Origin of the sequence: Streptomyces sp. NPDC020379 (genome assembly GCF_044387105.1) — a bacterium.
Classification (GTDB): Bacteria; Actinomycetota; Actinomycetes; order Streptomycetales; family Streptomycetaceae; genus Streptomyces.
This window is the reverse complement of sequence record NZ_JBIRVR010000003.1, coordinates 56,926-112,967: the sequence shown is the minus strand read 5'-3', so window position 1 is coordinate 112,967 and position 56,042 is coordinate 56,926. Positions and strand designations below refer to the sequence as shown.

The following is a 56,042-nucleotide window of genomic DNA, read 5'->3' as shown; positions in this document are numbered from 1 at the left end:
TCGGTCCGGCATGTGGAGTGTGTCTTCCCCTTGTGTCGTCGTCCTGTACGTCGCAGGCGTGCCCCGCACGCCATGACGTACTGCACACCGAACGTACGGCGTCGCGCTCGGATTCCATGCGCGTGGCCCGCGCTTTCCGTGCGCTGCTTCCAGACGCTACCTCCCGCGCGTGCCCCCGTCCCGTGGGGGCCGTTCCGCGTGCCGGTATCGTTGCTGGCGGTCGGCGGCTTCGTAGAGTCCCCCGTATTCGGGGACCCCTCCGGCTTGTACGACCATACAAACCGCACCACCCGCGAGAAAGGGCCCCACCGTGGCCTCCCCGCCTCCCGCGCTTCCCGCCCGGCTCGTCGTGCTGGTCTCCGGCTCGGGCACCAATCTGCAGGCCCTGCTCGACGCGATCGCCGCCGACCCGGAGGGCTACGGCGCGCGGATCGTGGCCGTGGGCGCCGACCGGGACGGCATCGCCGGCCTCGAGCGCGCCGAGCGCGCCGGGCTGCCGACCTTCGTCTGCCGGGTGAAGGACCACCCGACGCGTGACGCCTGGGACCGGGCGCTGACCGAGGTGACGGCGGCGTACGCGCCGGACCTCGTGGTCTCCGCCGGTTTCATGAAGATCGTGGGCAAGGAGTTCCTGGCCCGCTTCGGGGGGCGGATCGTCAATACGCACCCCGCCCTGCTGCCCAGCTTCCCCGGTGCCCACGGCGTGCGCGACGCGCTCGCGTACGGCGCGAAGGTGACCGGGTGCACCGTCCACTTCGTCGACGACGGCGTCGACACCGGCCCGATCATCGCCCAGGGTGTGGTCGAGGTCCGGGACGAGGACGACGAATCCGCGCTGCACGAGCGCATCAAGGAAGTCGAGCGAGCGCTGCTCGTCGATGTCGTGGGGCGTCTGGCCCACAACGGCTACCGCATAGAGGGACGAAAGGTAAGAATCCCGTGACCGCCGAAGACACCAACGGTACGAACGGCGCGAGGCGGCCCATCCGCCGCGCGCTGGTCAGCGTCTACGACAAGACGGGGCTCGAGGAGCTGGCCCAGGGGCTGCACGCGGCCGGCGTCCAGCTCGTCTCGACCGGTTCGACGGCCGCGCGGATCGCCGCCGCGGGCGTCCCGGTCACCAAGGTCGAGGAGCTGACGGGCTTCCCCGAGTGCCTGGACGGCCGGGTGAAGACCCTCCACCCCCGCGTCCACGCGGGCATCCTCGCCGACCAGCGGCTCGCCTCGCACCGCGAGCAGCTCGCCGAGCTGGGCGTGGAGCCCTTCGAGCTCGTGATCGTCAACCTCTACCCCTTCAAGGAGACGGTCGCCTCCGGCGCCTCGCCCGACGAGTGCGTGGAGCAGATCGACATCGGCGGCCCCTCGATGGTCCGCGCCGCCGCCAAGAACCACCCCTCCGTCGCCGTCGTGGTCAACCCCGGCCGCTATGCCGGCGTGCTCGACGCCGTGCGCGCGGGCGGGTTCGACCTGACCGCCCGCAAGCGGCTCGCGGCCGAGGCGTTCCAGCACACGGCCGCGTACGACGTGGCGGTGGCCAGCTGGTTCGCCGACGGTTACGCGGCCGACGAGGGCCCCTGGCCGGACTTCGCCGGTGTCGTCCTCAGCCGCAAGCAGGTCCTGCGCTACGGCGAGAACCCGCACCAGCCCGCCGCGCTCTACACCGACGGCACGGGCACCGGTCTCGCGGTCGCCGAGCAGCTGCACGGCAAGGAGATGTCGTACAACAACTACGTCGACACCGAGGCCGCGCGCCGGGCGGCGTACGACCATGACGAGCCCTGTGTCGCGATCATCAAGCACGCCAACCCCTGCGGCATCGCGGTCGGTTCGGACGTCGCCGAGGCGCACCGCAAGGCGCACGCCTGTGACTCGCTCTCCGCGTTCGGCGGTGTGATCGCCGTCAACCGCCCGGTGTCCGTGGAGCTGGCGGAGCAGGTCGCGGAGATCTTCACCGAGGTCATCGTCGCGCCCGGTTACGAGGACGGCGCGGTCGAGGTGCTGGCCCGCAAGAAGAACATCCGCGTGCTGAGCTGCCCCGACGCCCCCGGCGCGGTCGGCGAGTACCGGCCGATCGAGGGCGGCGCGCTCGTCCAGGCCAAGGACCGCCTCCAGGCGGAGGGCGACGACCCCGCCAACTGGACGCTCGCCACGGGCGAGGCGCTCCCCGCCGACGAGCTGGCCGAGCTGGCCTTCGCCTGGCGCGCGTGCCGCGCGGTGAAGTCCAACGCGATCCTGCTGGCCAAGGGCGGTGCCACGGTCGGCGTCGGTATGGGCCAGGTCAACCGCGTCGACTCGGCGAAGCTCGCGGTGCGGCGCGCGGGCGAGGAGCGCGCCGCGGGTTCGTACGCCGCCTCCGACGCCTTCTTCCCCTTCCCGGACGGCCTGGAGGTCCTCCTGGAGGCGGGCGTCAAGGCCGTGGTCCAGCCGGGCGGTTCGGTCCGTGACGAGCAGGTCGTCCAGGCCGCGAAGGCGGCGGGCGTGACGATGTACCTCACGGGCACGCGTCACTTCTTCCACTGATACCGCTGATACGACTGGATACCGCTGATACGACGAGGCCGCACCCCGGAACCCCGGGGCGCGGCCTCGTGCTGCCGTGACCGGCCGGTCACTTGACCCGGACGACCACCGTGCTGACGATCTTGTCGGCGAAGGTCTGCTTCTTCTCGTCCCACAGCGGCCACAGGTAGCCGAGGTAGAAGAAGCCGTCGACGATGTGGCAGAGGTTGCGGACGAAGGCCATGCCGAAGCCGGTCGGCATGCCGTCGCGCTCGCGCAGGACACTGATGCCGACGATCTTCTTGCCCAGCGACTGGCCGGTCTTGCCCTGGCGGTAGAGCATCCAGAGGCCGAGCACGAAGCCCATGACGACGCCCAGGAGCACCAGGATCACGCCCGCCATCGGCGAGCTCGTGCTCCGCGTGCACAGCCCCTGGTCGGCGCTGAACTGCGAACAGCTGCTGTCGGCCTGCGAGGAGACCGTCATGACCATGCCGACGATGAACAGGATCATCGGGACCGCGCCGCTGATCAGGCCGTCGAGCAGCGAGGCGCCCACGCGCGAGCCCCAGCCGGCGAGCGGCGGGCGCTGCGTGCCGTACGGGTCCTGGCCGGGGTAGCCGTAGCCGCCGCCCGGGTACTGCTGCCCCGGGTAGGGCTGCTGGCCCGGATAGGGCTGGCCGGGGTAGGGCTGGCCCGGGTACGGCTGCTGCGGGATCTGCCCGTAGGGCTGGCCCGGCTGCTGCTGGGGGTAGGACGGGTACGGTCCGGGCGGGTTCGGGTGGGTCACCTGGGGTCCTTCGAGCGGTGGTGCCGGGCTTGTCGCATGGGGACTGCCGCGGTGTCCGCCGCGGCGCGGATCATCGTAGGCACAGCGAACGCGTGATATACGGCGCGCCTGCGGACGTGACCTGATTGGAACGAGCGCCGGTCCATCCGGGAGTATGGGTGCCATGACCGCCCAGATTCTCGATGGCAAGGCCACCGCAGCCGCGATCAAGTCCGAACTCGCCACTCGCGTGGAAGCGCTGAAGGCCCGGGGCGTCACGCCCGGTCTCGGCACCCTCCTCGTCGGTGACGACCCCGGCAGCAAGTGGTACGTGGCCGGCAAGCACCGCGACTGCGCCCAGGTCGGCATCGCGTCGATCCAGCGCGAACTGCCCGACACCGCCACGCAGGAGGAGATCGAGGCGGTCGTACGCGAGCTCAACGACAACCCGGAGTGCACGGGCTACATCGTCCAACTCCCGCTCCCCAAGGGCATCGACACCAACCGCGTGCTGGAGCTGATGGACCCGGCCAAGGACGCGGACGGCCTGCACCCGATGAGCCTCGGCCGCCTCGTGCTGGGCGAGACCGGCCCGCTGCCCTGCACCCCCCACGGCATCATCGAGCTGCTCCGCCACCACAAGGTGGAGATCAACGGTGCGCACGTCGTGGTCGTCGGCCGTGGCATCACCGTGGGCCGCTCCATCGGGCTGCTGCTGACCCGCCGCTCCGAGAACGCCACCGTCACCCTCTGCCACACCGGCACCCGTGACCTGTCGGCCCAGCTGCGCCAGGCGGACATCATCGTCGCCGCGGCCGGCGTCGGACACCTGATCAAGCCGGAGGACGTCAAGCCGGGGGCCGCGGTGCTCGACGTGGGCGTCAGCCGGGACGGCGAGGGCAAGATCATGGGCGATGTGGACCCGGGTGTCTCCGAGGTCGCGGCCTGGATCTCCCCGAACCCCGGTGGCGTCGGCCCGATGACCCGCGCGCTGCTGCTGGTCAACGTCGTGGAGGCCGCCGAGCGCGCCGCCGGAATCGGCAATGCGGGCTGAGATGGGCGCCGCCCCCGGCAAGTCGCGCCGCTTCCAGCTCACCCGGGACACGGCCCGCCCCGAGGGGGGCGGGCGCGCGGCCCCCGGCGACGCGCCCGCGCCCGCGCGCCAGTGGCCGCTGCTCGCCGTGCTGGGGCTGACGGGCCTGGGCCTGCTGCTCGTCGCGTTCGACGTCTTCCGGGTCGGGACGCTGCTGATCGGCGTGGCGATGATCGGCGGCGCGGTGCTGCGCTGGACGCTGCCGTCGGTGGGCATGCTGGCCGTGCGCTCGCGGTTCACCGACATCGTCACGTACGGCGGGCTGGGCGCGGTGATCGTCCTGCTCACGCTGATGGCGCAGCCGCACGCGTGGGTGAAGATCCCGTTCCTGGAGGACGTCCTGCACTTCACGGTCTGAGCGGCTGTCCGTGGCCGGCCGCGGGGCGTTCTGTTCCCGCGCCAACGCCGCGCGGCGGTGTCCTCAATCGCCGGACGGGCTCGGTGTGCCGCACGTGATCGTCCGCCTGCCGCACACTGAGCCCGTCCGGCGATTGAGGACACCGCCCGGAGGGCGTTCCCACCGCGGACGGCGACGATGCCGCGCCCGAATGGAACGAGCCGCACCCGGCGGAAAGCGCGCGCGTGGGGTACGTGACTGTCCGACCGCGCGGGACGAAGATCTCCCCATGGCCAAGATCAAGGTTGCCAACCCCGTCGTCGAGCTCGACGGCGACGAGATGACCCGCATCATCTGGTCCTTCATCAAGGACAAGCTGATCCTTCCCTACCTCGACATCGAGCTGAAGCACTTCGACCTGGGGATCGAGCACCGCGACGCCACCAGCGACCAGGTGACCGTCGACGCCGCCAAGGCCATCCAGGAGCACGGCGTCGGCGTGAAGTGCGCGACGATCACGCCGGACGAGGCACGGGTCGAGGAGTTCGGCCTCAAGGCGATGTACCCCTCGCCCAACGGCACGATCCGCAACATCCTCGGCGGGGTGATCTTCCGCGAGCCGATCATCATGGCGAACGTGCCGCGGCTGGTGCCGGGCTGGACCGAGCCGATCGTCGTCGGCCGCCACGCCTTCGGCGACCAGTACCGCGCGACCGACCTGAAGATCCCCGGCCCCGGCACCCTCACCATGACCTTCACCCCGAAGGACGGCTCCGAGCCGGTCGAGGTGGAGGTGCACGACTTCCCGGGCCCGGGGGTGGCGCTCGGGATGTACAACCACGACGACTCGATCCGCGACTTCGCGCGCGCCTCGTTCCGCTACGGCCTGGCCCGCCGCTACCCCGTCTATCTCTCGACGAAGAACACCATCCTGAAGAAGTACGACGGGCGGTTCAAGGAGCTCTTCCAGGAGGTCTTCGACGCGGAGTTCCGGGCGGAGTTCGAGCGGGCGGGGCTCACCTACGAGCACCGGCTGATCGACGACATGGTCGCCGCCGCGCTGAAGTGGCCGGGCGGCTACGTCTGGGCCTGCAAGAACTACGACGGCGACGTGCAGTCCGACATCGTCGCGCAGGGCTTCGGCTCGCTGGGCCTGATGACCTCGGTCCTGATGTCGCCCGACGGCCGCACCCTGGAGGCCGAGGCCGCGCACGGCACGGTGACCCGGCACTACCGCCGGCACCAGCAGGGCAAGCCGACCTCGACCAACCCGGTCGCCTCGGTCTTCGCCTGGACCCGCGCCCTCGCCCACCGTGGCAGGCTCGACGGCACCCCCGAGGTCACCGCCTTCGCGGAGGAGCTGGAGCGGGTCTGTGTCGAGACCGTCGAGAGCGGCCGGATGACCAAGGACCTGGCGATGCTGATCTCCAAGGACACCCCCTGGCTGACCACGGAGCAGTTCCTGGACGCGCTGGACGAGAAGCTCGGGGAGCGGATGGCCGCCCGCTGAACGCCCCTTGCGCGAGGAGGCGGTCCGCACCACCCTGGCCGGGTGCCGCGGACCGCCTCCTGCCGGGTGAGCGGCCACGGTGCCCCCTCTTCCACCCCCGTGGGAAAACGGGACACCGCCCGAGATGAGAATCGTGATCGGAACGGAGCCGAGCAAGATCTTCAAGCCTGCTGTGGCCGGGAAGTGACGGTTCTGGGACGAGGTCCCTGTTCCGTACCAGTTGCGCCCCCGGCGCGGCAAGGGTGCATATCGTCCGGCTGATCACCCCAAATGCCACCGTGCGCCCCCGGGTTGGGAACTGCCATGCTGGTGTGTGGCATCCCCTTGGGTAGCCGGCACCGGGACCGCGGGGGACAACCGTACGCATCGGGGGAACAGGGGGACGACAATGCCTCGCTGGAGGGCGCTACCGGAAGAACTCGACCCACAGGTCGGCGAATTCACCGAACAGCTGCGCAGACTCGTCGAACGCAGCGGACTGGGCCTAGGTGCCGTGGCCGACCGCACCGGCTACAGCAAGACGTCCTGGGAGCGGTATCTGAACGGGCGGCTGCTGCCGCCGCTCGGCGCCGCCGAGGCCCTCGCCGAGGTGACGGGCGCCGACGTCGGGCATCTGAGCACCATGTGGGAGCTGGCCGAACGGGCCTGGAGCCGCGCCGAGCTGCGGCACGATGTGACGATGGAGGCCGTCCGGGTCGCCCAGGCGCGGGCCGCGCTGGGCGAGTTCGGCCCGCCGGCGCGGTCGGCGCAGCAGCAGCCGCCGCAGCCGCCGCTCTGCTGTGAGGCCCCGGAGGCGCGCGGCACGTCCGCCCCGTCCGTGCCGCGCTCGCCCCGGCCGCCCGACTACCGCGCCAAGGCCATCCCCGTCGGGCAGCGCCCGCGCCGCCGGGCCGCGCTCTTCGTCACCGGCGTCGTGGGCGCCCTCCTCGTCGTCGCCGCTGCCGCGCTGCTGCTCGGCACGGGCGGCGGCACACACAAGGGTGCGGAGGCGCCGCCCGCCGCTTCGCCCGCCGCCGGCGCTTCCGCGGACCTGCCGACCGGGGTGAAGTGCGCCGGTGACAGCTGCGCGGGCAAGGACCCCGAGGCGATGGGCTGCGGCGGCGCCCGCGCGACGACGGCCGGCTCGGCGACGGTCGGCACGTCGTACGTCGAGGTGCGCTACAGCGAGGTCTGCCGGGCGGCGTGGGGCCGCATCACCCAGGCCGCGAGCGGTGACGCCATCCGCATAAACTCCCGCCCGACGGCCTCGGCCCCGGCCCGCACGGAGGCCGGCCGCGTCGGCGCCACGCCCGGCCACACGGCCGACGGCTACACCCCCATGGTGACGGTCTCGGCCCCGGACCAGGCGACGGCGTGCGCGACGCTTCTGACGGGCTCGAAGGGGTGCACGAAGCCGCAGCGCTAGCCGCGCGGGTGTGGTGTGCCCTTGGGCTCCGCCCTCTGCGGGGCTCCGTCCCCCGGCTTCCCTCCTGGGCTCCGCCCTGCTCCCGTTCACGAGCGTCGGCTCACGCGGGTGTTTTGACTGCCGGATGCATCGGCTGACGCGGGTCCTCGGAGCCGGACGGGCTGTGGGTGTCCCGGCGCTGCCGGGTGCGTCGGCTGACGCGCAGCGCCTGCGGCGCAGGTCCTCAAACGCCGGACGGGCTGGAGGGGGTGAGCGTGAGATGTCGCCTGGCAGAGGGGGGAGGGCGAGGCCCGCGCTGGGCCTGCCGTTCGTGGCTGGATCCCTGCGGCTGCCGCCTACGCGTACCCCGTCCGAGGCCGGAGGCGCCGCGCGTCAGTGGACGCACTGCCGCAGCCGGTCGGCCGCCCGCATCCTTTCGAGCCCGTCCGGTTCCGAGGATCCACTCCGCGTGGGTGGCAGCCTGAGAGCCTGGACGTGGCCCGGCTACCCGCACCCTTCAGCCCGTCCGGCGTTTGAGGACAGCGCCGCAGGCGCTGCGCGTCAGCCGAGGCATCCGGCAGTCGGGGCACCCGCAGGCCGTCCGGCTCTAGGGTCGGCTGTGCGTGAGCCGACGTACCCGGTAGTCGGGATACCCATAGCCCGTCCGGCTCTGAGGACCCGCTGCGCGTAGTCGAAGCACCCGGGTCAGGTTGCAGACTGACGGTCCGCGCCCTTCCAGCCCGTCCGGCGTTTGAGGACAGCGCCGGAGGCGCTGCGCGTGAGCCGACGCACCCGGCAGTCCGGACACCCCCCAGCCCCTCCGGCTCCAGGACCCGCTGGGCGTCAGCCGAGCACTCGGGTCAGGTTGCAGACCGGCGGTCCGCGCCCTTCCAGCCCGTCCGGCGTTTGAGGACCTGCGCCGCAGGCGCTGCGCGTCAGCCGACGTATCCGGCAGTCGGGACACCCCCAGCCCGTCCGGCTCCAGGATCGGCTGCGCGTGAGCTGACGCACCCGGCAGTCGGGACACCCCACAAGCCCGTCCGGCTCCGAGGACCCGCGTCAGCCGACGCACCCGGCAGCCGGGACACCCCCAGCCCGTCCGGCTCCAGGACCCGGTGCAATGAGTCGCGTTCCACACCCACCCCGGCGTTCCCCCGCCGTCGCGTCGGATAGCCTGACGCCGGATCTCTTGACACCGAGAGAGATCCCCACAAATGGGCAGGGACACCCAACCCCAGTTCGCAGCAGGAGATCGCCATGACCCGCACTCCCGTCAATGTCACCGTCACCGGCGCGGCCGGTCAGATCGGCTACGCGCTGCTCTTCCGCATCGCCTCCGGCCAGCTGCTCGGCGCGGACGTGCCGGTCAAGCTCCGTCTGCTGGAGATCCCGCAGGGCCTCAAGGCCGCCGAGGGCACCGCCATGGAGCTCGACGACTGTGCCTTCCCGCTGCTGCGCGGCATCGACATCACGGACGACCCGAACGTCGCGTTCGCCGGTGCGAACGTCGCGCTGCTGGTCGGCGCCCGCCCGCGTACCAAGGGCATGGAGCGCGGTGACCTGCTGGAGGCCAACGGCGGCATCTTCAAGCCGCAGGGCAAGGCCATCAACGACCACGCCGCGGACGACATCAAGGTCCTCGTCGTCGGCAACCCGGCCAACACCAACGCCCTGATTGCCCAGGCCGCCGCGCCGGACGTCCCGGCGGAGCGCTTCACCGCGATGACGCGCCTGGACCACAACCGCGCGATCTCGCAGCTGGCGCAGAAGACCGGCACCCCGGTCTCCGAGATCAAGAAGCTGACGATCTGGGGCAACCACTCCGCCACCCAGTACCCGGACATCTTCCACGCCGAGGTCGCCGGCAAGAACGCCGCCGAGGTCGTGAACGACCAGGCGTGGCTGGCCGACACCTTCATCCCGACCGTCGCCAAGCGCGGTGCCGCGATCATCGAGGCCCGTGGCGCCTCGTCGGCCGCCTCCGCCGCCAACGCCGCGATCGACCACGTGCACACCTGGGTCAACGGCACCGCCGCCGGCGACTGGACCTCGATGGGTATCCCGTCGGACGGCTCCTACGGCGTGCCCGAGGGCATCATCTCCTCCTTCCCGGTCACCACGAAGAACGGCACGTACGAGATCGTCCAGGGCCTGGAGATCAACGAGTTCTCCCGCACCCGCATCGACGCCTCCGTGCAGGAGCTCGTGGAGGAGCGCGACGCGGTGCGCGCCCTCGGCCTCATCTGATCGACCCTTTTCGTACGGGCGTTCAGACGTACGCCTGTACGCGTCGAATTCCGGCCCGCCATTCGTTCCCCGACGGGGACGGTGGCGGGCCGTTCGGCATATTCTGAGTTCTCCGAAAGAGTGTCAACTCCTGCTCAAGAGCAGGTGAGTTCGACAATCGGGGGACGTATGTCAACTCCTGTTGGACGTGAGTCCCGCACAGAGGCCACGAGACTTCTCTGCGCGGGCGCCTACCTGGACATCGGATTCCGCCGCCGGGTCATCGAAGAGCTGGTGGAGCACGAGGAGCGCCCGATAGCGCCCTCGCTCGGTGTCGATATCGTGCCGGTGCTCGCGCACGCGCTGCGCGCCCGCGCACAGGACGCGCAGACGGCGCTGTGGCTCCTTCTGCTCTGGGGCCTGTTCATCGGCATCGAGGTCGGCACCGCCGACGATGCCGTCGACCCCGGCGTCGGCATGGGCTTTCCGCTGTGGGCCCTGCTGTACGCGGTGGTCTGTTTCGTGCAGTGGTGGGTCGCTGCCGCCGGTGGGCGCGGTTCGTCCGTGTACGTGGTCGACAAGCGCACCATGCGCGAGGCGATGAAGGGGCAGGTGCGGGTCCTGATACCCGCGGTCCCGGTGGTCCTCGCGCTCGCCTACTGGGCGTACGCGCTGCTGCGGCTCTGCACCGGCTCGGGCAGCTGGATCTCGATCGTCTTCCCGCTGCTGCTGGCCCTCCCCGTCTGGGCGCACCGTACGCGCGTCGCGGACGTGATGCGCGCCGAGCTGAGCCGTCAGGAGTTCGCGCGGCGCGACCGGGCGTTCCCGTCCACCGAACACCACCGGCGGATCGCCAAGGCCATCGACCGCGAGCAGTACGCGGGGCTGACCATCTACGACTCGGGCCGCCCGTTCCTCGGCATGGGGCGGCCGTACGAGCCCTGGTCGCTCGCCCTGGAGCTCAAGCGGCGCCCGGAGGCCGGCCAGGAGCCCACGGGCCCGGCGCCCTTCACCGCCCGTACGGTCGTCGAGCTGATCCGGCCCCGGCTGGAGGCGCTGCGGGAGAGCGCCGCGCAGACCAGCCGGGACCGGCTGAAGGATCTGGAGATCGAGGAGTTCGTCTATCTCCCGGTGGGCCCGCCGCGACCGGAGGTGGACTACGGGGGCGGCACCGTCCTGCGGCACCTCGCGCAGTCCGTCGACGAGGGCGGCGAGGCCCGTCGCTACTTCCTGCGCATCCGCGTCGGCGCCTGGGACGAACAGGTCGTGGCGACCATCCTGGTCCGGGTGCACACCCAGGGCGGCATGCTGGTCCTGGAGGTCGTGCCGCACGTGCTGATGCCCATCAAGCCGGAGTTCCGCGCGGTCGACGTGATCGTGGCGCGCGGCGGGGACAACTTCCTGCGCGACGGGCTGCGTGCCCTGCTGAGCGGGCCCGCGGCCGGGTTCGCCTCCGCCGTCTCCACGGTGAGCTCCGCCGTCTCCGGTTTCCGCACCTGGCTGATGATGCCGCAGTACGGGATCCCGGACGGCCCGGCGACCTCGGTGCGGGAGCTGGCCGGCACACAGACGCTGTCGCTGTTCCAGGAGATGGACATCAGCCGCTATGTGAAGACGGTCCAGGACCGCATCGCGAGCGGCGTACGGGACGCCCTGCGCGCGCAGGGTTATGAGACCGACCAGTTCGAGCAGCACTTCGTCCAGGTCAGCGAGGGTGGCGTGTTCATCGGCTCGATGAGCGGCGGCGCGGTCGCCAGCGGGGCCGGGGCGTCGGCCAAGAGCGGCACACCAAGCGGGGGATCATGAAAGAGGCCAGGGATCAGCAGCACAGGGCCGGGGAAAAGAGTGGCGGGATCGCCATCGGCCGCATGACCGGCGGCGCGGCCGCCAGCGGCCGCGGGGCGCGCGCGGAGGACCGCTCGGAGCGGACCACCCGGCCCGCCACGAGAGGGGACGGACCGGCTCCCGTCCCGCACCGGGCGCCCGGCGAAGGGAGCGTCGTCGTCGGGGAGCTGGGCGGCGGAGCGGTGGCCGCGGGGGAGCAGGCGGCCGCGCTGGACGCGTCCCGCGAGCCGCTGCCCGTACCGCCCGCGCTGCTCGCGGCGGTACGGGATCTGCGCGGTCAATTACCGCTGCTCGCGCGGGCGGAGGGCGACGGCGTCGACGAGGTCGAGGGTGAGCTCGCCGATCTGGAGGAGGAGGCCACGCGCACCGGCCGGGCCGACCGCTCCCGGCTGGAGCGGCTGCGGTCCCTGCTGACCGGCGGCGCCACGGTGGCGGCGGGCCTGGCGTCGGCGCTCGCCGTCGTCCAGGCGATCAGTCAGCTGCTGGCGTGAGGGGGCGGTCACGTGAGCCGCTGGGACGCGGATCTCCAGCAGTGGGTGGACGACGACGAGCCGCCACCGCGCGGCGCGCACTCCTCCGCCGGGTATGAGCCGACCGAGCCCGACCTCCCCCTGGTCCGGGTCTCCTCGGGCGCCGGCGCGCCGCGGGGCCCCTCGCGCGAGGCGATCCTGGCCGGGGCGGTGGCGGGCGTGGTGCTCGTGGCGGGCATCGGCTTCGGGGTCTGGAAGCTGACCCGGGACGACGGCGGGAACCACGCCTCCGGGCCGGGCGGCACCACCTCCACCGCCCCGGCGACGCCCGGCCTGGGCGACGGCGGGGTGAGCACCACGGGCGGCACCGGCGGCGCGGTCACCATGGGCGGCGGCACCGGTGCCACACCGGACGCGCCGACGGGCGGCTCGGGCGGCTACTCGGTCTCCTCCGGATCGACCGGCACCTCGGGGTCGGCCGGTTCCTCCGGTTCGGCCGACGGCTCCGGCGGTTCCGGTTCCTCCGGCGGCGCGGGTGCCGCTCCCGCCGGATACCAGCGGGTCAGCGACTCCTCGGGGATCACGCTCGACGTGCCCCAGGGCTGGCACCGCACCGCGGACGGCATCAGCGTGTTCTACCGCTCCGCGCCCGACGGCCAGAACTTCATCCAGGTCTACCGGCAGAACGGACCGGAGAGCACACCGGCCGAGGCGGCCGCGGCGCTCGAGGCGACGATGTCCAAGAACCCGGGCTACCGCCGCCTCGGGCTGGGCCAGACATCGGACGGCTCGCAGGCGGAGCTGGAGTACACCTACACCCGTGACGGCGGCACCCGGCACGTCGTCCTGCGTGACGTGAGAGCCCCCGACCACCAGATGTACGTCCTGCTGGTGACCGGGCCCGACGACGAGTGGTCCTCGTACGCGCGGGTCTACGCGGTGCTGCTGGGCTCGTTCTGCCCGACCGGATACTGCGCGAGCGGAGGCTGACCGCGGTCCTGACGGCCCACCGCCCCTTGGCGGCGGCGGGCCGTCGGGCCCGCATAAGTGACTCCCGTCACTCTTCGCGAAAGAAGTGGCATATGTTTCCGCCTTCTGGTTAGGCGCGCCTCGTTGCCGGGCCCCGCGAGGGCCTGGCGCGGTAGTGAGCGCCCAGTGGACCGGAAGGCAGAAGAGCATGTCGTCAGTCGAGACCATCCTTGTGGACGGGGTGTGGCGTGCCGCCGCGTCCGGCGCGCAGCGGGAGGTCCTCGACCCCGCAGACGCCAAGACCCTGGCCGTCGTGGCCGAGGGTGGTGCCGACGACACCGACGCCGCGATCGCCGCGGCCCGCCGCGCCTTCGACCACGGCGCCTGGCCGCGGACGCCCGTCGCCGAACGGGCCGCGCTGCTGCGGCGCGTGGCCGACCTGCTCCAGCGCGACCGCGAGGAGATCGCGCTGACCGAGAGCCGGGACACCGGCAAGACCCTGGAGGAGGGCCGGGTCGACGTCGACGATGTCACCAACGCCTTCCGCTACTTCGCCGACCTCGTCATCGGCGAGGGCGCGGGCCGCGTCGTGGACGCGGGCTCGGACGAGGTGCACAGCGTCGTCGTCCACGAGCCGGTCGGCGTCTGCGCGCTGATCACCCCGTGGAACTACCCGCTGCTCCAGGCGAGCTGGAAGATCGCCCCGGCCCTGGCCGCGGGCAACACCTTCGTCATCAAGCCCAGCGAGGTCACCCCGCTCTCCACGGTGCACCTCGTCCGGCTGCTGGCCGAGGCGGGTCTGCCCGACGGTGTCGCGAACCTCGTCACCGGCGCGGGCGACCCCGTCGGCGCCCGGATGTCCGAGCACCCGGACGTCGACCTCGTCTCCTTCACCGGCGGCCTCACCAGCGGCGTCAAGGTCGCCCAGGCGGCCGCGCCGACCGTGAAGAAGGTCGCCCTCGAACTCGGCGGCAAGAACCCCAACGTCGTCTTCGCCGACGCCTGCGCCACCGACGAGGACTTCGACACCGCCGTCGACCAGGCCCTCAACGCCGCGTTCATCCACAGCGGCCAGGTCTGCTCGGCCGGCTCGCGCCTCATCGTCGAGGAGTCGGTCAGCGAGCGCTTCGTCGCCGAACTCGCCCGCCGCGCCGAGAAGATCAAGCTGGGCCGGGGCACCGCGGAGGGCGTCGAGTGCGGCCCGCTCGTCTCCGCCGCGCAGCTCGACAAGACCGAGGCGTACGTCGCCTCCGCGCTCGCCGAGGGCGCCGCGCTGCGCTGCGGCGGTGGCCAGCCCGAGCCGAACGCCGTCCGCCCCGCGACCGGTTACTTCTACTCGCCGACCGTCCTCGACCGCTGCCACCGCGGCATGAAGGTCGTCCGGGAGGAGACCTTCGGGCCGATCCTCACCGTCGAGACCTTCCGCACCGAGGACGAGGCCGTCGAGCTCGCCAACGACACCGAGTACGGGCTCGCGGGCGCCGTGTGGACCAAGGACGCCGGCCGGGCCCGCCGGGTCGCCGGGCGGCTGCGCCACGGCACCGTGTGGATCAACGACTACCACCCCTACCTGCCGCAGGCGGAGTGGGGCGGCTTCGGCAAGTCGGGCACGGGCCGCGAGCTCGGCCCCGCGGGCCTGGCCGAATACCGCGAGGCCAAGCACATCTACCAGAACCTCGCCCCCGAGCCCGTCCGCTGGTTCGCGGGCTGACGCCCGCCCCACCTGACGAGACGCCACGCGAAGAACCTTCCCTGCCCTCCGAGGAGTACCCCCATGCCCCCCGCTGTCGAAGAGACCCGCGCGAAGATCACCGCTGACTACGTCGTCGTCGGTGGCGGCACCGCCGGATCGGTGATCGCCTCCCGGCTCGCCGAGGACCCCGGCACGTCCGTCGTCGTCATCGAAGGCGGCCCGACCGACATCGACCGCCCCGACGTGCTCACGCTGCGCCGCTGGCTCGGTCTCCTCGGCGGCGACCTCGACTACGACTACCCGACGACCGAGCAGCCGCGCGGCAACTCCCACATCCGGCACAGCCGGGCGAAGGTCCTGGGCGGCTGCTCCTCGCACAACACCCTGATCTCCTTCAAGCCGCTGCCCGGCGACTGGGACGAGTGGGTGGCCGCGGGCGCGGAGGGCTGGGACGCCGCGTCCATGGAGCCGTACTTCGCCCGGCTGCGGAACAACATCGTGGCCGTGGACGAGAAGGACCGGAACGCCATCGCCCGCGACTTCGTGGAGGCCGCGCAGGCCGCCATCGGGGTGCCGCGCGTGGAGGGCTTCAACAAGAAGCCCTTCCACGAGGGCGTCGGCTTCTTCGACCTCGCGTACCACCCGGAGAACAACAAGCGCTCCTCCGCGTCCGTCGCCTATCTCCACCCGCACATCGAGGCCGGTGACCGCCCCAACCTCCGCATCCTGCTGGAGACCTGGGCGTACAAGCTCGAACTGGAGGGCACCCGCGCCACCGGCGTGCACGTGCGCACCAAGGACGGCGAGGAGATCTTCGTCGAGGCGGGCCGCGAGGTGCTGCTGTGCGCCGGGGCCGTCGACACCCCGCGCCTGCTGATGCACTCGGGCATAGGCCCCAAGGCCGACCTGGACGCGCTGGGCATACCCGCCGTCCACGACCTGCCGGGCATCGGCGAGAACCTCCTCGACCACCCCGAGTCGGTGATCGTCTGGGAGACCGACGGGCCGATCCCCGACAACTCGGCGATGGACTCCGACGCGGGGCTCTTCGTGCGCCGGGACCCCGAATCCCCGGGCCCCGACCTGATGTTCCACTTCTACCAGATCCCCTTCACCGACAACCCCGAGCGCCTGGGCTACGAGAAGCCCGCGCACGGCGTGTCGATGACGCCCAACATCCCCAAGCCGCGCAGCCGCGGCCGGCTCTACCTCACCAGCGCCGACCCGGCCGTCAAGCCCGCCCTCGACTTCCGCTACTTCACGGACGAGGAGGACTACGACGCCCGCACCCTGGTCGACGGCATCAAGATCGCCCGGGAGATAGCCAGGACCGAGCCGCTGGCGGGCTGGCTCAAGCGCGAGGTCTGCCCCGGCCCGGAGATCACCTCCGACGAGGAGATCAGCGAGTACGCGCGGAAGGTCGCGCACACCGTCTACCACCCCGCCGGCACCTGCCGGATGGGTGCCGCCGACGACCCGCAGGCGGTCGTCGACCCCGAGCTGCGGATCCGCGGCCTGGAGGGCGTCCGGATCGCCGACGCCTCCGTCTTCCCGGCCATGCCCGCCGTGAACCCGATGATCGGCGTCCTGATGGTGGGGGAGAAGTGCGCGGAGCTGCTTGTCTCCGATACCGGCAGGGGTGATGCCCGATGAACGGCGGCAGTGGCACAACCGACGCGCCCGTATTCTCCGTCCGCGACCTCTGGAAGGTCTTCGGGCCCAAGGCCGAGCGCGTGCCGGGCGGCCCGCTGGCCGACCTCTCGCCCGAGGACCTGCGCGCGCAGGCGAACTGCACCGTCGCCGTCCGCGACGTGTCCTTCGACGTTCGCCAGGGCGAGGTCTTCGTCGTCATGGGCCTCTCCGGCTCCGGCAAGTCCACGCTGGTGCGCTGCCTGACCCGGCTCATCGAGCCGACGTCCGGCACCATCGCCATCGACGGCGAGGATGTCCGCGGCATGGACAGCGGCGCCCTGCGCGAACTGCGTCGGCACCGCGCCGCGATGGTCTTCCAGCACTTCGGCCTGCTCCCGCACCGCACCGTCCTCGACAACGTCGCGTACGGCCTGGAGATCCAGGGCGTCGGCCGGGCCGAACGCCGGGCCAAGGCGGGCGAGATGGTGGAGAAGGTCGGCCTCGCCGGGCTGGAGGGGCGCCGCCCCACCCAGCTCTCCGGCGGTCAGCAGCAGCGCGTCGGGCTCGCCCGCGCGCTCGCCGCGGACCCCGAAGTGCTCCTGTTCGACGAGCCGTTCAGCGCGCTCGACCCGCTGATCCGGCGGGACATGCAGGAGGAGGTGGTCCGCCTGCACCGCGACGAGGGCCGCACGATGGTCTTCATCACCCACGACCTGTCCGAGGCGCTGCGCGTCGGTGACCGGATCGCGCTGATGCGCGCCGGGCGCGTCGTGCAGTGCGGCACCCCGGAGGAGATCGTCGGCTCCCCGGCGGACGACTACGTACGGGACTTCGTCCGCGACGTCCCCCGCGAGCAGGTCCTCACCGTCCGCCGCGCCATGCGCCCCGCCCGCGCGGGCGAGGCCGACTCGGGCGCCGCGCTCACCCCCGCGACGACCGTCGCCGACGCGATCGAGGCGGTGGCCCGCACGGGCGCCCCCGCGCGTGTCGTCGAGGGCGGCCGCTGCCTGGGGGTGGTCGACAGCCAGGCCCTCCTCGGCGTGGTGGCGGGCCTGGACCGGAAGGCGGCCGCGTGAACGCACTCACCACCCATCGGATGACAGGAAGGGGCCGCGCATGAGCACCACCGTCTCCCCTCCCGCTTCCGCCCGTCCGGCCGCGTCCGCCGCCGCGGGCGCCAAGCCCGCCGCGCGCCCGCAGCCCGCGGCCGCCGAGCCCGCCGGCCGCGCGTCCGCCGTCCGGCAGGCCCTGCGCGAGCGGCCCGCCGCGCGCAAGCTGCTCGTGCTCGCCGTCGCCGCCGCCGTGCTCGTGCCGTTCGCCGCCGCCCTCTGGGGCAGCGGCGGCTGGCCGCACGCGCTGACCGTCGACCTGAGCGGGCCGCTCGGCCGCGCCAACGACTGGATCATCGACAACCGCGACAGCCACTGGCTGTTCCTGTACTTCTTCGGCTACCTCAGCGGCGGCATCATCGACGCCGTCCACGCCGTCTACACCGTGCTGCTCGCCCTCGGCTGGGCCGGCGTCGCCGCCGGTGCCACGCTGCTCGCCTGGCGGGTCGCGGGCGTACGGGTGGCCGTCACCACCGTCGTGTCGTTCGCCGTGTGCGGGCTGCTCGGCATGTGGGTGCCCACGATGCGCACGCTCGCGCTGATGATCGTCGCCGTCGCCGCGTCCGTCGCGGTGGGCGCGCTGCTGGGCCTCGCGGCCGGTCTCTCGGACCGTACGTTCCGCGCCCTGCGCCCCGTCCTCGACACCATGCAGGCGCTGCCCGCGTTCGCCTACCTGATGCCCGTCGTGCTGATCTTCGGCATCGGTGTGGCACCGGCCGTCCTCGCGACCGTCGTCTACGCGGCCCCGCCGATGGCCCGCCTCACCGCCCTGGGTCTGCGCTCGACCGACAAGGGCGTCATGGAGGCCGTGGAGTCCCTCGGCGCGACCGGCCGGCAGCGGCTGCTGACCGCACGCCTGCCGCTGGCCCGCCGCGAACTCCTGCTGGGCGTCAACCAGACCATCATGATGGCCCTGTCCATGGCCGTGATCGCGTCCGTCATCGGCGCGGACGGCCTCGGTGACCGCGTCTACCAGGCCCTGTCGACCGTCGACGTCGGCAGCGCGCTGGCCGCGGGCATCCCCATCGTGCTGCTCGCGATCGTCATGGACCGCACCACGGCCGCCGCGGGCGCCGAAGGCCGCGCCACCGGTAGGCGGACCGGCGGCCGCACGGCCTGGCTGATCGTCGCGGCCGGCACCGCCGCCGTCGCCCTCGGCGGGCGGGCGCTCTCCGCGCTCAACTGGCCCGACAGCTGGAACGTCGCCATCGCCGGTCCCGTCAACGACGCCAAGGACTGGATGGTCGACCACCTCTACTCCGGCCTGCCCGGCGTCGGCGGCACCGCCGACTGGGCCGCGCACTACACCGGCTGGATCCTCGACCCGCTGCGCGACGGCCTCCAGGCACTCCCCTGGTGGGGCGCGCTGCTGCTGGTCGCCGCGCTCGCCTGGCTGATCGGCACCTGGCGCACCGCGCTGACCGCCGTGCTCGCGCTGGCCGCGATCGGCGTGCTCGGCCGCTGGGAGATCTCCCTGGACACGCTCTCCCAGGTGCTGGCGGCCGTCGCCGTCACGCTCGTCCTCGGCTTCGCCATCGCCGTGCCCGCCGCGCGCAGCGCCCGGGTGGAGCGGCTGCTGCGCCCGGTCCTGGACGTGTGCCAGACGATGCCGCAGTTCGTCTATCTGATCCCCGTCGTCGCCCTCTTCGGCGTCGGCCGGGCCCCGGCCGCGGCGGCCGCGATCGTCTACGCGCTGCCCGCCGTCGTCCGCATCACCAGCCAGGGCCTGCGGCAGGTCAACCCCGGCGCGCTGGAGTCCGCGCGCTCGCTGGGCGCGACCAGCGGGCAGCAGCTGCGCCAGGTGCAGTTCCCGCTGGCCCGCCCGCAGTTGCTGCTGGCCGTCAACCAGGCGGTCGTGCTGGTGCTGTCCGTCGTCATCATCGGCGGCCTCGTCGGCGGCGGCGCGCTCGGCTACGACGTCGTCTTCGGCCTCGCCCAGGGCGACCTGGCCACCGGCCTCGTCGCGGGCGCGGCGATCGTCTGCATGGGCCTGATGCTCGACCGGGTCACGCAGCCGACGAAGAAGGGAGGCTCCCGTGAAGGCGCGTAAGTGGATCGTGGCGGCGGGCGCGCTCTGCCTGCTGGCCGCCACCGGCTGCGGTGCGGCCGACATGACCAAGCAGTCCTCGCCGTACGCCAACGCCCAGGGCACGAAGTCCATCACGCTGTCCGTGCAGTCGTGGGTGGGAGCGCGGGCCAACGCGGCCGTCGCCACCTACCTGCTGGAGCACGAACTCGGCTACCGCGTCGACACCGTGCAGGTGGACGAGGTGCCCGCCTGGGACGCGCTCAGCCAGGGCCGCGTCGACGCGATCCTGGAGGACTGGGGCCACCCGGACCAGGAGCAGCGGTACGTCAAGGACAAGAAGACGATCGCGCCCGGCGGCGACCTCGGGGTCACCGGGCACATCGGGTGGTTCGTCCCCAAATACTTCGCCGATGCCCACCCGGACGTCCTGGACTGGAGGAACCTCAACAAGTACGCGCCCCAGCTGCGCACTCCCGAGAGCGGCGGCAAGGGCCAACTGCTCGACGGCTCCCCGTCGTACGTCACCAACGACAAGGCGCTGGTGAAGAACCTCGGCCTGGACTACCAGGTGGTCTTCGCCGGCTCCGAGGCCGCGCAGATCACCCAGATCAAGCAGTTCGCCAAGGACAGGAAGCCCTTCCTCACCTACTGGTACGAGCCGCAGTGGCTCTTCAACGAGGTGCCGATGGTGGAGGTGAAGCTCCCCGAGCACACCACCGCCTGCGCGGACAAGGGCACGGCGGATCCCTCCACCATCGACTGCGCGTACCCGACGTCGTCGCTGAAGAAGTTCCTCAACGCCGACTTCACGCGCAAGGGCGGCAAGGCGGCCCGCTTCCTGCACAACTTCAACTGGACCAAGCAGGACCAGAACGAAGTGGCCCAGATGATCGCGGAGGAGAAGCTCTCCGCCGACGACGCGGCGAAGCGGTGGGTCAAGGAGCACCCGGACGTCTGGAAGCGGTGGCTGCCCTAGCGGACGCGGCCCCGGCCGGCCGGCCGGGACGGACCCCCGTGCCGTCCCGGCCCGTCAGCTGGGGTCGTACGCGCCCGGCGCCAGCCGGGTCGTCACGGCGATGCGGTTCCATGAGTTGATCGTGATGATCGCCGAGATCAGGTGCGCGAGCTCCTGCTCGGGGAAGTGGCGCGCGGCGCGCTCGTAGACCTCGTCCGGCACGAAGCCGTCCGTCAGGACGGTGACGGCCTCGGTGAGGGCGAGGGCCGCGCGCTCCTTCTCGGTGTAGAAGCCCTGCGCCTCCTCCCACGTGGACAGAAGGAAGATCCGCTCCTCCGTCTCGCCCGCCTTGCGCGCGTCCTTCGTGTGCATGTCCAGGCAGAACGCGCAGTGGTTCAGCTGCGAGGCGCGGATCTGGACGAGCTCGACGAGGGAGGGCTCCAGGCCCTTCGTGGCGGCCTTGTGCAGGGCGATCATCGCCTTCTGCACCTCGGGGGCGAGCTGGTGGAGGAACATCCGGGGGCTGTGGCTGTGCGTGTTCTCGTTCGTCATGCCTACGACGTTACGGCGCGGGCAGCCCACAGGTATGGTCCATTCCCGTGGAGAGAACGTGGGCCATTTCCGGCGACGGCGCGGGCGCCGACCTGCACCTCGACCTGACCGGGCCCGGCGGCGTACGGGCCTCGCTGATCCGGGCCCTGCGCGACGCCGTCCGCACGGGCAGGCTCGCCCCCGGCACCCGCCTGCCCGCCTCCCGCACGCTCGCGGCGGACCTCGGCCTGGCCCGCAACACCGTCGCCGACGCCTATGGCGAGCTCGTCGCCGAGGGCTGGCTCACCGCCCGGCAGGGCTCCGGCACCCGGGTGGCACCGCGCGCGGAACCCGGCGCTCCCGCGCGCCGTTCGCCCGTGCCCCGGACACGCCCGCGACCCGTCCACGACCTGCGTGGCGGCACCGCCGACGTCTCCGCCTTCCCGCGCGCCGCGTGGCTGAGCGCCGCCCGGCGCGCGCTCGCGGCGGCGCCCGCCGAGGCGTTCGGCCGCGTCGACGAGCGCGGCCGCGCCGAGCTGCGGACCGCCCTCGCGGACTATCTCTCGCGCGCACGCGGCGTGCGCGCGGACCCGGAGCGGATCGTCGTCTGCGCCGGCTTCACCCAGGGCCTGGCCCTGCTGAGCCGGGTGCTGCGCGAGCGCGGGACGCGCGAGCTGGGCGTCGAGGCGTACGGGCTCTGGTTCCACCACGACGCGCTCGACCGGCACGGGCTGCGCACGACCACGCTGACCGTCGACGAATCCGGCGCCCGTGTCGAGGAGTTGGCCGACCACGAGGACCTGCGGGCCGTCCTCCTCACCCCCGCCCACCAGTTCCCCACCGGCGTGCCCCTGCACCCCGACCGGCGCGCGGCCGTCGTCGACTGGGCGGTGCGCACCGGCGGACTGATCCTGGAGGACGACTACGACGGCGAATTCCGCTACGACCGCCATCCCGTCGGCTGCCTCCAGGGACTGCGCCCCGAGAACGTCGTCTACTTCGGCACCGCCAGCAAGTCCCTCGCCCCCGGACTGCGGCTGGCCTGGATGGTCCTCCCCGAGCACCTCGTCGGCGACGTCATCGCGCTCAAGCGCGCGGGGGAGTGGAGCTCGGGCGCCCTCGACCAGCTCACTCTCGCCGAGCTCATCACCAGCGGCGCGTACGACCGCCACGTACGCGCGATGCGGCTGCGCTACCGGCGCCGGCGCGACCAGCTGGTGTCCGTGCTCGCCGCGCACGCTCCCCATATCCGGGTCACCGGGATCGCGGCGGGGCTGCACGCGGTCCTCTCCCTGCCGGAGGGCACGGAACAGGACACGGTGCGGGCCGCGGCTTGGGAGGGGCTGGCGCTCGACGGGCTCTCGCGCTTCCGCCGGGGGGTGCCGGCGGGGGCTGGACCTGGGCCTGGGCCGGATGGCTTGGTGGTGGGGTATGCGACGCCGCCGGCGCATGGGTTCGAGGGGGCGTTGGCAGCCTTGCTGCGGGTTTTGCCGGCGGGGTAGGGGGCGGGTTGTCGGTGGTTGCGGTTCGGGTGGCCTCAAGCGCTGGCCGGGCTGGTTTGTGGTGGGTGCCGGAGGGGACGTTCAGGGTCCGTTCCGGACGACAACTCAGCCCGTCCGGCGTTCGAGGACAACGCGCGAAGCGTGTTGCTGGGGGTCTGGGGCGCAGCCCCGGTTCCGGGGCGCGCGACGTTCGCGGGGGTCTGGGGGCTTGCCCCCCCAGTTCCGGGAAGGGGCGGGTAGGGGAAAGGCCCGCCGCAGGCGCCAACCGGCCCGCAGCCCGGGGGCCTGGGGCGCGTGCCCCGGTTCGGGGGCGGCCGCAGTGGGGAAAAGCCCGCCGCAGGCGGAAAGATCACTCACCCCCCACCTCCCCGAACCGCGCCAGCGTCAGCGCCCCCAGGACCGCCAGCAAAAACCCCGCCACAGCGAGCGGTTCGAGACCGGCCCGCGTCCGGTCCCCCAGCCACGCCACCCCCACCAGGGCCGGCCCGAGCGTCTCCCCGATCACCATGCCCGCCGTGGCCGCCGTCACAGAACCCCGCTGAAGCGCGGACGTCAGCAGCAGGAACGCCGCACCCCCGCCCAGCAACAACGCGTAGACCGCCGGATTCGTGAGCACACCCCGCACCGAGAAGTCGTCGATGAGGCGGACGGCCACCTCCACGACGCCGAAGCCGATGCCCGCGCCCAGGCCGAGCGCCGCCGCCCGTGCCCGCCCCGGCAGGCGGCCGGCCGCGGCGCCCAGGCCCAGGACGGCGGCCGCGACGGCGAGGGTGCCCACGCGCAGCGCCGTGGAGCCCGTACGGTGCCCCTCCGCGCCCGAGGCGAGGCCGAGCATCGCCAGCCCGCCGCACACCACGCACACCGCCGCCCACTCCACGCCGCTGAGCCGTACGCCCAGCACCCGGGAGGCCACCACGGCCGTCACCGCGAGGCTCGCGGCGAGGGCGGCGCCCACGGCGTAGATGGGCAGGGACCGCAGCGCGACCAGCTCCAGCAGGAAGCCCAGGCCGTCGAGCGCGAGTCCGGCCAGATAGCGCCACTGCCGCAGCACCCGCAGCAGCAGCACCGGGTCCACGCCCGAGCCGCTGCCGGGCGCGGAGGCCCGGGCGGCGACGGCCTGGAGGACGGACGCGGTGCCGAAGCAGACCGCCGAACCGAGCGCGCAGAGCATCCCAAGAAGCACGCTCCGAACTGTAGGCCGCCCGGCGGCCGGCCACACATCTTCCCCCTTTAGGGTGAACGCCTCAGCGGGAACCCGCTGAACGGAACGCATTCTGACGGGGGTCGGAAACATGGCGGAGAAAGCGCGCAGGCGCCTGCGCTCCTCCACGGTCGTACTCGGCAGCATGGGCGCCCTCGCGGCGGCCCTCACCTCCTGCGGCTCCGAGCCGGACAAGCGCTGCGTGGACCCGAAGAGTTACGACGTGGCCAAGGGCGGCTACCGCGTCCTCGACCGGAAGGCGTGCTCGGACAAGACCACCGGCCGCCCGGCGGGGACCTGGTACTACAACAGCGGCAAGTCCGGCACGTACACCGGCGGCGGCACGTTCGACAAGAGCAGCGCCGTGAACCGCGGCGGCTTCGGCTGCTCCGGTTCGAGCGGCGGCTGACCGGCCGTGCGCCGCCACCGCACCACCGCCCGCCCCGGCTGGCAAACCATCGTCGAGGAACAGGGCGTCGTCTATCCCCTCACCCGGCACCCGGACGGCTCGCTGCGCCCGTACTGGGACGAGAGCGCGTACTACTCCTTCTCGCTCGCCGAGGTCGAGGCGCTGGAAGCCGTCGTGGCGGAGCTGCACGAGATGTGCCTGGCCGCGGCCGCGCACATCGTCGACCACGACCGCTTGGCCGACCTCGGCATCACCGACGCCCGGCTCGCCGGCCTGGTCGCGGAGTCCTGGCGGCGGCGGGACGAACTCCCGTCCGTCTACGGACGGTTCGACCTGCGCTACGACGGGCAAGGCCCGGCCACGATGCTGGAGTACAACGCCGACACGCCCACCTCGCTCGTGGAGGCGGCGAGCGCCCAGTGGTTCTGGATGGAGGACCGCTTCCCCGACGGCGACCAGTGGAACTCCCTCCACGAGCGCCTCGTCGACGCCTGGCGGCGCCAGGCGGACCTGCTGCCGCCCGGCGCCCCGCTGTACTTCGCGCACTCCGTCGGCGACGAGATCGGCGAGGACCTGATGACCGTCGCCTATCTGCGCGAGACCGCCGCGCAGGCCGGGATCGACACCCGGGCGATCGCGATGGAGGACATCGGCTGGGACCCGCTCTCCGGCCGCTTCGTCGACGAGCGGTACGCCTTCATCCGCGCCTGCTTCAAGCTCTACCCCTGGGAGTGGCTGGCCACCGACCGCTTCGGCGGGCACGCCCTGGACACCCTCGACAACGGCGGCGGTACGGGCTCCACCCTGTGGATCGAACCGGCCTGGAAGATGCTCCTCTCCAACAAGGCGCTGCTCGCCGTCCTGTGGGAGCTCTTCCCCGGTCACCCGAACCTGCTGCCCGCCTACCTCGACGGCCCCCGCGAGCTCGCCGCCGCGCGCGGCTACGTGGCCAAGCCGCTCCTGGGGCGCGAGGGCGCGGGCGTCACCGTCCACCCGCCGGGCGCCGCCCCGCCCACCCCCGGCGAACCGTGCTGCTTCCAGGAGCTGGCACCCCTGCCCGGCTTCGACGGCAACCACGTCGTCCTCGGCGCCTGGACCGTCGACGGCGAGCCCGCCGGCCTCGGCATCCGCGAGTCGGCCGGCCTGGTCACGGACGGCTACGCGCGCTTCCTGCCGCACGTCATCCGCTGACGAGATGCGGGTGATCGGGGCCTGTGTCAGCCTGGCCGCGAGAGGAGTGAGCGCGATGGCCGGTGGAGACAAGTCCCGGGACAAGGCGGCGGGGAAGAAGGACCAGACGAAGTCCAAGGCGGCCCAGGAGCGGGAGAAGGCGGACGATCGCGAGCGCCGTAAGAAGGTGGACGCGGAGATCGAGGAGTGGAAGGCGCGGGAGATCTTCGACCGGAACTTTGACGCGTAGCGGGTGGCGGTTTCTTGCGCGGGCGCGTCCCCAAACTCCCCAGACTCCGTCCGGGGGAGGTAGCTGGGGGAGTTTGAGGACAACGCGGCGAAGCCGTGTTGCGGGGTCATAGGGCGACAGCCCCGGTTCGGGAAGGGGCGGGCAGGGGAAAAAGCCCGCACCAGGCGCCGATCGGACCGTACCCGGGGGCCTGGGGCACGCGCCCCGGTTCGGGGAAGCGCCCGCAGGGTCGCGCGCCCGCCTACGCCGCCAGAACCCCCCGCAACTGCTCCAGCCCCCAGTCCAGATCCTCCTTGCTGATCACGAGCGGCGGAGCGATCCGGATCGTCGACCCATGCGTGTCCTTGACCAGAACCCCCCGCTCCATCAGCCGCTCGGAGATCTGCCGCCCCGTGCCCACCGAAGGGGCGATGTCGACGCCGGCCCACAGTCCACGGCCCCGTACGGCCTCCACCGCGCCGCCGCCCACGAGCAGGCCGAGCTCGTGGTGGAGGTGATCGCCGAGCTCCGTCGCGCGCTGCTGGAACTCGCCGGACCGCAGCATGGCCACGACCTCCAGCGCCACCGCGCACGCCAGCGGGTTGCCGCCGAAGGTCGAGCCGTGCTCGCCGGGCCGGAAGACGCCCAGCACCTCGCGGGAGGCCACCACGGCGGACACCGGCACGACCCCGCCGCCGAGCGCCTTGCCCAGGACGTACATGTCGGGCACCACGTCCTCGTGGTCGCAGGCGAAGGTCCGGCCCGTGCGGCCGAGACCCGACTGGATCTCGTCCGCGATGAACAGCACCCCGCGCTCGGCCGTCAGCCGCCGCACGCCCGGCAGATAGCCGGGGGGCGGCACCAGCACCCCGGCCTCGCCCTGGATGGGCTCCAGCAGCACGGCCACGGTGTTCTCGTCGACGGCCGCGTCCAGCGCGGGGAGGTCGCCGTAGGGCACGATCTCGAAGCCGGGGGTGTACGGGCCGTAGTCGGCGCGGGCCTCCTCGTCCGTGGAGAAGCTGATGATCGTCGTCGTGCGGCCGTGGAAGTTGTTCCCGGCCACGACGATCTTCGCCCGCCCGTCCGGCACGCCCTTGACGCGGTAGCCCCACTTGCGCGCGGTCTTCACGGCCGTCTCGACCGCCTCCGCGCCGGTGTTCATCGGCAGCACCATGTCCTTGCCGCACAGCGCGGCCAGCTCGGTGCAGAAGTCGGCGAAGCGGTCGTGGTGGAAGGCGCGCGAGGTGAGTGTCACCCGATCGAGCTGCGCCTTGGCCGCGTTGATCAGCCTGCGGTTGCCGTGGCCGAAGTTGAGGGCCGAGTAGCCGGCGAGCATGTCGAGGAAGCGCCGCCCCTCGACATCGGTCATCCACGCGCCCTCCGCATAGGCCACGACGACCGGCAACGGGTGGTAGTTGTGCGCGCTGTGGGCCTCGGCGGCTGCGATGCTGCGTTCCGTGGATGTCACCATGTGCTCCGTTCCGGTGTGCGGGGCAGGCTGCTGTGGCTTTTCTACACCCCCGTCCGCACCGCGGGGCCGAGTCCGGTTGCGCACCTGAGAGAATGTGCTCATGGCCCTCGATCGTCCGCGCGCTCTCTCCGGTATCCAGCCCACCGCAGGCTCGTTCCACCTCGGGAACTACCTCGGTGCCGTCCGGCAGTACGTGGCGCTGCAAGAGACCCACGACGCCTACTACATGGTCGTCGACCTGCACGCGATCACCGTGCCGCAGGACCCCAAGGAGCTGCGCGCCAACACCCGTACCGCGGCCGCCCAGCTGCTGGCCGCCGGGCTCGACCCCGAGCGCTGCACGCTCTTCGTGCAGAGCCATGTGCCCGAGCACGCCCAGCTGGGCTGGCTGATGAACTGCATCACCGGCTTCGGCGAGGCGTCGCGGATGACGCAGTTCAAGGACAAGTCGGCGAAGCAGGGCGCGAGCCAGACCACGGTGGGCCTGTTCACCTACCCCATCCTCCAGGTCGCGGACATCCTGCTCTACCAGGCGAACGCGGTTCCGGTGGGGGAGGACCAGCGTCAGCACATCGAGCTCACGCGTGACCTCGCCGAGCGCTTCAACGCCCGTTTCGGTGACACCTTCACCATGCCCTCGCCGCACATCGTCCGCGAGACGGCGAAGATCTACGACCTCCAGGACCCGACCGCCAAGATGAGCAAGTCGGCGTCCACCCCCAAGGGCCTGATCAACCTGCTCGACGAGCCCAAGGTCTCCGCGAAGAAGATCAAGAGCGCGGTCACCGACACCGACACGGTGATCCGCTTCGACGCCGAGAACAAGCCGGGCGTCAGCAATCTGCTGACCATCTACGCCACGCTCACCGGCACGGGAATCCCGGAACTTGAGCAGAAGTACGAGGGCAAGGGCTACGGTGCGCTCAAGACCGACCTCGCCGAGGTCATGGTGGAGTGGGTGACCCCCTTCCGCGCCCGTACGCAGGAATATCTGGACGACCCCGAGACGCTGGACGCGATTTTGGCCAAGGGCGCCGAGAAGGCCCGCGCGGTCGCCGCCGAGACCCTGGCGCAGGCGTACGACAGGATGGGCTTCCTGCCCGCGAAGCACTGAGGGAACGACTGAGCACGGCGAGTACGCAGCAGGCATCGACCGAGCGCCGGGCGAACCGGTGGCGGCCGGACGCGCGCCCGGGACCGTGGGCCCCGGGCGCGGACCAGGGGACCTGGCACCGGGGGCGGCCCAGCCGTCACACTGGCCACGGGGACACGCAGGCGCACAGGAGGGAGAACGCAATGGGGACCGTAACGCTCGGCGTTTCGATCGCGGTCCCGGAGCCGTCCGGCAGCTTCCTCCAGAAGCGCCGCGAGGGCTTCGGGGACCCGCACGCGCACGGCATCCCCACGCACGTGACCCTGCTGCCGCCCACCGAGGTCGACGCCTCGGCCCTGCCCGTGATCGAGCAGCACCTCGCCGAGGTCGCGGCCCTCGGCCGCCCCTTCCGGATGCGCCTGTCCGGCACCGGCACCTTCCGCCCCCTGTCACCCGTGGTCTACGTCAACGTGGTGGAGGGCTCGTCCTCCTGCGCCTGGCTCCAGAAGCGCATCCGCGACGGCTCCGGTCCGGTGGCCCGCGAGCTCCAGTTCCCGTACCACCCGCATGTGACCATCGCCCACGGCATCGCCGAGGAGGCGATGGACCGGGCCTACGCGGAGCTGGCGGACTTCGAGGCCGCCTGGACGGTCACCGGCTTCGCGCTGTACGAGCAGGGTGACGACGCGGTGTGGCGCCTGGAGCGCGAGTATCCCTTCGGGGCGCCGGTGGAGAGCGCCGTCCCCACCCAGTCGAGCGCGGCCTTCCCCCCGGCCCCGTCCCGCTGAGTCCCGGAGGGTTCGCGGGGCCCGCACGTGGCAATGTGTGGGTCCATGCAATGGCTGACCGGGCTGCCCTGGATCGGGCCTCTGATCGCCCGCCTCATGCGCACGCACGCATGGCGTTCCTACGAGACCCTCGACCGAGTGAAGTGGACCCGGCTGGCCGCCGCGATCACCTTCACCAGCTTCCTCGCGCTCTTTCCGCTGCTCACCGTGGGCGCCGCCGTCGGCGCGGCCGTGCTCAGCAAACGGCAGATGCAGGACCTGGAGCACAAGCTCGCCGCGCAGGTGCCCGGGATCTCCGGCCAGCTCGACCTCAGCGGCCTGGTCGACAACGCCGGCACCGTCGGCGTTCTCGCGGGCGCCGCGCTGCTCTTCACCGGGCTCGGCTGGGTCGGCTCCCTGCGGGAGTGCCTGCGCGCCGTGTGGGAGTACGAGGAGAACCCCGGCAACCCCGTCCTGCTGCGCCTGAAGGACGGCGGCGTCCTGCTGGGGCTCGGCGGGGTCGCCCTGGTGTCGCTGGGCTGCTCCGCGTTCGCCTCGGCGGCGGTGGGCTGGGTGGTCCACCGGGCCGGCCTCCAGGGCGTCGGCGGGCTGCTCACGGCGCTGGGCTTCTGCATCGCCGTCCTCGCGGACTACGTCCTGATGCTCTACGTCCTGACCCGCCTCCCCGGCGTCCACCCCGGCCGGCACCGCCTGCTGGTGGGGGCCCTGATCGGCGCGGTCGGCTTCGAGCTGCTGAAGCTGCTGCTCAGCGGCTATCTCCAGCACGTGGCGGCGAAGAGCATGTACGGCGCGTTCGGCACGCCGATCGCTCTGCTGCTGTGGATCAACTTCACGGCGAAGCTTCTGCTTTTCTGCGCGGCGTGGACCGCGACGCCGTCGCGGGAGGCGTGATCGGCTGCGGGTTTCGTTGCCGCCTGCGGCGGGAGCGCCCTGCGGGCGCGTCCTCAAATGCCGGACGGGCTGGATATCCAGCCCGTCCGGCATTTGACGACAACGCGGCGAAGCCGTGTCGCGGGGGTCTGGGGGCTTGCCCCCGGTTTCGGGAAGGGGCGGGGCTGGGGAAAAAGCCCGCCGCAGGCGTAAGCGGCCCGCACCCACCACCCCGGCTACCTCTTACGCCGCACGAGATCCGGCAGCGGATGCCGCCGGTGGATCATGAAGCCCGCGACCGCGAGGATCACGAGGACGGCCCCGGTGATGCCCATCGCCGTCCACATGCCCCCACCCGACCCGGCGACAGAAGCCTGCGTCCGGTCGGCGGACGGCTGTGTGCGGTCGCCGGACTTGCCCGCCGAGGACTTCGGCGCCACGAGCGTGCCGACGGGCTTGACGTGCCCGGCCGCCTCGAAGCCCCAGTCGAGGAGCTTCGCGCTCTCGGTGTAGACCTCGTACTGCTCGCTCTTCTCCGGGTTCATGACGGTCACCAGCAGCTTGCGGCCGTCGTGCTGGGCGACGCCGGTGAAGGTGTTGCCCGCGTTCGTGGTGGAGCCGTTCTTCACCCCGGCCATGCCCTTGTACGCGGGTACGCCCTGTCCGGTGAGGAGCCGGTTGGTGTTGACGATCGTGGACGACGTCCGCTTCTCGCCCTTCTTCTCCTCGTCGGGGAACTGCGCGGTCACCGTCGAGCAGTATTCGCGGAAGTCCGCCTTCTGGAGCCCGGAGCGGGCGAAGAGCGTCAGGTCGTACGCGCTGGAGACCTGCCCCTCCTCGTCGTAGCCGTCGGGGCTGACGACGTGCGTGTCGTTCGCCTGCAGCTCGTCCGCGTGGGCCTGCATGTCCCTGACGGTCTGCGGGACGCCGCCGTTCATCGTGGACAGCACCCGCACCGCGTCGTTGCCGGAGCGCAGGAAGACGCCGAGCCACAGGTCGTGGACGGTGTAGGAGGAGCCCTCGCGGACGCCGACGGCGCTGCTGCCCGCGCCCATGCCCTCCAGATCGGCGGGCACCACCTTGTGCACCTTGTCGCGGGGGAGCTTCGGCAGCACCGTGTCGGCGAAGAGCATCTTCAGGGTGGAGGCCGGGGGCAGCCGCCAGTGCGCGTTGTTCGCGGCGAGGATCTCGCCGGACTCGGCGTCGGCGACCAGCCAGGAGCGGCCGCTGAGGCCCTGCGGCAGCTGCGGCGCGCCCGGGCCCAGCTGCACCTGGGGTCCGGGCCTGCCGAGCAGTTCGCCGCCCACCGTGGACATCCGGGCGGGCGGGGTCTTGGGGGCGCCCTTGCCGTCGGCCGGGTTGTCGGCGGCGGCGGGAGCGGCGGTCAGCAGCGGGAGGAGCAACGAGGCGGCCGCCGCGAGGGCGGGGCGGTAGCGGCGCGTCGCGGCGTACCGCGGGGGGTGTGATGTCGTCGGCACGTCCGTGAACGTACCCCGACGTCCATGGCCTGTGGATGGTGCCTCACCGGTGCGGGTGCCGCCCTGGGACCCGATAGGGGGATTCGAGGCGGCCGAACGCATACCGAAACCCATGCAGAGTTCTTCCGGAGAGACCACCGGCGCCTCTCCCGCCCCCGCCGTCCTCTCCCGTCGCGTGTCCTGGTTCCTGCTCGCCTTCGGCGCGTGGTCTTGGGTCATCTGGATCACCTTTGCGAAGAATCTGTGGAAGGACGGCAGCGGGCTCGCCTTCGACGACTCGGGTGACCCGACCACGTACTTCTGGGTCCATCTCCTGCTCGCGATCACCTCGTTTCTTCTGGGGACGGCCGTGGGGATCGTCGGGTTGCGCGGCGTGCGGGCGTTGCGGCGCACCTCATAGCGGGAGGTTTCCGGCCACCTCCGCCGGTCGGCGCCGATCACTTGGCCGATTCCCGGGACGTACGGGCGCTCGTGTGTTTGGGTGATGCGCATCACGGGCGGAGGGGGCGCGAGGATGCGTGCGGGCCGGTTACGGACGGGTGCGGCGGCGGCCGCGGGAGCGGTGCTGCTGACGGCGGGGGCGGCCGGCTGCGGGCTGGGGTCACCGGGTGAGGCGGACCGGGGGCCGATCACCGTCGGCACGACGGACACGGTCACCGCGCTGGACCCGGCGGGCACCTACGACGTGGGCTCCTGGGCGCTGTTCGGCAATCTCTACCAGTCGCTGCTGACCTTCACCCCCGGCTCCAGCACCCCGCTGCCGGACGCGGCGAGCCGCTGCGGCTTCCAGGGCCGCAGCCTGATGACGTACGCGTGCACCCTGCGCGAGGGCCTGAAGTTCGGCAACGGGCACGACCTCACGGCGAAGGACGTGAAGTTCTCCTTCGACCGGATCCGGCGCATCCACTCCGGCCAGGGCCCCGCGCCGCTGCTGTCCACGCTGGACGCGGTGGAGACGGCCGGACAGACGGTCACCTTCCACCTGAAGGTGCCGGACGCCACCTTCCCCTTCAAGATCGCCACGGGCGCCGGGTCGATCGTGGACTCCTCGCTCTATCCCGCGGACGCCCTGCGGCCGGGCGACGAGGCCGACGGCTCGGGCCCGTACGTCCTCACGGACTACCGGCCGGGCGTGCGCGCCGAGCTGAAGCCCGCCAAGCACTACGAGGGCGCGGCGGGGCCCAAGGGGAACGCCGTGACCGTCCGCTATTTCGCGGGCCCCGACAAGCTGAGCGAGGCGTGGAAGCGGCACGGCATCGAGGTCGCGGGCCGTCAGCTCCCCCCGGCGGACATCGCCCGGCAGTCGCCCTCGGACACCGGCTCGAAGCTGATGGAGTCCACGGGCTCGGTGGCCCGCTCGCTCGTCTTCAACCTGCGGGACGGCTCGCCGATGCGGCAGGTGGCGGTGCGCAGGGCGATCGCCGCGGTCGTCGACCGGCAGGCCCTCGCGCGCGATGTCCACCTGCGCACCGTCGAGCCGCTGTACGCGCTCGTCCCGCAGGGCCTCACCGGCCACACCACGTCCTTCTTCGACGCCTATCCGACTCCGGACCCGGAGAAGGCCAGGACCCTGCTGCGCCAGGCGGGCATCACCACACCCGTGCGCTTCGGCCTCGCCTATTCACAGGGTGCCGCCACCGACCAGGAGGCGGCCCTGCTGAAGAAGCAACTGGAGGCCACCGGCCTGTTCGAGGTCACCACCCGGCGCGTGCCGTGGGCGGAGTTCCTGGCGGGTTACGCCCGCGGCGCCTACGACACATACTGCGTCAGCTGGCTCGCCGACTTCCCCGACCCCGACACCTTCACCACCTCCGTCGTCGGCAAGGACTCCGCCCTGCACTCCGGCTACTCCAACCCCCGTGTGGAGCAGCTCATCCGCGCCACCCAGCAGGAGGAGCAGCGCATCCGCACCGCCGACGACTTCCGGGCCATCCAGAAGATCATCGCGGAGGACGTGCCGCTGGTGCCGCTGTGGCAGAAGAAGGAGTACGTGCTGGGCGACGCGGACATCTCCGGCACGGAATACCTCTCGGACGGCACGGGCGCCTGGCGCCTGTGGCAGCTGGGCCGGATGTGAGCGCCGACGCCTGACGGGCGCTCAGAGCCCGTGACGCGCAAGGAAGTCCAGGATCAGCTTCGACCACTGGTCGGGGCGTTCGGCCATGACGATGTGGCCGGTGTCGACCTCGGCGTACTCCGCGCCCGGGATGGCCTCCGCGAGGATCCGGGAGTTCTCGGGGGAGACCAGGGTGTCCTGGAGGGTGGCGATGACGAGGGTGGGCACGGAGATGCCCGCGAGGTCGGCCGTGGTGTCCGTCGTCTGCACCACGGCCGCCTGCTCGGCGGCGCCGGCCGGGACGCCCTTGGCCAGCAGGCTGTAGAACGCCGGGAGCTGCTCCTCGGGCATCGCGTTGAAGAACCCCCGGCTGAAGCCGCTCAGCGCGGTGAACCGCGCGAAGCTCTCCAGGTCGCCGTCCTCCAGCAGCTTCTGCCACAGGTCCAGGGAGGCCAGCACCCGGTTGTCGGCCTTGGCCAGGCCCGCCGTCAGCACCAGCCCCCGCACCCGCTCGGGATGGCGGGCCGCGATCCGTACGGACACCATGGTGCCCATCGAGTAACCGACCAGGGTGAAGGTGTCGAGGCCCGCGGCGTCGGCCTGGGCGACGAGCGCGTCGGCGAGCAGGTCGGCCGTCAGCGCGTCCGCGCGCGGCGTGGCGCCGGAGCCGGGGTAGTCGGGGGCCACCACGGTGTGGTGCGCGGCGAGGGAGGGGATCAGCGTCGTGAAGTTCCCCGCGACGCTGCCGCCCGCGCCGTGCGCGAGCAGCACACCGGGGCCGGAGCCGCGGACGGCCGTGGAGAGGGATATCGGAAGCTGCTGTGTCATGCCGCCGAGCCTGTCATGTGACACGGTGTCAAGGTCAAGCGATCTTGGGGCCGGATACGTGTGAGGCCCCGCTCCCTGGGGGAGCGGGGCCTCACACGTCGTGCGACCGGGATCAGTAGCGGCGCGTGATCAGGGCGCGCTTGACTTCCTGGATCGCCTTGGTGACCTCGATGCCACGGGGGCACGCGTCGGTGCAGTTGAACGTCGTGCGGCAGCGCCACACGCCGTCCTTGTCGTTCAGGATCTCCAGCCGCTGCTCGCCGGCCTCGTCACGCGAGTCGAAGATGAAGCGGTGGGCGTTGACGATGGCCGCCGGGCCGAAGTACTGCCCGTCGTTCCAGAACACCGGGCAGGACGACGTGCACGCGGCGCACAGGATGCACTTGGTGGTGTCGTCGAACCGCTCGCGGTCCTCGGCCGTCTGCAGGCGCTCACGCGTCGGCTCGTTCCCCTTGGTGATGAGGAACGGCATGACGTCGCGGTACGCCTGGAAGAACGGCTCCATGTCGACCACGAGGTCCTTCAGGACCGTGAGGCCCTTGATGGGCTCGACCGTGATCGGCTTGCTCGGGTTGAGGTCCTTGATCAGCGTCTTGCACGCCAGGCGGTTCTTGCCGTTGATCCGCATCGCGTCGGAGCCGCAGATGCCGTGCGCGCAGGAGCGCCGGAACGTCAGCGAGCCGTCCAGCTCCCACTTGATCTTGTGGAGGCCGTCGAGGACCCGCTCCTTGGGGTCGATCTCCAGCTGGAAGTCCTGCCAGCTCGCCTCGGCCGAGACCTCCGGGTTGAACCGGCGGACCCGGAAGGTGACCGTGATGAGGTGCGAGGTGGTGGAGTCCGCCTCGAGCTTGTCCAGGGTCGGGGTTGCCATCAGTACTTACGCTCCATCGGCTGGTAGCGGGTCTGCACTACCGGCTTGTAGTCGAGGCGGATCGAGTCCTTGCCGTCCTTGCCGACCTCGCGGTACGCCATGGTGTGGCGCATGAAGTTGACGTCGTCGCGGTTCGGGAAGTCCTCGCGGTAGTGACCACCGCGGGACTCCTTGCGCGCCAGCGCGGACACGGCCATCACCTCGGCCAGGTCGAGCAGGTTGCCCAGCTCGATGGCCTCCAGGAGGTCGGTGTTGAAGCGCTTGCCCTTGTCCTGGATGGACACGTTCTTGTAGCGCTCGCGCAGCTCGGCGATCTTTTCGACGGCCGTCTTGATGGTCTGCTCGGTGCGGAAGACCATGACGTTGGCGTCCATGGTCTCCTGGAGCTCCTTGCGGATCTCGGCGACCCGCTCACCGCCCGTGGAGTTGCGCAGCCGCTCGACCTGGTCGACGACGAGCTGGGCCGGGTCCTCCGGCAGCTCGACGAAGTCGGCCTTCGCGGAGTACTCCGCGGCCGCGATGCCGGCCCGCTTGCCGAAGACGTTGATGTCCAGCAGCGAGTTGGTGCCCAGGCGGTTGGCGCCGTGCACGGACACGCAGGCGACCTCGCCGGCGGCGTACAGACCCGGCACGACGGTGTCGTTGTCGGCCAGCACCTCACCCGCGACGTTGGTCGGGATGCCGCCCATGGCGTAGTGCGCGGTGGGCTGGATCGGGATCGGGTCCGTGTAGGGCTCGATGCCGAGGTAGGTGCGCGCGAACTCCGTGATGTCCGGGAGCTTGGCGTCCAGCTGCTCCGGCGGCAGGTGGGTGAGGTCGAGGTAGACGTGGTCGCCCTCGGGACCGCAGCCACGGCCCTCGCGGATCTCCGTGTAGATGGAGCGCGAGACGACGTCACGCGAGGCGAGGTCCTTCATGACGGGCGCGTACTTCTCCATGAAGCGCTCACCGTCCTTGTTGCGGAGGATGCCGCCCTCGCCGCGGGCGCCCTCGGTGAGGAGGATGCCCATGCGCCAGATGCCCGTCGGGTGGAACTGGAAGAACTCCATGTCCTCCAGCGGCAGGCCGCGGCGGTAGCAGGCCGCCTGGCCGTCACCCGTGAGGGTGTGCGCGTTGGAGGTCACCTTGAAGAACTTGCCGGTGCCGCCGGAGGCGTAGATGACCGACTTGGCCTGGAAGACGTGGATCTCGCCGGTGGCCAGCTCGTAGGCCACCACACCGGCCGACTTCTTGACGCCGTCGACCTCGGTGATCAGCTGGTCCAGGACGTAGAACTCGTTGAAGAACTCCACGCCCTCCTTGACGCAGTTCTGGTACAGCGTCTGGAGGATCATGTGGCCGGTGCGGTCCGCGGCGTAGCAGGACCGGCGGACCGGGGCCTCACCGTGGTTGCGGCTGTGACCGCCGAAGCGGCGCTGGTCGATGGTGCCGTCCGGGGTGCGGTTGAACGGCAGGCCCATCTTCTCCAGGTCGAGGACGGAGTCGATGGCCTCCTTCGCCAGGATCTCGGCGGCGTCCTGGTCGACCAGGTAGTCGCCGCCCTTGATGGTGTCGAAGGTGTGCCACTCCCAGTTGTCCTCCTCGACGTTCGCGAGGGCGGCGGCCATGCCGCCCTGCGCGGCGCCGGTGTGGGAGCGGGTGGGGTAGAGCTTCGTCAGCACCGCGGTGCGGCTGCGCTTGGTCGACTCGATGGCCGCGCGCATGCCGGCGCCACCCGCGCCGACGATGACGGTGTCGTACTTGTGGATCTTCATGGTCGCGTCAGCCCCGGGCTCTAGCGGATGTTCGGGTCGAAGGTGAAGATCACCAGCGTGCCCAGCAGGACGGTGAACACCGTGGCGGCGTACAGCAGGTTCTTCAGCCAGAAGCGGGTCGTGGGCCGCTCCGCGTAGTCGTTGATGACCGTGCGCAGGCCGTTGGCGCCGTGCAGCATCGCCAGCCACAGCATGATCAGGTCCCATGCCTGCCAGAACGGCGAGGCCCAGCGGCCGGCCACGAAGGCGAAGCCGACCTTGGACACGCCGCCGTCGAGCACCAGCTGGATCAGCAGGTGACCGAGGACCAGCACGACCAGGACGACGCCGGACAGCCGCATGAACAGCCAGCCGTACATCTCGAAGTTGGTGCGGGTCGACTTCGGCGTCTTCTTGGTGCGCTTGCGGGGCGGCTCGATGACCGGAGCCGGGTGGTCCACGTCGTAGAGCGACACGGAGTCGTTCACAGCGGGGGTGGTGTCAGCGGACATTACGCGTCAGCTCCCGAACAGCGTGCGCAGCGTGTGCTGGAGCACGGGGTAGAAAGCGCCGGCCATGAGCACGACCCAGATCAGGACCACGGACCAGAGCATCTGCTTCTGGTAGCGCGCGCCCTTGGACCAGAAGTCCACGGCGATGACGCGCAGACCATTGAGGGCGTGGAAGAGGATGGCGGCGACGAGGCCGTACTCCATCACATTGACGACGGGCGTCTTGTACGTCGCGACGACATCGTCGTACGCCTCGGGAGAGACGCGAACGAGAGCGGTGTCGAGGACGTGCACGAACAGGAAGAAGAAAATGAGGACGCCGGTGACTCGATGAGCCACCCATGACCACATGCCTTCCCGGCCGCGGTACAGCGTTCCAGCCGGCACGGAAAACCCTCCGGGAGCGGGGATCGGGGCCTGCCGGCTTCACTGTCAGCGGGCCCGGCCGGGTACGGTCCACCGGCCCTGGCCATCGTAGCGACGCCTTGTCGGTTCTTTCGCCCGGGGTCGTCGGGTGTGGTCAATCACGCACGTACGGCCCAGTCCGGGGCCCCAAAGGGCCGTTCGGGGGCGGGCGGTGTGCCGGACAGACCCCGGTTCCATGATCTTTAGGCGTTATGTCCCATGGTGCTGCGGGGTGGAGTGACTCCGTGTGCACGGGATGTCGGGGGCGAGCCGGATCAGCCGGCCGCGGGCGAGGCGGGCGAGCTCGACGGCGGTCGTGGCGGCCTCCTCCGCGACGGAGCCCTCCAGCCGGGAGCGGAGCGCGGCGAGGGCGCGGCCCTGGGCCTCGGCGGGCCGGCAGCCGTCCAGGCACAGCACGAAGACATGGCCGAACCGGTGCTCATAGGCGGCCTGGCCGCGCGCCAGGGCGGCCGGCGCGGCGGAGCCGGCGGATATGCCGGGCCCCGCGCGCCGGACCAGCGCGGGATACGGGCCCCGCTCGTCGGCGAGCGCCTCGGCGAGGTCGGCCGGGGTGAGGACGTGGGAGGCCCGGTCGGCTGCCCGCAGCAGGGCGGCCAGATCGGGGTACGGGCGCCCCGCCACCAGCTGCCGGGCCCACCGGCGGCTGCCGCAGCAGGCGAGGAGGGCGGCTTCGGCGGCGCCGGGCACCGCGGAGTTGAGGCGGTCGAGGCCATGGCGGGCGGGACCGTGCAGCGTGGGCTCCTCGGGAGTGCGGACCGTGGCCGTGCGGATCCGTGCACAGGGGGCGAGGGGCGGTGCACAGGGCCGTACGGGCGATGCGGGGCCGTGCGGGGCGGGACCGGGCGTGGCGCGCGGTCCGTCATGCGGTCGTGACGGGGTTGTGATGCGGGGACGCGTGAGAACTCCACGGTCCGGCGTGCACACTGGGCCGCCACCGTAGCGATGGTTATCGGCCACTGTCCGACGGATGCGCGAATTTCCTTCGTACGGGCCTTCCTGGGCGCGTGGTGGACGGCCGCGGCGGGCACAGTCGGATTACGGTCGCCTCATATTTGCCCTAAATAGGAGGCTTTGCTCCCATGGGTCCACCCTTCAGAATCACCCGGGCGAGCCTGGCGCGGGGCACCGTCGCCGGAGCGGCGCTCATCGCGACCATGACGATCATGGGCTGCCCCCGCGACGGAGCCGGCCACCCCTCCCGGGATGACTCCCGCTCCGCGCAGGCGTCCCCCTCCGCCTCTTCGGCCCAGCCGCCCGGCCAGGCCCCCGTGGTGCAGGGCACCCCGCGCACCGTGCCCGCCCTCCGCTCCGCGACGCCCGCCGCCGGGCCCGGCTGGCGGCCCGCCCCCGGCGCCCGCGTCGTCACCGACCCGGCCGGACCCCTCGCCGACGAGGCCCGCCGCCTGGCCGACGAGCTCAAGCTGGGCACCGCCCCCGCCCCCGCCCACCCCGGTGACATCGAACTCGCGCTGCGTCCCGGCCAGGGCGGCGGCCCCGAGGCGTACGAACTGACCACCCGGGACCACAGGGTCCTGATCACCTCCGAGGGTGAAGCGGGCGTGTTCTACGGCACGCGCACCGTCCTACAGGCCGTGCGCTCCGGCGGCGGACTCCCCGACGGCGTCGTGCACGACGCACCCGACCGCGCGCAGCGCGGGCTCAACCTCGACACCGCCCGCAAGCACTTCACCGCCGCCTGGATCGAGGACCGGCTGCGCGAGATGGCCGACCTCAAGCTCAACCAGCTCGCCCTGCACTTCTCCGACGACCAGGGCTTCCGCATCGAGAGCGACACCCACCCCGAGATCGTCTCCCCGGACCACCTCACCAAGGACGAGGTCCGCCGCATCCTCGCCCTCGCCGACTCCCTGCACATCACCGTCGTCCCCGAGCTCGACTCGCCCGGACACCTCGGCGCCGTCATCAACGCCCACCCGGACCTCCAGCTCCGCGACGCCACGGGCACGGCCCTGCGCGGCGCCGTCGACATCGCCGACCCCGATGCCGCCGACATCGTCGACGACCTGCTGCGCGAGTACGCGCCCCTCTTCCCCGGCCCCTACTTCCACCTTGGCGCCGACGAGTACCGCGCGCTGACGTACAAGGACCCGCAGTCCTCCTTCCCGCGCCTCGCCGACCTGGCCCGCCGCCGCTACGGCCCCCAGGCCCGCGTCCAGGACCTCGCCACCGGCTGGCTCAACGACCGCGCGGCCGTGCTGCACACCCTCGGCAAGAAGCCCAAGGCGTGGAACGACGGCTTCTTCGCCGGCGGCGTCATCAGCGCCGACAAGGACATCGAGGTCGAATACTGGACCGGCAAGGAACTCGGCGCGCGCGACCCGCAGGAATACCTGAACGAGGGACGCACGGTCGTCAATCTCAACGACGAGTACCTCTATTACGTACTCGGCCAGCCGAACCAGTTCACCTACCCCACCGGGCAGCGCATCTACGAGGAGTGGTCGCCCTCCGTGCTGCGCGGCACGAAGCCGGTGGAAGGGGGCGCCACCGCCGCACGTGTGCCCGGTGGCCGGCTCGCCGTCTGGTGCGATCACGCTGACGCGCAGTCGCCTCAACAGGTGGCGGACGGCATCCATCTGCCGCTGGCTGCTCTCGCTCAGCGCTTGTGGGATGCGGGGCGGCCGTCGGTGCCGTGGTCCGACTTCGTGTCTTTGGCGCGGCGGGTCCGCTGAGCGGGTGGTTTGTAGTGGGGGTTCGGGGGGCCTCAGACGCCGGCCGGGCTTGGGGTTGGTGGGGTTCGCCGTTGTCCGGTGCGGGTCCGTTGCCGCCTGCGGCGGGGGCGCCCTGCCGGGTTGGCCGTTGCTGGGTGTGGGTTGTGTGTGGTTTCGGTTCGGGTGGCCTCAAGCGCCGGCCGGGCTGGTTTGTGGTGGGTGACGGGGGTGGGTCTTCCGGGCTGGGGACCTGGAACGCGGTGCGGGTGCCGTTTCGCGTATGGAGTGCCCCGAATTCGCACCGCGTTCCAGAACCCCACCCTCCAGCCCCACCCCCTCCCGCCGGAGGACAAGTGCGGGGTGTATCCGCTTAAGGGTTCGCATTCAGCCCGCTGGGGGCACCTCTGGGGGAGCAAGCAACCCGCACCCCACCCAACAGCCCCAATACCTCCCCGCACCCAAAAGGCCCTACCCTCCGGGAAGTACGCACGCGCACTTGAACGAGGGCCCGATGAAGATCGAATTCTTGCTGCACAACGCCTACGGCATCGGCGGCACCATCCGCTCGACCGTCAACCTCGCCGCCGCCCTCGCGGAGCGGCACGAGGTGCGCATCGTCAGCGTCAACCGCCCCGTGGACGAGCCCGAGCTCACCATCGACCCCCGGGTGCGCCTCACCCCCCTGGTCGACCTGCGCGAGGGTGCCGACACCGACGAGTACGAGGCCCCCCTCAACCAGCAGCCCAGCGAGATCTTCCGGGACGAGCGGATCGACAACGGCCGGATGGCGGCGACCGCCCTCACCGACCAGCGCGTGGCCGGGCACCTCGCCGCCACCGACGCCGACGTCGTCATCGCCACCCGCCCCAAGCTCATCGGCTACCTCGCGAAGTACGGCAGCGACCGCTACCTGCGGCTCGGCCAGGAGCACCTCACCCACGAGGCGCACGTCCCCGAGCTGCACGCCGTGATGGACCCGGCGATCGCCGCGCTCGACGCCTTCGCCACCGTCTCCGAGGCCGACGCGGGTCACTACCGCGAGGCGCTCCCCGACGCGCACGCGCGCATCCTCTCCATCCCCAACGCCGTCCCGGCGCCGGTCGCCGAGCCCTCCGACGGCACGTCCCGGACGATCGTCTCGGCGGGCCGCCTCGTGGCGGTGAAGCGCTACGACCGCCTCGTCGCCGCCTTCGCGAAGGTCGCCGCCGAGCGCCCCGACTGGAACCTGCGGATCTACGGCCGCGGTCCCGCCAAGGCCAAGCTGCGCAAGCAGATCGAGGAACTCGGGCTCTACGAGCGCGTCACGCTCATGGGCGCCCGCTCGCCCATCGAGACCGAGTGGTCGAAGGGCGCCGTCGCCGCCGTCGCCTCCGACGCCGAGTCCTTCGGCATGACCATCGTCGAGGCCATGCACGCCGGGCTGCCGGTCATCGCCACCGACTGCCCCTACGGCCCGCGCGAGATCCTCACCGACGGCACCGACGGCATCCTCGTCCCGCTCGACGACTCCGACGCCGTCGACGCCTACGCCGAGGCCCTCCTGAAACTCACCGGCGACGCCGGACTGCGCCGGAGCCTCGGCGCGGCGGCCCGCGAGACCGCCCACCGCTACGAGCCGTCCCGGATCGCGCAGCGCTACGAGGAGCTCTTCGAGGAGCTCCGCCCCGGCTCCACCGCCGCCGCGCCCGCGCCGGAGAAGAAGGGCGGCTTCCTGCGCGGCCTCTTCGGCGGCAAGGCCAAGCAGCCGGCCGCCGCCCCCGCGCCGCGGGGCGACATCGACCCCCCCGAGGCCCGCTGCGCCGTCGAGGCCGACGGCTCCCTGACCGTACGGCTGCGCCCGGAGCAGCTCACCTCCGCCGACACCCACGTCCTGCTCCGCCACCGCGGCAGCAAGGGCAAGGAGTCCGTGCGCGTTCCGCTCGCCGCCGACGGCACGGCCCGGATCGAGCGCGCCGCCCACACCATGTCCGAGGGGCGCTGGGACACCTACGTCGAGCGGTCCGGCGACAAGTCCCGGCGCCGCCTGGCCGCGGCGCTCGTCGAGCAGAAGGCGCTCCTCGGCCTGCCGCTCGCGGTCTCCGGTGCCGGGGTCGCGGCCTGGGTGCCGTATGAGACCAGTGACGGCTTCCTCGCCGTCCGCACCTGGCTGCGCCCGCAGCACGCCGAGGCCACGGAGGTGCGCGTCGGCGACGACGCGGTCACCGTCACCGTCGCGCTGTACGGCACGGCCCTGGGCGAGGGCGCCGAGATCCTCGCCCGGCTCCGGCACGGCGACGGCGCGGCCGGTGACGTCCGCGCCCCCCTGGAGAACGGCAGCGGCAGCCTCCCGTACGCCCCGATGGAGAAGCGCGTCGCCGAGGACCAGGACCTGTGGGACCTCTGGGTACGCCCGCGGTCCGGGGCCGCTCTCGTGCGAGTCGGCCGCATGGCGGGGGACTTCGCCGACCGCAAGGGTGTCGATACGTTCCCCGCGGCTGCTCGTGGTGCGGTGCGCCTGCGTCCGTATTTCACGGTGACGAATGATCTGACGGTGACGGTGAAGGACGCGGCGGCGGACGTGGTGTAGCGGTTTGTCCGCGGGTGCGTTGTGGTTGCGGTTCGGGTGGCCTCAAGTGCCGGCCGGGCTTTGGTTGTGGCTGGTGCCGGGGGTGGGTCTTCCGGGCTGGGGACCTGGAACGCGGTGCGGGTGCCGTTTCTCGAATTGGGTGCCCCGAATTCGCACCGCGTTCCAGAACCCCACCCTCCAGCCCCACCCCCTCCCGCCGGAGGGCGAGTGCGGGACGTGTCCGCCTCAGGGTGCGCATTCAGCCCGTTGGGGGCACCTCTGGGGGAGTTCGAGGACAACGTGGCGAAGCCGTATCGCGGGGTCTGGGGCGTGCCCCCCGTTTCCGGGTGCGAAATCCAGCCTGTCCGGCGTTTGAGGACAACGCGCGAAGCGTGTTGCTGGGGGTCCGGGGCGCAGCCCCAGTTTCAGGGCGCGCACCACTGCGGGGGTCTGGGGGCTTGCCCCCAGTTTCGGGAAGGGGCGGGTAGGGGAAAAAGCGCCGCAGGCCAACGCACCCGCACCCAGGGGCCCGGGGCGCGAGCCCCTACGTGGCGGAGCTGGAAAAGAAAACGCACAGCCCCACCCCCGCAAACGGAGACGGCCGGGGCCGCCACCCCCCACAGGAGAGGCCCCGACCGTCGTCCGGCGCGAACCCTGGTGGGGCCCGCACTACCTACAGCGCCATGGCCCCTAAATCCGTCACACTGTCATACCGGTGACGGGGGCCGTTTCTGGACGAGGCCGGGCCCCTGCCCGTAACGTGCGGGTCCGCGCCCGAGGCGGCGCCGCTCTCCCGTTCGGTCCCGGTGGCCGGGGAACCGGGGGGTTTCGCATGAGTTCGGCCACGTCCCCAGGGGGTCTGAGAAATGTATCCGTGCGGTCGATGCCGCGCTGCCGCCGTCGGCCAGGACGGCCGCTGCGCCGCCTGTGGCGCGTACCAGCAGCAGCCGGCCCCGCCGATGGGGATGCCGCCGGCGCCCCCGTATCCGTACGCCGCCGCGATGCCCGTCGGCGCCGCCGACCTGCGGCGCGGTCTGCGTATCACGCTCAGCGTGCTGCTCGCGGTGTGTGTCGTGGTGCTGCTGTTCGTCTTCACGGCGCGCGTGGAGCAGCGTTCGGCGATCCAGGCCGTCATCGACAACGGCGTCAGCGGCAGCACGGTGGACGACGCCAACAGCGCGGACGGCTTCGTCCTCGGGACGCAGCTGGTCTACTTCCTGGTGTTCGTCGCGACCGCCGCGGTGTGGGCCGTGTGGTTCCGGCGCGCGCGGCTGAACGCCGAGCTGTTCGCCCCGGGCACGCACCGCATGGGCGCCGGCTGGGCGGCGGGCGCGTGGTTCACGCCGGTGGTCAACCTCTGGTTCCCCAAGCAGATCGCCAACGACATCTACCGGGCCAGTGCCCCGGCCGGCCCGCAGAGCGCGCCCAAGGGACTGCTGAACACCTGGTGGTGCCTGTGGATCGGCTCGTTCGCCATCAACATGATCGCGTCCGTCACGGCCGCCTCCGCGAGCGCCCGGCTCCGGACGCGGGGCTATGACGGCTCCACCTGGGAGAGCGACGTCGACACCCTGAAGTCCGCCGCCAACCTCTCGGCTCTCGCCGCCCTGCTGACGGCCGCCGCGGGCGTCCTCGCGATCTTCGTTGTGCGGCAGCTGGCGCGGCTTCAGGAGCAGCGCGCCCTCATGGGCCCCGCGCCGATGGGCCCCATGGGACCCATGGCGCCGATGGGTGTGCCGATGGCGGGCCCGGCGGCCGGTCCGGTGCCCGGGATGCCGTACGGCGCTCCGGCTTATCCGCCCGCGCAGCCCGGTCCGGCGGCGGGCGGCTGGGCCAATCCGGCGCAATCACCGCAGAATCCTTACGGCAACGGCCCGGCCGGCCACTGAGTCGCGGATTCTCCCAGTGGGGCAGGATGAGGGTGTGCAGGGGGACGACACTGAGCTGACGGCCGCGGTGCGCGCGGCGCAGAGTGGGGACGAGACGGCGTTCCGCACCGTCTACCGGACGGTTCATCCCCGCCTGCTCGGCTATCTGCGCACCCTCGTCGGGGACGCCGAGGCGGAGGACGTGGCATCCGAGGCGTGGCTCCAGATCGCCCGCGATCTGGAGCGGTTCACCGGGGACGCGGACCGCTTCCGCGGCTGGGCGGCGCGGATCGCCCGCAACCGCGCGCTCGACCACATACGGATGCGCGGCCGGCGCCCGGCGATCGGTGGCGACGAGAGCGAGCTCGCGGGCCGCGCGGCCGACGCGGACACCGCGGGGGAGGCCCTGGAGTCGCTCGGCACGGACCACACCTTCGCGCTCATAGCCCAGCTGCCGCAGGACCAGGCGGAGGCCGTCGTGCTGCGGGTGGTCGTCGGGCTCGACGCGAAGAGCGCCGCCGGGGTGCTCGGCAAGCGGCCGGGCGCGGTCCGTACCGCCGCCCACCGGGGCCTGCGGCGGCTCGCCGAACTGGTGACGGCGCCCGACACCCTCCCCGGGCAGCGGCAGGCACAACCGTCACACACCGGAGCGAACGCTTCTGCCGGTGTGACGCAATTGCGCACGCGGACGCAGAAGGACATGTGATGGCCGACGACCACCGCTACGACTGGCTGGATGACGACGCCGTGGAGCGTCTGCTCACGCCTGCGCAGTCGCCTTCGGCGGACCCGGAGGCGGAGCCGCGGCTGGCGGCGCTGCTGCGTGCCCTGACCCCGGAACCGGCGCGGCCGGACCACGCCCTGCCGGGCGAGGAGGCGGCCCTGGCGGCGTTCCGCACGGCACGCGCGCAACGGACGCGCGAGGCACACGCCTTCGCGGAGGAGACCGCGCCCGCGGCCGTGCCCGGCGAACACGCGTCGCCGCTGCGGCCTGATGTATCGGATGTACCGGGCGTAGCGGGCGTGGACCACGGTCTCGCGGCCGCGTCGCGGGCCGCGCACGGGCGCATACCCGGCTCCCCTGTGGTTGACGAAGCGTCAGACGCGGTCGCGCGCCCCCTCGTCGGCGCGGCGGAATCCACTACGCGCGTCAACCACCCCGCCTCCGCCCCCGCCGCCCGCCTCGGCGTGGCCGAAAAGGCGCGGGGCCTGTTCGGCCGGTGGCGGCCCGTGAAGGTCGCCCTCGCCATGGCCGTCGCCGGGTGCGCGCTGGGCGGCGTCGCCGTCGCCGCCGGTACGGGCGTGCTGTCGGCGCCCTTCGGCCGTGCGGCCGGCGAGCCCGAGACCAGCGCCAGCGTCTCCGCCCTCGACGACACCGGCATGGAGACGCCGCTGCCCCCGTCCGGCGCGCCCAGCGCCTCGCCGTCGCCCGGCAAGGGCGGCGGCTCCCGCGCGAGCGGCGCGCCGCACGCCCCCGCGCCGAGCGGTGGCGGTGCCACCGCCGGGCACGGCGGCAAGGAGAACAGACCCGGGGACACCCCCTCGGCCTCTCCCAGCCACGACGGCGGCCAGGACCACGACGGCGGCGACGCCGACGCCGCCAGGGGCGGCACGGTCTGGGCCGCCCGGCTCTGCCGCGACTTCCTCGCCGCGCAGCAGCGCCGCGGCCAGGACGTCGACGAGCACGACCTCCGCGACCTGGAGCGCTTCGCGGGCGCCGGGAGCGCGGACGCCCTGCGTGAATACTGTGAGCGCTACGCGCCGGACGGCGGTGGCAAGGGCGTCACCAGCGGCGGCAAGGGGGCGAGTGGCGGCAAGGGCGACGACGACAGCCAGGGCGACGGCCGCCGCGGCCGGTCCGTCCCGATCGTCCCGTCCGTCCTCGGCACCTCCCCGCTCCTGCTCTCGAAAGCGCTCCCGGACCCGCTCGGGGCGCCGCTCCGTCCCCTGCTGTGACGTTCGCTGTGACGTTTTTCGCGCCGGTGGCGCTGTAGGAAGTGTGCCGACTGGTCATCGGCCGCGCACGAGCCGGAGTTCCCCCCATACCGTCGGCTCGGCGCACCGGCGCGGGCGGGGCTCTTCCCCCGGCTCTGCCCGCGCCCCCCACGGCCCGCCGCGCCTCCACCGCCTCGTCCGCCGCGCCGGTGCTGCCTCTTCGCCCTCCGGCGGAGCATCCTTGTACGTACCCGCGAGGTACGTATCCGCGAGGACACCGCACGGCCTGACGAGCAGCGGGAGGCGGCACCCATGGCGCGCGAGCCGGAGAGCAGCAGCACACGGTCGACCGAGTCCGGACTGACCGTCGATCCGGTCTACGGCCCCGAGGCCCTCGCCGGCTGGGATCCCGCCGAGCGGCTCGGCGCCCCCGGCGCGTACCCCTTCACCCGCGGCGTCTACCCCACGATGTACACCGGCCGCCCCTGGACGATGCGGCAGTACGCGGGGTTCGGCACCGCCGCCGAGTCCAACGCCCGCTACCGGCAGCTCATCGAGCACGGCACCATGGGCCTGTCCGTCGCCTTCGACCTGCCCACCCAGATGGGCCACGACTCCGACACGCCCCTGGCGAGCGGCGAGGTCGGCAAGGTCGGGGTCGCGATCGACTCGGTCGAGGACATGCGGGTGCTCTTCGACGGCATCCCGCTCGGCAAGGTCTCCACGTCGATGACCATCAACGCGCCCGCCGCGCCGCTCCTGCTGCTGTACGAGCTGGTGGCCGAGGAGCAGGGCGTGCCGGCCGGGAGCCTCACCGGGACCGTGCAGAACGACATCCTCAAGGAGTACATCGCGCGCGGCACATACATCTTCCCGCCGCAGCCCTCGCTGCGGCTCGTCGCGGACACCTTCCGCTACTGCGGCGAGGTGCTGCCCCGGTGGAACACCATCTCGATCTCCGGCTATCACATGGCCGAGGCCGGTGCCTCGCCCGTGCAGGAGATCGCGTTCACGCTGGCCGACGGCATCGAGTACGTCCGCACCGCTGTCGCCGCGGGCCTGGACGTCGATGCGTTCGCGCCCCGGCTGTCGTTCTTCTTCGTCGCCCGGACGACGTTCCTGGAGGAGGTCGCGAAGTTCCGCGCGGCGCGGCGGATCTGGGCGCGAGTGATGCGGGAGGAGTTCGGCGCGCGCGACCCCAAGTCGCTGATGCTGCGCTTCCACACGCAGACCGCGGGCGTCCAGCTGACCGCGCAGCAGCCGGAGCTCAATCTCGTACGGGTCGCCGTGCAGGGCCTGGCCGCGGTGCTCGGCGGCACGCAGTCGCTGCACACCAACGCCTTCGACGAGGCCATCGCCCTGCCCACCGATAAATCGGCCCGGCTGGCCCTGCGCACCCAGCAGGTCCTGGCCCACGAGACCGACGTCACGGCCACGGTCGACCCCTTCGCCGGCTCGTACGCGGTGGAGTCGCTGACCGACGCGGTCGAGGCGGCGGCGCTCGGCCTCATGCGGCGGGTGGCGGACCGGGGCGGGGCGGTCGCCGCCATCGAGGAGGGCTTCCAGAAGGCCGAGATCGAACGGAACGCGTACCGCATCGCGCAGGAGACCGACAGCGGCGAGCGCGTCGTCGTCGGCGTCAACCGCTACCGGCTGGCCGAGGAGGAGCCGTACGAGCCGCTCCGCGTCGACCCCGCGATCGAGGAGCAGCAGGTGCGGCGCCTGCGGCAGTTGCGCGCCTCCCGCGACGGACAGGCGGTTCAGGCCGCCCTGGCCGGCCTGAAGGAGGCGGCCGCGGGCACGGACAACGTCCTGCCTCCCATGAAGGCCGCGCTCCGGGAGCGGGCGACGGTGGGCGAGGTGTGCGGGGCGCTGCGGGAGGTGTGGGGGACGTACGAGCCGAGCGAGTCCTTCTGAACGGTTCGGGAACGGCGGCCTCCCGCGGTGAGGGAAAATGGCCGGATGTCCTCTCCGCGCCGCACGTGCCCCGTCTGCTCCCGAGAGATCGCCGTGGTCGGCGGTCGCTTCGCCCGCCACGACCCCCCGGGCCGCCGCGCCTCGTACGACCTCATCTCCTGCCCCGGCTCCCGCCGCTCGGCCCCCCTTCTCGCCACGGAACCCCGCCTCTTCGACCCGGAGGAACCGGATATGAGGGGGCAGGGGCAGCTGTTCTGAGGCTCCGGCGTGGGCGGCGCGGAGGGGGAGACGGCCCTTGTGCGATCGAGGCGTCACGACGGGAACCGAGCGCCCGGGGAGACAGCGTGACCGGAACCGTGGATCCGCGGGTCTGCGCACGTATGCGGGAGATCGCTGAGGAGTTCCGGTCCGCAGCCGAACGCATGCCGGTCAGGACGTCGTCGCCCAGTCCGGTGCCGAGGCGGAGCACCCGACGACCGGGCGGACGCGCCGCCCGGACGCCTGAGCGCCTGCCCGCCTCATAGGGGACTTTTCCCCACCGACTTCATGATCCTCGGCGCCACATAATTGCTGCGCGGCCCCGGTCGGGGACGGGCGAAGTGCGGGGGAAAGGCGTAAGCGGATGTTCCGGGTACCGGTCGAGGAGGGGCTTCAGGGGCTCAAGCGGTGTCTGTTGCTGTGGTGGCTCGCGGGGGTGGCCACCACGCTCTCGCTGCTGGTCACCCTGACCGTGCTGCTGCTCGGCTCCGGGCTGGGGATCCTGATGCTGCCGCGTACCGTGGCGTACGTACGCAAGCTCGCCGACCGGCAGCGGGAGCTGGTCGGCGACTGGACCGGGGAACCCGTGCCCGCCGCGTACGACCCGCCGCCCGCCCCCATGCCGAAGGGTGCGCACGGCGTCTTCGCCCGCTGCCGGTGGATCGTCCGCGACGGCCAGACCTGGCGCGACTGGACCTGGCTCGCCGCCGAGCCGGTCGTCGGCGGCGCGCTCGCCGCCGGCCCGGTCCTGCTGGTGCTCGCCGGCGTCTGGGGGCTCGCGATGCCGCTCTACGGCTTCGAGCTGGCGCAGCACTGGGACGGCATCTGGTTCGAGTTCGTCCCGGTCAAGGGCGGGTACACCGCCGCACTGGCCGGCGCGCTCGGCGCGCTCCACCTCGGGCTCGCCCTGTGGTGGGCGCCCCGCGCCGCCCGCCTCCACGCCGCGTACACCCGCTCCCTCCTCTCGCCCGGGCCGGTGGCCCGCATGGCCCACCGCATCGAGCACCTCTCCGTGACCCGGTCCGACGCCGTCGACACACAGATGGCCGAGATCCGCCGCATCGAGCGTGACCTCCACGACGGCGCCCAGGCCCGGCTCGTGGCCATGGGCATGCCCCTCGACGCCGCCGGCCATCTCCTGGAGAGCAACCCCGAGGCCGTACGCCAACTCCTGCTCGAAGCGCGGGAGTCCTCCACCAAGGCCCTGGAGGAGCTGCGCGACCTCGTCCGCGGCATCCACCCTCCCGTACTCGCCGACCGCGGCCTCGCGGACGCGGTCCGTTCGCTCGCCCTCGTCAGCCCCTTGCGTACCGAGGTACGCGTCGATCTCCCCGGCCGCGCCGAGGCACCCGTCGAGTCGGCCCTCTACTTCGCGGTGTCCGAGGCCCTGGCCAACGCCGCCAAGCACGCGCACGCGGACCGGCTCTGGATCGACGTCCGTTACGATCAAGGAAAGCTGCGCGTCACCGTCACCGACGACGGCCAGGGCGGCGCGCGCCGGGCTCGGCACCGGGCTGCGCGGCATCGAGCGGCGGCTGGCGACCTTCGACGGGCTCCTCGCCGTGAGCAGCCCCAACGGCGGCCCGACCATGCTGACGATGGAGCTCCCGTGCGTATTGTCCTCGCCGAAGACCACTTCCTGCTCAGAGACGGTCTGATACGGCTGCTGGGGGCGTTCGGCCACGAGATCGTGGCCGCCGTCGACAACGGCCCCGAGCTGCTGACCGCCCTCACCGGACTGCGTCCGGACCTCGCCCTCGTGGACGTCCGGCTGCCGCCCACCTTCGCCGATGAGGGCCTCCGCGCCGCCGTCACCGCCCGCCGGGAGATCCCGGGCCTGCCGGTGCTGCTGCTGTCGCAGTACGTGGAGCCGCTGTACGCCCACGAGTTGCTCGCCGACGGCGGCGGCTCCGTGGGCTACGTCCTCAAGGACCGCGTCTCCAACGGCGCGGAATTCATGAGCACGATCCGCCGCGTGGCGGAGGGCGGCACCGTCATGGACCCCGAGGTCGTCACCAAGCTGATGCACCGCAAGGACCGCGACCAGGGCGTCGGCGCCCTCACCGCCCGCGAACGCGAGGTCCTCGAATGCCTGGCCCAGGGCAGGTCCAACGCGGGCATCGCGGAAGCGCTCTTCATCACGGAGAAGGCCGTGACGAAGCACATCGGCAACATCTTCCCGAAGCTGGGCCTGCACCCGGACGAGGCCGACAACCGGAGGGTGCTCGCGGTGCTGGCGTATCTGGAGCGGTGAGGGGCGCCGGCGATCAGCAGGAATAGAACTGCGTGACCTGAGCGGTGGCCGCGTAGACGCTCGGCTCGAACGTGCCGGTCGCGTTCATGTCGTACCACTTGCTCGGCCACATCGTCGGGCTGTCGTACGTCGTGGTCTTGTAGAGCTCCTGGCCGCTCGTGTTCCTCAGTGAGAAACGCGCGTGCCAGATGTCGCCGCTCAGCGTGAACGTCGTCTGCGTCTTGGCGGTGAAGGTGAGTTTGCCGTCCGAGTAGAGCCGCAGTTCTCCGCCGGTCTGGTGGCAGTCGCCCGCGCTCAGGTCGCCCCAGGTCCACCATTTGTAGTCCGTGGCGATGCCTTGCCTGACGGTGCCGGCAGTGGCCGGGCCTGTGTCCGCCGACGCTGTCGGGGCGGTGAACGCGGTGAGGAGGAGGGCTGCGGCCAACAGCTTCTTGATGGAACGCATGGCGTTTTCCGTTCGGGATGTGTCAGCCCCTCGGAGTGATTACCCGGAGCCGAATCCCACGGAGCGGGCCGGCAGGGGTGGTGGGCCCGTCTCGTCCCAGCTGCCGCCCGTGACGTCGTCCGGCGGGTCGGAAAGGCCGTCCAGGGTTCCGGTGTCGAACCGCATGTACGTGAAGGTGCCGCAGGCCACCTGGGCGTTGACGGGCACAGCCGCGAGCGGCAGCAACGCGCCGCTCGCGGCGAGGGCGGCTCTGCGCGGTGCCCTGAGCGGGCGGGCTCGGCTGATTTGTTTGTGCGCGTGCATGTGGGAGCGCTCCCTTTCCCGCATGGGGTCGGAAGGGGAGCGTCCATCTTTTTGAGGAGCGGGGGAAGGGGTGTTGACGTGCGACCACTCGGATGGGCGATTGGGATTATTTATCGGCAGTGCGCAGGTCGCCTTGGAGGAGGGCGTCGGAGAATGCGCGGTATGCGGGTGAAGTGAAGCGGAGGATGGGGCTGTTGGGGTTCTTGGAGTCGCGTATGGATATGGCTTCGCCGGATCTGGATATCTCGACGCAGTTCTCTACTACCGAGCTGTAGCTGCTCTTTATGAATCTGCTCATGTTGCATCCTTGACGATCCGCGTGATGAAGTCCTGTGTTGCTGCCGGGTTCAGTGCGTGATCCAAAAGGAACTCGAACACAGAGGTGTACCGCGCGACTCGGGCATCCTCATCGAAGTAGAGCGAGTGCGTGAGGGGCTCCACAGCGACCACCGGATCACTTGCAGCCAGGTGGAAAATCGTGAAGCTGCCATCCATCCCAGTGTGCGCGCCCGACGCAAAGGGGAGAACCCGCAGTTCGACGTTGGGCAGTTTCGACATGAGGAGCAGGTGCTCAAGCTGCCCTCGGTGGACTACCGGCCCGCCGACCGCGCGCCTCAAACTGGCCTCGTCGAGGACGCATCGGAGTGTGAGCGGCTCCCTGGAGGGCTCATCGCCCGGTGCAATCGCAAGGACTTCTTGTCGCTTCATGCGCAGCTCGACAAAGTTCCGTACGTCACGCGCTGTGCTCCATACGCTGCCGCCTTGGATGATCGCGTGGGCGTACGCGGCTGTCTGTAGCAGCCCAGGGATGGCGAGCGCCGCGTAGGCATCCGTGTGGGTGGCGATTTCCTCCAGCTCCAAGAAGTCGGCGAACTGAGGGCGGATCACGTCCCTGAACTGCGTGAAGATGCGCCGCTGGCGGGCGCTGTCGGAGAGCCTGGCGATCTCTATCGTCTCTGCGATGCGCGCCGCGTCCTTCACCTTGTACACGGTGAAGAACTTCTCCAGATCGGGACGTTGCTTCCCATTCTCGATCTTACTCAAGGCGGGCGGGCCGGGCAGGCCAAGCAGCTTGGCGGCCTCGGCAAGGTTGAGGCCGGTCCGAACTCGCATCGTCTTCAGGATCGATCCGAGCCTCCGGCGCAACATGGTGGGTTTGGCGTCAGGCATGTGATCACCCCCTTCTGCGGGCGACTCTACCCACATCAACTGTCTTGGCATATGCCAACGTTCACCCCATCGAGGCAACTAACTGGAGTAAGTTGCTCGCGAAAGTCGCGCCAGGCCCAGACTGGATCGCAGTCGAGTGCAGCGAATCCAGGGAGGCCACGGCAATGACCTACAGGAACGGCGCGTTCGTAGTGGACACGCGCGGAGGGCGGATCGCCCAAGTGATCGACAGTGTCGGCGGCCGCGTACGCGTCCGTACCCCCGGCGGCGGCGCAGAATGGGAAGTCCCCTTCTCCGTGCTGCGGTTGGCCACGCGCGCCGAGCGCGACGAAGTGGGGCTCTGGCCCGCCGGTTCGTGGTCGCGGATGGAGTGCCCGGAATGCCCGGTCCTGGAACAGGCGTGGCGGGAGGCCGCCGCCGGAGGCGACCGGTTGAAGGAGGCGACCGCGCTCGTGACACTGCGGCGGCACGGCCGGGTCGTGCACATGCTGCCGGGAGGGAGGGCGTGAGAGTGTGCGCGCACCGCGACGGATGGGTTCGCGCCAACGGCGAGGCGCAGTGCCGCAGTTGTGGCGTCCGCAGGTTCGCCGACTACCGCGCCGTACGCCCGCCGGGGCTCGCCGAAGCGGTCACCCGCCCCCGCAGAGAAGCCCGGAACGCGGACCGCGCGGCCGCGCTGTGGCTGATGCGGCGGACTCGGTGGACGCGGCGGCGCCAACCTGCCCCGTACGACAAGTGGTTGGTCTCACCCGTTTGAGTGGACGAAGTGTTGATCAGGTGTAATTAGGGGGCGATATCGGGAAGTTACCCGTCTGTCGAAGCTGTGACCCGGGGAGGGGAGCCGCCGTGGAGCGGGAAGAAGAGCCGTACGAGCCGCCGGAGTTGATGGAGGTCGGTGAGTTCGCCGACCTGACGCTGGGCACGTCCACGGGGACGTACTACGAAGGCGGTTACGCCGCCTGGTATGTCCGGCCGAGCTGACCTGACGATGAGCAGCGAGACGTGGTTCGCGGTCTTTCCCGACGGCGAACCGGGGGCGGCCGTGGCGCAGACGTTGCGCCGCGGGGCCGCCGAGGTGATCGACCACCACTCCGGGCGGCCATGGCTGGTGGGGAGCTGGCCGGCCGGGCAGGTGGTGGTGGCCGCGGTGGGGGAGGCGCGGCTGGCGGTGATCGGGCGGTGTCCCGTCACCGCCGAGGCGCTGCGGATCCGGCTCAGGCGCGTGCGGGAGATCGCGGACGTCGAGGGGGCGCTGCGGGGGCTGGAGGGGAGCTTCCACGCGGTCGCTTCCGTGGGCGGCCGGGTGCGGGTGCGGGGGAGCGCGTCGGGGGTGCGGCGGGTGTTCCGCGCCCGGCTGGACGGGGTGACGGTGGCGGCGAGCCGCGCGGACACGCTGGCGCGGGCCCTCGGCTCGGGGGTGGACGAGCGGAGGCTGGCTCTCCACCTGCTGTCGTCCCCGCCGCCCTTCCCGCTCGACGCGGGGCCCAGCCTGTGGCGGGGTGTGGAGGCGCTGCCGGCCGGGAGCTTCCTGCTGCTGGAGGCGGACGGGCGCGCCGAGGTGCGCCCGTGGTGGCATCCCCCCGAGCCTGACCTGCCGCTGGCGGAGGGCGCCGCCGAGGTGAGCCGGGCGCTCACGGCGGCGGTGGATTCCTGCACGGTGGACGCCAAGACCGTGAGTTCGGACCTCTCCGGCGGGATGGATTCGACCAGCCTGTGCTTTCTCGCCGCGCGTGGTCCGGCCCGTCTGGTCACGTTCCGCTGGGAGAGCGTGGACGCGGCGAACGACGACGCGGCCTGGGCGCAGCTGGCGGCCGCCCGGCTGCCGGGCACGGCCGAGCATGTCGTTCCCGAACGGTCGCGCGCGCCCCTGTGGTTCAGCGGTCTGACCGGCCTCGGGGCGACGGCGGACGAGCCGGGCAGCTGGGCGCGGGACGGCGCACGGCTCACCACGCTCGTGGAGCTGATGACGGAGCGCGGCTCGCAGCTGCATCTGTCGGGCGGCGGTGGGGATGAGCTGTTCTGCGCGCTCCCGCCGTACGCGCGCGACCGCTTCCGCAGACACACGCTGCCCACGCTCAGCCTGGTGCGCAGGCGGGGTGCTCTCCGGCGGTGGCCGCTGTGGTCCCTCTTGCGGGGGATCGCGGACCGCAGCACGTTCAGCCAGTGGCTCGCGGCCTGGGCCGAGGGCCTTACGCAGGGCGCGAGTTCGTCCACGGCCTGGGGCCCGGCGCTGCGCATGCCGCCCTGGGCCACGCCGGACGCGGTCCGGGCCGTGCAGTGCCTCCTGCGCGCGGCGGCGGCGGATGTGCCGGAGCCGCTCGCGTCCCAGCGCGGCCAGCACATCGCACTGTCCTGCGTGCAGGCGTGCGGGCGCGGCTTCCGGCAGGTCGACCAGGTGACGGCGGCGCAGGGCCTGCCGTACGCCGCGCCGTATCTCGACGACCGCGTGATCGAGGCCGCCCTCACCGTACGGATCGCCGACCGCGCCGCGCGCGACCGCTATAAACCGGTGCTCGCCACGGCGATGGCCGACCTCGTGCCGGACACCGTCCTGGCGCGCTCCACCAAGGGTGAGTACAGCGCCGATTTCTACCTCGGCCTCCGCCGCAACAAGGCCGAACTCGCCGAGATCGTCACGGAGTCCCGCCTGGCCCGAGCGGGCCTCCTGGACGCGTCGGCCCTGCGCGCGGGCCTGCGCCACCCCGAGCTCTCACCGGAGGTGATGCGCGCTCTCGACAACACGCTGGCTTGCGAGATGTGGCTGCGGTCGGTGCTCGACGCGGGCGGGGCGGGGCCGGGGGTGCCGGCATGAGCGGCTCGCGAGCCTCGGCGGTCGTCGTGGCGCCGGGGGAGGGGCGAGCGCGGCCTCCGCGTGCCCGTCCGGTCGCATGCGGGCAGGCGGAGGCCGGACGGCATATGGCTACGGAAGCGTGACCTGCGTGGCGTCCGAGAGAGTGCCCTCTTCGCCCTTCGCGCTGACGCCCACG

General features: G+C 72.0%; 52 protein-coding genes (1 of these 52 running past the window's edge). 36 read left to right on the top strand and 16 right to left on the bottom strand.

All coding sequences use genetic code 11. From position 1 onward, the window contains the following. Window positions 1–310 precede the first annotated feature (310 nt). Complete coding sequence (gene purN / locus ACH427_RS05330) at window positions 311–943, top strand: phosphoribosylglycinamide formyltransferase (RefSeq protein WP_398868060.1); 633 nt, start codon at window positions 311–313, stop codon at window positions 941–943. Continuing rightward, the gene (purH, locus tag ACH427_RS05325) at window positions 940–2,520 is read left to right on the top strand and encodes a bifunctional phosphoribosylaminoimidazolecarboxamide formyltransferase/IMP cyclohydrolase (protein ID WP_398868059.1); all 1,581 of its coding nucleotides are present in this window, start codon (window positions 940–942) and stop codon (window positions 2,518–2,520) included. The genes purN and purH overlap by 4 nt, the downstream gene beginning before the upstream one ends. 88 nt (window positions 2,521–2,608) lie before the next feature. On the opposite strand, the gene ACH427_RS05320 is transcribed toward purH, so the two are convergent. Beyond that, window positions 2,609–3,289, bottom strand: a complete 681-nt coding sequence (locus ACH427_RS05320; RefSeq protein ID WP_398868058.1) for an RDD family protein — start codon at window positions 3,287–3,289, stop codon at window positions 2,609–2,611. Between the two features lie 163 nt (window positions 3,290–3,452). On the opposite strand from ACH427_RS05320, the gene ACH427_RS05315 reads away from it, so the two are divergent. The 13 genes from ACH427_RS05315 to ACH427_RS05255 all read left to right on the top strand — a co-directional run bounded on the left by ACH427_RS05315 (window position 3,453) and on the right by ACH427_RS05255 (window position 20,541). Next, window positions 3,453–4,322: a bifunctional methylenetetrahydrofolate dehydrogenase/methenyltetrahydrofolate cyclohydrolase gene (locus ACH427_RS05315; protein ID WP_398868057.1), complete on the top strand. Its 870-nt coding sequence runs from the start codon at window positions 3,453–3,455 to the stop codon at window positions 4,320–4,322. After that, window positions 4,312–4,719, top strand: a complete 408-nt coding sequence (locus ACH427_RS05310) for a DUF3017 domain-containing protein (protein ID WP_398868056.1) — start codon at window positions 4,312–4,314, stop codon at window positions 4,717–4,719. The genes ACH427_RS05315 and ACH427_RS05310 overlap by 11 nt, the downstream gene beginning before the upstream one ends. 268 nt (window positions 4,720–4,987) lie before the next feature. Further along, window positions 4,988–6,208, top strand: coding sequence for an NADP-dependent isocitrate dehydrogenase (locus tag ACH427_RS05305; protein ID WP_398868055.1), 1,221 nt, complete (start codon window positions 4,988–4,990; stop codon window positions 6,206–6,208). Between the two features lie 388 nt (window positions 6,209–6,596). Then, a complete protein-coding gene (locus ACH427_RS05300) occupies window positions 6,597–7,613 on the top strand; it encodes a helix-turn-helix domain-containing protein (protein ID WP_398868054.1) in 1,017 nt (338 codons plus the stop codon). Between the two features lie 1,236 nt (window positions 7,614–8,849). Continuing rightward, entirely contained in the window at window positions 8,850–9,839 is a 990-nt protein-coding gene (locus ACH427_RS05295; protein WP_398868053.1) for a malate dehydrogenase, read from the top strand. Between the two features lie 168 nt (window positions 9,840–10,007). Continuing rightward, window positions 10,008–11,624, top strand: coding sequence for a hypothetical protein (locus ACH427_RS05290; RefSeq protein WP_398868052.1), 1,617 nt, complete (start codon window positions 10,008–10,010; stop codon window positions 11,622–11,624). After that, window positions 11,621–12,154 (top strand): hypothetical protein, encoded by a 534-nt coding sequence (locus ACH427_RS05285; protein WP_398868051.1) that lies wholly within the window; start codon window positions 11,621–11,623, stop codon window positions 12,152–12,154. The genes ACH427_RS05290 and ACH427_RS05285 overlap by 4 nt, the downstream gene beginning before the upstream one ends. 12 nt (window positions 12,155–12,166) lie before the next feature. Next, a complete protein-coding gene (locus tag ACH427_RS05280; protein ID WP_398868050.1) occupies window positions 12,167–13,123 on the top strand; it encodes a hypothetical protein in 957 nt (318 codons plus the stop codon). Between the two features lie 187 nt (window positions 13,124–13,310). Next, window positions 13,311–14,813, top strand: coding sequence for an aldehyde dehydrogenase family protein (locus ACH427_RS05275; RefSeq protein ID WP_398868049.1), 1,503 nt, complete (start codon window positions 13,311–13,313; stop codon window positions 14,811–14,813). A gap of 63 nt (window positions 14,814–14,876) precedes the next feature. Further along, window positions 14,877–16,448: a GMC family oxidoreductase gene (locus ACH427_RS05270; protein ID WP_398868048.1), complete on the top strand. Its 1,572-nt coding sequence runs from the start codon at window positions 14,877–14,879 to the stop codon at window positions 16,446–16,448. Then, window positions 16,445–17,503, top strand: coding sequence for a glycine betaine/L-proline ABC transporter ATP-binding protein (locus tag ACH427_RS05265; protein ID WP_398868047.1), 1,059 nt, complete (start codon window positions 16,445–16,447; stop codon window positions 17,501–17,503). Before ACH427_RS05270 ends, ACH427_RS05265 begins: the two co-directional genes overlap by 4 nt. 40 nt (window positions 17,504–17,543) lie before the next feature. Next, the gene (locus ACH427_RS05260; protein ID WP_398868046.1) at window positions 17,544–19,586 is read left to right on the top strand and encodes an ABC transporter permease; all 2,043 of its coding nucleotides are present in this window, start codon (window positions 17,544–17,546) and stop codon (window positions 19,584–19,586) included. After that, the gene (locus ACH427_RS05255; protein ID WP_398868045.1) at window positions 19,573–20,541 is read left to right on the top strand and encodes an ABC transporter substrate-binding protein; all 969 of its coding nucleotides are present in this window, start codon (window positions 19,573–19,575) and stop codon (window positions 20,539–20,541) included. Before ACH427_RS05260 ends, ACH427_RS05255 begins: the two co-directional genes overlap by 14 nt. Window positions 20,542–20,595: 54 nt before the next feature. Here ACH427_RS05255 and ACH427_RS05250 read toward each other — a convergent pair whose 3' ends face one another. Beyond that, window positions 20,596–21,072 carry a carboxymuconolactone decarboxylase family protein gene (locus tag ACH427_RS05250; protein WP_398868044.1) on the bottom strand — a complete coding sequence of 159 codons (477 nt, stop codon included), beginning with the start codon at window positions 21,070–21,072 and terminating at the stop codon, window positions 20,596–20,598. 47 nt (window positions 21,073–21,119) lie between these two features. On the opposite strand from ACH427_RS05250, the gene ACH427_RS05245 reads away from it, so the two are divergent. Further along, the gene (locus ACH427_RS05245; protein WP_398868043.1) at window positions 21,120–22,553 is read left to right on the top strand and encodes a PLP-dependent aminotransferase family protein; all 1,434 of its coding nucleotides are present in this window, start codon (window positions 21,120–21,122) and stop codon (window positions 22,551–22,553) included. 349 nt (window positions 22,554–22,902) lie between these two features. Here ACH427_RS05245 and ACH427_RS05240 read toward each other — a convergent pair whose 3' ends face one another. Then, the gene (locus tag ACH427_RS05240) at window positions 22,903–23,724 is read right to left on the bottom strand and encodes a hypothetical protein (protein ID WP_398868281.1); all 822 of its coding nucleotides are present in this window, start codon (window positions 23,722–23,724) and stop codon (window positions 22,903–22,905) included. A 121-nt stretch (window positions 23,725–23,845) separates the two neighbouring features. Here ACH427_RS05240 and ACH427_RS05235 point away from each other — a divergent pair, with 121 nt between their 5' ends. The 3 genes from ACH427_RS05235 to ACH427_RS05225 are packed head-to-tail and all read left to right on the top strand — an operon-like array spanning window position 23,846 to window position 25,583. Then, window positions 23,846–24,163, top strand: coding sequence for a hypothetical protein (locus ACH427_RS05235; protein ID WP_398868042.1), 318 nt, complete (start codon window positions 23,846–23,848; stop codon window positions 24,161–24,163). Between the two features lie 6 nt (window positions 24,164–24,169). Next, complete coding sequence (locus ACH427_RS05230; protein ID WP_398868041.1) at window positions 24,170–25,354, top strand: glutathionylspermidine synthase family protein; 1,185 nt, start codon at window positions 24,170–24,172, stop codon at window positions 25,352–25,354. A gap of 55 nt (window positions 25,355–25,409) precedes the next feature. Continuing rightward, window positions 25,410–25,583 (top strand): hypothetical protein, encoded by a 174-nt coding sequence (locus tag ACH427_RS05225; protein WP_398868040.1) that lies wholly within the window; start codon window positions 25,410–25,412, stop codon window positions 25,581–25,583. Window positions 25,584–25,824: 241 nt separating this feature from the next. Here the strand turns inward: ACH427_RS05225 and rocD are convergent, their stop codons facing one another. After that, complete coding sequence (gene rocD / locus ACH427_RS05220; protein ID WP_398868039.1) at window positions 25,825–27,033, bottom strand: ornithine--oxo-acid transaminase; 1,209 nt, start codon at window positions 27,031–27,033, stop codon at window positions 25,825–25,827. 100 nt (window positions 27,034–27,133) lie between these two features. Between rocD and trpS the strand changes: the two genes are divergently transcribed. The 3 genes from trpS to ACH427_RS05205 all read left to right on the top strand — a co-directional run bounded on the left by trpS (window position 27,134) and on the right by ACH427_RS05205 (window position 29,805). Beyond that, window positions 27,134–28,147 (top strand): tryptophan--tRNA ligase, encoded by a 1,014-nt coding sequence (gene trpS / locus ACH427_RS05215; protein WP_398868038.1) that lies wholly within the window; start codon window positions 27,134–27,136, stop codon window positions 28,145–28,147. 182 nt (window positions 28,148–28,329) lie between these two features. Continuing rightward, entirely contained in the window at window positions 28,330–28,914 is a 585-nt protein-coding gene (locus tag ACH427_RS05210) for a 2'-5' RNA ligase family protein (RefSeq protein WP_398868037.1), read from the top strand. Between the two features lie 45 nt (window positions 28,915–28,959). Next, on the top strand, window positions 28,960–29,805 hold the full coding sequence (locus ACH427_RS05205) for a YihY/virulence factor BrkB family protein (protein WP_398868036.1): 846 nt from the start codon (window positions 28,960–28,962) through the stop codon (window positions 29,803–29,805). Window positions 29,806–30,020: 215 nt separating this feature from the next. Here the strand turns inward: ACH427_RS05205 and ACH427_RS05200 are convergent, their stop codons facing one another. Then, window positions 30,021–31,262 (bottom strand): D-alanyl-D-alanine carboxypeptidase family protein, encoded by a 1,242-nt coding sequence (locus tag ACH427_RS05200; RefSeq protein WP_398868035.1) that lies wholly within the window; start codon window positions 31,260–31,262, stop codon window positions 30,021–30,023. 112 nt (window positions 31,263–31,374) lie between these two features. On the opposite strand from ACH427_RS05200, the gene ACH427_RS05195 reads away from it, so the two are divergent. Beyond that, complete coding sequence (locus tag ACH427_RS05195) at window positions 31,375–31,662, top strand: SCO4848 family membrane protein (protein WP_366008302.1); 288 nt, start codon at window positions 31,375–31,377, stop codon at window positions 31,660–31,662. Window positions 31,663–31,776: 114 nt separating this feature from the next. Next, window positions 31,777–33,339 carry an ABC transporter substrate-binding protein gene (locus ACH427_RS05190; protein ID WP_398868034.1) on the top strand — a complete coding sequence of 521 codons (1,563 nt, stop codon included), beginning with the start codon at window positions 31,777–31,779 and terminating at the stop codon, window positions 33,337–33,339. Window positions 33,340–33,360: 21 nt separating this feature from the next. Here the strand turns inward: ACH427_RS05190 and ACH427_RS05185 are convergent, their stop codons facing one another. The 6 genes from ACH427_RS05185 to ACH427_RS05160 form a co-directional block, all read right to left on the bottom strand. Beyond that, window positions 33,361–34,146: an alpha/beta fold hydrolase gene (locus ACH427_RS05185; RefSeq protein ID WP_398868033.1), complete on the bottom strand. Its 786-nt coding sequence runs from the start codon at window positions 34,144–34,146 to the stop codon at window positions 33,361–33,363. A 112-nt stretch (window positions 34,147–34,258) separates the two neighbouring features. Next, a complete protein-coding gene (locus ACH427_RS05180; protein ID WP_398868032.1) occupies window positions 34,259–35,017 on the bottom strand; it encodes a succinate dehydrogenase iron-sulfur subunit in 759 nt (252 codons plus the stop codon). Then, window positions 35,017–36,771 (bottom strand): succinate dehydrogenase flavoprotein subunit, encoded by a 1,755-nt coding sequence (sdhA, locus tag ACH427_RS05175; RefSeq protein ID WP_398868031.1) that lies wholly within the window; start codon window positions 36,769–36,771, stop codon window positions 35,017–35,019. The genes ACH427_RS05180 and sdhA overlap by 1 nt, the downstream gene beginning before the upstream one ends. A 20-nt stretch (window positions 36,772–36,791) precedes the next feature. Beyond that, window positions 36,792–37,262, bottom strand: a complete 471-nt coding sequence (locus ACH427_RS05170; RefSeq protein WP_398868030.1) for a succinate dehydrogenase hydrophobic membrane anchor subunit — start codon at window positions 37,260–37,262, stop codon at window positions 36,792–36,794. 6 nt (window positions 37,263–37,268) lie between these two features. Then, the gene (sdhC, locus tag ACH427_RS05165; protein WP_398868029.1) at window positions 37,269–37,649 is read right to left on the bottom strand and encodes a succinate dehydrogenase, cytochrome b556 subunit; all 381 of its coding nucleotides are present in this window, start codon (window positions 37,647–37,649) and stop codon (window positions 37,269–37,271) included. 228 nt (window positions 37,650–37,877) lie between these two features. Further along, complete coding sequence (locus ACH427_RS05160; protein WP_398868280.1) at window positions 37,878–38,420, bottom strand: 2-oxo-4-hydroxy-4-carboxy-5-ureidoimidazoline decarboxylase; 543 nt, start codon at window positions 38,418–38,420, stop codon at window positions 37,878–37,880. A 347-nt stretch (window positions 38,421–38,767) separates the two neighbouring features. Here ACH427_RS05160 and ACH427_RS05155 point away from each other — a divergent pair, with 347 nt between their 5' ends. The 8 genes from ACH427_RS05155 to ACH427_RS05120 all read left to right on the top strand — a co-directional run bounded on the left by ACH427_RS05155 (window position 38,768) and on the right by ACH427_RS05120 (window position 51,137). Continuing rightward, window positions 38,768–40,381 (top strand): glycoside hydrolase family 20 protein, encoded by a 1,614-nt coding sequence (locus tag ACH427_RS05155; RefSeq protein WP_398868027.1) that lies wholly within the window; start codon window positions 38,768–38,770, stop codon window positions 40,379–40,381. Between the two features lie 490 nt (window positions 40,382–40,871). Continuing rightward, window positions 40,872–42,926, top strand: coding sequence for a glycosyltransferase family 4 protein (locus ACH427_RS05150; RefSeq protein WP_398868026.1), 2,055 nt, complete (start codon window positions 40,872–40,874; stop codon window positions 42,924–42,926). A gap of 980 nt (window positions 42,927–43,906) precedes the next feature. Then, window positions 43,907–44,794, top strand: a complete 888-nt coding sequence (locus ACH427_RS05145) for a DUF4328 domain-containing protein (protein WP_398868025.1) — start codon at window positions 43,907–43,909, stop codon at window positions 44,792–44,794. A gap of 34 nt (window positions 44,795–44,828) precedes the next feature. Then, window positions 44,829–45,479, top strand: coding sequence for an RNA polymerase sigma factor (locus ACH427_RS05140; protein ID WP_398868024.1), 651 nt, complete (start codon window positions 44,829–44,831; stop codon window positions 45,477–45,479). Continuing rightward, window positions 45,479–46,729, top strand: coding sequence for a hypothetical protein (locus ACH427_RS05135; RefSeq protein WP_398868023.1), 1,251 nt, complete (start codon window positions 45,479–45,481; stop codon window positions 46,727–46,729). Before ACH427_RS05140 ends, ACH427_RS05135 begins: the two co-directional genes overlap by 1 nt. A gap of 291 nt (window positions 46,730–47,020) precedes the next feature. Continuing rightward, a complete protein-coding gene (locus ACH427_RS05130; protein WP_398868022.1) occupies window positions 47,021–48,625 on the top strand; it encodes a methylmalonyl-CoA mutase in 1,605 nt (534 codons plus the stop codon). A 45-nt stretch (window positions 48,626–48,670) separates the two neighbouring features. After that, window positions 48,671–48,883 (top strand): hypothetical protein, encoded by a 213-nt coding sequence (locus tag ACH427_RS05125; protein WP_398868021.1) that lies wholly within the window; start codon window positions 48,671–48,673, stop codon window positions 48,881–48,883. 364 nt (window positions 48,884–49,247) lie between these two features. After that, complete coding sequence (locus tag ACH427_RS05120; protein ID WP_398868020.1) at window positions 49,248–51,137, top strand: sensor domain-containing protein; 1,890 nt, start codon at window positions 49,248–49,250, stop codon at window positions 51,135–51,137. 13 nt (window positions 51,138–51,150) lie between these two features. Here the strand turns inward: ACH427_RS05120 and ACH427_RS05115 are convergent, their stop codons facing one another. From ACH427_RS05115 to ACH427_RS05100, 4 genes are all read right to left on the bottom strand, one after another. After that, on the bottom strand, window positions 51,151–51,582 hold the full coding sequence (locus tag ACH427_RS05115) for a DUF6294 family protein (protein ID WP_398868019.1): 432 nt from the start codon (window positions 51,580–51,582) through the stop codon (window positions 51,151–51,153). Window positions 51,583–51,621: 39 nt separating this feature from the next. Next, window positions 51,622–51,885 carry a hypothetical protein gene (locus ACH427_RS05110; protein WP_398868018.1) on the bottom strand — a complete coding sequence of 88 codons (264 nt, stop codon included), beginning with the start codon at window positions 51,883–51,885 and terminating at the stop codon, window positions 51,622–51,624. Window positions 51,886–51,991: 106 nt separating this feature from the next. Beyond that, the gene (locus ACH427_RS05105; protein WP_398868017.1) at window positions 51,992–52,183 is read right to left on the bottom strand and encodes a DUF397 domain-containing protein; all 192 of its coding nucleotides are present in this window, start codon (window positions 52,181–52,183) and stop codon (window positions 51,992–51,994) included. After that, window positions 52,180–53,055: a helix-turn-helix domain-containing protein gene (locus ACH427_RS05100; protein ID WP_398868016.1), complete on the bottom strand. Its 876-nt coding sequence runs from the start codon at window positions 53,053–53,055 to the stop codon at window positions 52,180–52,182. Before ACH427_RS05100 ends, ACH427_RS05105 begins: the two co-directional genes overlap by 4 nt. A gap of 164 nt (window positions 53,056–53,219) precedes the next feature. On the opposite strand from ACH427_RS05100, the gene ACH427_RS05095 reads away from it, so the two are divergent. The 4 genes from ACH427_RS05095 to ACH427_RS05080 all read left to right on the top strand — a co-directional run bounded on the left by ACH427_RS05095 (window position 53,220) and on the right by ACH427_RS05080 (window position 55,867). Next, a complete protein-coding gene (locus ACH427_RS05095; protein ID WP_398868301.1) occupies window positions 53,220–53,564 on the top strand; it encodes a hypothetical protein in 345 nt (114 codons plus the stop codon). Continuing rightward, complete coding sequence (locus ACH427_RS05090) at window positions 53,456–53,812, top strand: DUF6255 family natural product biosynthesis protein (RefSeq protein WP_398868279.1); 357 nt, start codon at window positions 53,456–53,458, stop codon at window positions 53,810–53,812. Before ACH427_RS05095 ends, ACH427_RS05090 begins: the two co-directional genes overlap by 109 nt. An 89-nt stretch (window positions 53,813–53,901) precedes the next feature. Next, window positions 53,902–54,036 carry a lasso RiPP family leader peptide-containing protein gene (locus ACH427_RS05085; RefSeq protein WP_398868015.1) on the top strand — a complete coding sequence of 45 codons (135 nt, stop codon included), beginning with the start codon at window positions 53,902–53,904 and terminating at the stop codon, window positions 54,034–54,036. Then, window positions 54,020–55,867: an asparagine synthase-related protein gene (locus ACH427_RS05080; RefSeq protein ID WP_398868014.1), complete on the top strand. Its 1,848-nt coding sequence runs from the start codon at window positions 54,020–54,022 to the stop codon at window positions 55,865–55,867. Before ACH427_RS05085 ends, ACH427_RS05080 begins: the two co-directional genes overlap by 17 nt. Before the next feature lie 108 nt (window positions 55,868–55,975). Here the strand turns inward: ACH427_RS05080 and ACH427_RS05075 are convergent, their stop codons facing one another. Further along, window positions 55,976–56,042: the 3' end of a rhomboid-like protein gene (locus ACH427_RS05075; protein ID WP_398868013.1), read on the bottom strand. Its footprint extends 1,223 nt past the window's final position; only the last 67 of its 1,290 coding nucleotides appear in the window; its start codon lies beyond the right edge, outside the window; its stop codon occupies window positions 55,976–55,978.

Bases quoted from the DNA above. Each gene is read 5' to 3' on its own strand.
- ACH427_RS05315 (WP_398868057.1), top strand. From the start codon at position 3,453: ATGACCGCCCAGATTCTCGATGGCAAGGCCACCGCAGCCGCGATCAAG.
- ACH427_RS05310 (WP_398868056.1), top strand. From the start codon at position 4,312: ATGCGGGCTGAGATGGGCGCCGCCCCCGGCAAGTCGCGCCGCTTCCAG.
- ACH427_RS05305 (WP_398868055.1), top strand. From the start codon at position 4,988: ATGGCCAAGATCAAGGTTGCCAACCCCGTCGTCGAGCTCGACGGCGAC.
- ACH427_RS05300 (WP_398868054.1), top strand. From the start codon at position 6,597: ATGCCTCGCTGGAGGGCGCTACCGGAAGAACTCGACCCACAGGTCGGC.
- ACH427_RS05295 (WP_398868053.1), top strand. From the start codon at position 8,850: ATGACCCGCACTCCCGTCAATGTCACCGTCACCGGCGCGGCCGGTCAG.
- ACH427_RS05290 (WP_398868052.1), top strand. From the start codon at position 10,008: ATGTCAACTCCTGTTGGACGTGAGTCCCGCACAGAGGCCACGAGACTT.
- ACH427_RS05285 (WP_398868051.1), top strand. From the start codon at position 11,621: ATGAAAGAGGCCAGGGATCAGCAGCACAGGGCCGGGGAAAAGAGTGGC.
- ACH427_RS05275 (WP_398868049.1), top strand. From the start codon at position 13,311: ATGTCGTCAGTCGAGACCATCCTTGTGGACGGGGTGTGGCGTGCCGCC.
- ACH427_RS05270 (WP_398868048.1), top strand. From the start codon at position 14,877: ATGCCCCCCGCTGTCGAAGAGACCCGCGCGAAGATCACCGCTGACTAC.
- ACH427_RS05265 (WP_398868047.1), top strand. From the start codon at position 16,445: ATGAACGGCGGCAGTGGCACAACCGACGCGCCCGTATTCTCCGTCCGC.
- ACH427_RS05260 (WP_398868046.1), top strand. From the start codon at position 17,544: ATGAGCACCACCGTCTCCCCTCCCGCTTCCGCCCGTCCGGCCGCGTCC.
- ACH427_RS05250 (WP_398868044.1), bottom strand. From the start codon at position 21,072: ATGACGAACGAGAACACGCACAGCCACAGCCCCCGGATGTTCCTCCAC.
- ACH427_RS05240 (WP_398868281.1), bottom strand. From the start codon at position 23,724: ATGCTCTGCGCGCTCGGTTCGGCGGTCTGCTTCGGCACCGCGTCCGTC.
- ACH427_RS05235 (WP_398868042.1), top strand. From the start codon at position 23,846: ATGGCGGAGAAAGCGCGCAGGCGCCTGCGCTCCTCCACGGTCGTACTC.
- ACH427_RS05225 (WP_398868040.1), top strand. From the start codon at position 25,410: ATGGCCGGTGGAGACAAGTCCCGGGACAAGGCGGCGGGGAAGAAGGAC.
- rocD (WP_398868039.1), bottom strand. From the start codon at position 27,033: ATGGTGACATCCACGGAACGCAGCATCGCAGCCGCCGAGGCCCACAGC.
- trpS (WP_398868038.1), top strand. From the start codon at position 27,134: ATGGCCCTCGATCGTCCGCGCGCTCTCTCCGGTATCCAGCCCACCGCA.
- ACH427_RS05210 (WP_398868037.1), top strand. From the start codon at position 28,330: ATGGGGACCGTAACGCTCGGCGTTTCGATCGCGGTCCCGGAGCCGTCC.
- ACH427_RS05205 (WP_398868036.1), top strand. From the start codon at position 28,960: ATGCAATGGCTGACCGGGCTGCCCTGGATCGGGCCTCTGATCGCCCGC.
- ACH427_RS05195 (WP_366008302.1), top strand. From the start codon at position 31,375: ATGCAGAGTTCTTCCGGAGAGACCACCGGCGCCTCTCCCGCCCCCGCC.
- ACH427_RS05190 (WP_398868034.1), top strand. From the start codon at position 31,777: ATGCGTGCGGGCCGGTTACGGACGGGTGCGGCGGCGGCCGCGGGAGCG.
- ACH427_RS05185 (WP_398868033.1), bottom strand. From the start codon at position 34,146: ATGACACAGCAGCTTCCGATATCCCTCTCCACGGCCGTCCGCGGCTCC.
- ACH427_RS05180 (WP_398868032.1), bottom strand. From the start codon at position 35,017: ATGGCAACCCCGACCCTGGACAAGCTCGAGGCGGACTCCACCACCTCG.
- sdhA (WP_398868031.1), bottom strand. From the start codon at position 36,771: ATGAAGATCCACAAGTACGACACCGTCATCGTCGGCGCGGGTGGCGCC.
- ACH427_RS05170 (WP_398868030.1), bottom strand. From the start codon at position 37,262: ATGTCCGCTGACACCACCCCCGCTGTGAACGACTCCGTGTCGCTCTAC.
- ACH427_RS05155 (WP_398868027.1), top strand. From the start codon at position 38,768: ATGGGTCCACCCTTCAGAATCACCCGGGCGAGCCTGGCGCGGGGCACC.
- ACH427_RS05150 (WP_398868026.1), top strand. From the start codon at position 40,872: ATGAAGATCGAATTCTTGCTGCACAACGCCTACGGCATCGGCGGCACC.
- ACH427_RS05145 (WP_398868025.1), top strand. From the start codon at position 43,907: ATGCCCGTCGGCGCCGCCGACCTGCGGCGCGGTCTGCGTATCACGCTC.
- ACH427_RS05135 (WP_398868023.1), top strand. From the start codon at position 45,479: ATGGCCGACGACCACCGCTACGACTGGCTGGATGACGACGCCGTGGAG.
- ACH427_RS05130 (WP_398868022.1), top strand. From the start codon at position 47,021: ATGGCGCGCGAGCCGGAGAGCAGCAGCACACGGTCGACCGAGTCCGGA.
- ACH427_RS05125 (WP_398868021.1), top strand. From the start codon at position 48,671: ATGTCCTCTCCGCGCCGCACGTGCCCCGTCTGCTCCCGAGAGATCGCC.
- ACH427_RS05120 (WP_398868020.1), top strand. From the start codon at position 49,248: ATGTTCCGGGTACCGGTCGAGGAGGGGCTTCAGGGGCTCAAGCGGTGT.
- ACH427_RS05115 (WP_398868019.1), bottom strand. From the start codon at position 51,582: ATGCGTTCCATCAAGAAGCTGTTGGCCGCAGCCCTCCTCCTCACCGCG.
- ACH427_RS05110 (WP_398868018.1), bottom strand. From the start codon at position 51,885: ATGCACGCGCACAAACAAATCAGCCGAGCCCGCCCGCTCAGGGCACCG.
- ACH427_RS05105 (WP_398868017.1), bottom strand. From the start codon at position 52,183: ATGAGCAGATTCATAAAGAGCAGCTACAGCTCGGTAGTAGAGAACTGC.
- ACH427_RS05100 (WP_398868016.1), bottom strand. From the start codon at position 53,055: ATGCCTGACGCCAAACCCACCATGTTGCGCCGGAGGCTCGGATCGATC.
- ACH427_RS05095 (WP_398868301.1), top strand. From the start codon at position 53,220: ATGACCTACAGGAACGGCGCGTTCGTAGTGGACACGCGCGGAGGGCGG.
- ACH427_RS05080 (WP_398868014.1), top strand. From the start codon at position 54,020: ATGTCCGGCCGAGCTGACCTGACGATGAGCAGCGAGACGTGGTTCGCG.